Annotated in this window: 54 protein-coding genes (2 of these 54 only partly in view); 21 read left to right on the top strand and 33 right to left on the bottom strand. The window is 59.3% G+C overall.

The window, feature by feature from the left end; all coding sequences use genetic code 11:
* The 4 genes from fdhF to JJB09_RS23355 all read right to left on the bottom strand — a co-directional run.
* Positions 1-603, bottom strand: partial view of a formate dehydrogenase subunit alpha gene (gene fdhF, locus JJB09_RS23340; protein WP_201663502.1) — the 5' end (the start) only. Its footprint begins 2,277 nt before the window's first position; only the first 603 of its 2,880 coding nucleotides appear in the window; the start codon lies at positions 601-603; its stop codon lies beyond the left edge, outside the window.
* Between the two features lie 4 nt (positions 604-607).
* Complete coding sequence (locus JJB09_RS23345; protein ID WP_201663503.1) at positions 608-2,164, bottom strand: formate dehydrogenase beta subunit; 1,557 nt, start codon at positions 2,162-2,164, stop codon at positions 608-610.
* Positions 2,161-2,637, bottom strand: a complete 477-nt coding sequence (locus JJB09_RS23350) for a formate dehydrogenase subunit gamma (RefSeq protein ID WP_201663504.1) — start codon at positions 2,635-2,637, stop codon at positions 2,161-2,163. The genes JJB09_RS23345 and JJB09_RS23350 overlap by 4 nt, the downstream gene beginning before the upstream one ends.
* Before the next feature lie 305 nt (positions 2,638-2,942).
* Complete coding sequence (locus JJB09_RS23355; protein WP_201663505.1) at positions 2,943-3,821, bottom strand: LysR family transcriptional regulator; 879 nt, start codon at positions 3,819-3,821, stop codon at positions 2,943-2,945.
* A 134-nt stretch (positions 3,822-3,955) separates the two neighbouring features.
* On the opposite strand from JJB09_RS23355, the gene leuD reads away from it, so the two are divergent.
* The gene (leuD, locus tag JJB09_RS23360) at positions 3,956-4,561 is read left to right on the top strand and encodes a 3-isopropylmalate dehydratase small subunit (RefSeq protein ID WP_201663506.1); all 606 of its coding nucleotides are present in this window, start codon (positions 3,956-3,958) and stop codon (positions 4,559-4,561) included.
* A gap of 66 nt (positions 4,562-4,627) precedes the next feature.
* Here leuD and JJB09_RS23365 read toward each other — a convergent pair whose 3' ends face one another.
* Positions 4,628-5,566: an NAD(P)H-binding protein gene (locus tag JJB09_RS23365; protein ID WP_201663507.1), complete on the bottom strand. Its 939-nt coding sequence runs from the start codon at positions 5,564-5,566 to the stop codon at positions 4,628-4,630.
* 99 nt (positions 5,567-5,665) lie between these two features.
* Between JJB09_RS23365 and JJB09_RS23370 the strand changes: the two genes are divergently transcribed.
* On the top strand, positions 5,666-6,556 hold the full coding sequence (locus JJB09_RS23370; RefSeq protein ID WP_201663508.1) for a LysR family transcriptional regulator: 891 nt from the start codon (positions 5,666-5,668) through the stop codon (positions 6,554-6,556).
* Positions 6,557-6,562: 6 nt separating this feature from the next.
* Here JJB09_RS23370 and JJB09_RS23375 read toward each other — a convergent pair whose 3' ends face one another.
* Entirely contained in the window at positions 6,563-6,991 is a 429-nt protein-coding gene (locus tag JJB09_RS23375; RefSeq protein ID WP_201663509.1) for a metallopeptidase family protein, read from the bottom strand.
* Between the two features lie 225 nt (positions 6,992-7,216).
* Positions 7,217-7,474 (bottom strand): GlsB/YeaQ/YmgE family stress response membrane protein, encoded by a 258-nt coding sequence (locus JJB09_RS23380; protein ID WP_201663510.1) that lies wholly within the window; start codon positions 7,472-7,474, stop codon positions 7,217-7,219.
* A gap of 215 nt (positions 7,475-7,689) precedes the next feature.
* On the opposite strand from JJB09_RS23380, the gene JJB09_RS23385 reads away from it, so the two are divergent.
* Positions 7,690-8,556: an alpha/beta fold hydrolase gene (locus JJB09_RS23385; protein ID WP_201663511.1), complete on the top strand. Its 867-nt coding sequence runs from the start codon at positions 7,690-7,692 to the stop codon at positions 8,554-8,556.
* Here the strand turns inward: JJB09_RS23385 and rhaI are convergent.
* Both rhaI and JJB09_RS23395 read right to left on the bottom strand, forming a co-directional pair.
* The gene (gene rhaI / locus JJB09_RS23390; RefSeq protein ID WP_201663512.1) at positions 8,536-9,825 is read right to left on the bottom strand and encodes an L-rhamnose catabolism isomerase; all 1,290 of its coding nucleotides are present in this window, start codon (positions 9,823-9,825) and stop codon (positions 8,536-8,538) included. The genes JJB09_RS23385 and rhaI overlap by 21 nt on opposite strands.
* Positions 9,826-10,047: 222 nt before the next feature.
* A complete protein-coding gene (locus tag JJB09_RS23395) occupies positions 10,048-12,147 on the bottom strand; it encodes a bifunctional rhamnulose-1-phosphate aldolase/short-chain dehydrogenase (protein ID WP_201663513.1) in 2,100 nt (699 codons plus the stop codon).
* Between the two features lie 201 nt (positions 12,148-12,348).
* Here JJB09_RS23395 and JJB09_RS23400 point away from each other — a divergent pair, with 201 nt between their 5' ends.
* The 11 genes from JJB09_RS23400 (at position 12,349) to JJB09_RS23450 (ending at position 25,900) form a co-directional block, all read left to right on the top strand.
* A complete protein-coding gene (locus JJB09_RS23400) occupies positions 12,349-13,158 on the top strand; it encodes a DeoR/GlpR family DNA-binding transcription regulator (protein WP_201663514.1) in 810 nt (269 codons plus the stop codon).
* Between the two features lie 47 nt (positions 13,159-13,205).
* The gene (gene rhaS, locus JJB09_RS23405; RefSeq protein ID WP_201663515.1) at positions 13,206-14,198 is read left to right on the top strand and encodes a rhamnose ABC transporter substrate-binding protein; all 993 of its coding nucleotides are present in this window, start codon (positions 13,206-13,208) and stop codon (positions 14,196-14,198) included.
* 216 nt (positions 14,199-14,414) lie between these two features.
* A complete protein-coding gene (locus tag JJB09_RS23410; protein ID WP_246748910.1) occupies positions 14,415-15,932 on the top strand; it encodes a sugar ABC transporter ATP-binding protein in 1,518 nt (505 codons plus the stop codon).
* Entirely contained in the window at positions 15,929-16,909 is a 981-nt protein-coding gene (locus tag JJB09_RS23415) for an ABC transporter permease (RefSeq protein ID WP_201663516.1), read from the top strand. Before JJB09_RS23410 ends, JJB09_RS23415 begins: the two co-directional genes overlap by 4 nt.
* Positions 16,906-17,913, top strand: coding sequence for an ABC transporter permease (locus tag JJB09_RS23420; RefSeq protein WP_201663517.1), 1,008 nt, complete (start codon positions 16,906-16,908; stop codon positions 17,911-17,913). Before JJB09_RS23415 ends, JJB09_RS23420 begins: the two co-directional genes overlap by 4 nt.
* 60 nt (positions 17,914-17,973) lie before the next feature.
* On the top strand, positions 17,974-19,356 hold the full coding sequence (locus tag JJB09_RS23425; protein WP_201663518.1) for an FGGY-family carbohydrate kinase: 1,383 nt from the start codon (positions 17,974-17,976) through the stop codon (positions 19,354-19,356).
* Between the two features lie 293 nt (positions 19,357-19,649).
* Positions 19,650-22,388, top strand: a complete 2,739-nt coding sequence (locus JJB09_RS23430) for an FtsK/SpoIIIE family DNA translocase (RefSeq protein ID WP_201663519.1) — start codon at positions 19,650-19,652, stop codon at positions 22,386-22,388.
* A gap of 88 nt (positions 22,389-22,476) precedes the next feature.
* The gene (locus JJB09_RS23435) at positions 22,477-23,133 is read left to right on the top strand and encodes an outer membrane lipoprotein carrier protein LolA (RefSeq protein ID WP_201663520.1); all 657 of its coding nucleotides are present in this window, start codon (positions 22,477-22,479) and stop codon (positions 23,131-23,133) included.
* Between the two features lie 117 nt (positions 23,134-23,250).
* A complete protein-coding gene (locus tag JJB09_RS23440; RefSeq protein ID WP_201663521.1) occupies positions 23,251-24,054 on the top strand; it encodes an exodeoxyribonuclease III in 804 nt (267 codons plus the stop codon).
* Positions 24,055-24,089: 35 nt separating this feature from the next.
* Positions 24,090-24,668 carry a hypothetical protein gene (locus JJB09_RS23445; RefSeq protein ID WP_201663522.1) on the top strand — a complete coding sequence of 193 codons (579 nt, stop codon included), beginning with the start codon at positions 24,090-24,092 and terminating at the stop codon, positions 24,666-24,668.
* A 134-nt stretch (positions 24,669-24,802) separates the two neighbouring features.
* On the top strand, positions 24,803-25,900 hold the full coding sequence (locus tag JJB09_RS23450) for a glycosyltransferase (RefSeq protein WP_201663523.1): 1,098 nt from the start codon (positions 24,803-24,805) through the stop codon (positions 25,898-25,900).
* Positions 25,901-25,960: 60 nt separating this feature from the next.
* Here the strand turns inward: JJB09_RS23450 and JJB09_RS23455 are convergent, their stop codons facing one another.
* The 3 genes from JJB09_RS23455 to JJB09_RS23465 form a co-directional block, all read right to left on the bottom strand.
* Positions 25,961-27,349, bottom strand: coding sequence for an HlyD family type I secretion periplasmic adaptor subunit (locus tag JJB09_RS23455; RefSeq protein ID WP_201663524.1), 1,389 nt, complete (start codon positions 27,347-27,349; stop codon positions 25,961-25,963).
* Entirely contained in the window at positions 27,346-29,094 is a 1,749-nt protein-coding gene (locus JJB09_RS23460) for a type I secretion system permease/ATPase (RefSeq protein ID WP_246748912.1), read from the bottom strand. Before JJB09_RS23460 ends, JJB09_RS23455 begins: the two co-directional genes overlap by 4 nt.
* Positions 29,095-29,208: 114 nt before the next feature.
* On the bottom strand, positions 29,209-30,018 hold the full coding sequence (locus JJB09_RS23465; protein ID WP_201663525.1) for a Stf0 family sulfotransferase: 810 nt from the start codon (positions 30,016-30,018) through the stop codon (positions 29,209-29,211).
* 39 nt (positions 30,019-30,057) lie between these two features.
* On the opposite strand from JJB09_RS23465, the gene JJB09_RS27080 reads away from it, so the two are divergent.
* Positions 30,058-30,687 (top strand): acyltransferase, encoded by a 630-nt coding sequence (locus JJB09_RS27080; RefSeq protein WP_201663526.1) that lies wholly within the window; start codon positions 30,058-30,060, stop codon positions 30,685-30,687.
* 8 nt (positions 30,688-30,695) lie between these two features.
* Here JJB09_RS27080 and JJB09_RS23475 read toward each other — a convergent pair whose 3' ends face one another.
* Positions 30,696-33,740, bottom strand: coding sequence for a glycosyltransferase (locus JJB09_RS23475; protein ID WP_201663527.1), 3,045 nt, complete (start codon positions 33,738-33,740; stop codon positions 30,696-30,698).
* A 379-nt stretch (positions 33,741-34,119) separates the two neighbouring features.
* Between JJB09_RS23475 and JJB09_RS23480 the strand changes: the two genes are divergently transcribed.
* On the top strand, positions 34,120-34,530 hold the full coding sequence (locus tag JJB09_RS23480) for a calcium-binding protein (protein WP_201663528.1): 411 nt from the start codon (positions 34,120-34,122) through the stop codon (positions 34,528-34,530).
* Positions 34,531-34,598: 68 nt separating this feature from the next.
* On the opposite strand, the gene JJB09_RS23485 is transcribed toward JJB09_RS23480, so the two are convergent.
* The 9 genes from JJB09_RS23485 to JJB09_RS23525 form a co-directional block, all read right to left on the bottom strand.
* Entirely contained in the window at positions 34,599-36,098 is a 1,500-nt protein-coding gene (locus tag JJB09_RS23485; RefSeq protein WP_201663529.1) for an aldehyde dehydrogenase, read from the bottom strand.
* Positions 36,099-36,111: 13 nt separating this feature from the next.
* Positions 36,112-37,248 carry an iron-containing alcohol dehydrogenase gene (locus JJB09_RS23490; RefSeq protein ID WP_201663530.1) on the bottom strand — a complete coding sequence of 379 codons (1,137 nt, stop codon included), beginning with the start codon at positions 37,246-37,248 and terminating at the stop codon, positions 36,112-36,114.
* A gap of 183 nt (positions 37,249-37,431) precedes the next feature.
* Positions 37,432-37,833 carry a F0F1 ATP synthase subunit epsilon gene (locus JJB09_RS23495; protein ID WP_201663531.1) on the bottom strand — a complete coding sequence of 134 codons (402 nt, stop codon included), beginning with the start codon at positions 37,831-37,833 and terminating at the stop codon, positions 37,432-37,434.
* A gap of 69 nt (positions 37,834-37,902) precedes the next feature.
* A complete protein-coding gene (gene atpD / locus JJB09_RS23500) occupies positions 37,903-39,366 on the bottom strand; it encodes a F0F1 ATP synthase subunit beta (RefSeq protein WP_201663532.1) in 1,464 nt (487 codons plus the stop codon).
* 19 nt (positions 39,367-39,385) lie between these two features.
* Positions 39,386-40,267 carry a F0F1 ATP synthase subunit gamma gene (locus JJB09_RS23505; protein WP_201663533.1) on the bottom strand — a complete coding sequence of 294 codons (882 nt, stop codon included), beginning with the start codon at positions 40,265-40,267 and terminating at the stop codon, positions 39,386-39,388.
* 26 nt (positions 40,268-40,293) lie between these two features.
* Positions 40,294-41,823 carry a F0F1 ATP synthase subunit alpha gene (gene atpA, locus JJB09_RS23510; RefSeq protein ID WP_201663534.1) on the bottom strand — a complete coding sequence of 510 codons (1,530 nt, stop codon included), beginning with the start codon at positions 41,821-41,823 and terminating at the stop codon, positions 40,294-40,296.
* On the bottom strand, positions 41,823-42,383 hold the full coding sequence (locus JJB09_RS23515) for a F0F1 ATP synthase subunit delta (RefSeq protein ID WP_201663535.1): 561 nt from the start codon (positions 42,381-42,383) through the stop codon (positions 41,823-41,825). Before JJB09_RS23515 ends, atpA begins: the two co-directional genes overlap by 1 nt.
* Before the next feature lie 270 nt (positions 42,384-42,653).
* Complete coding sequence (locus tag JJB09_RS23520; RefSeq protein WP_201663536.1) at positions 42,654-43,463, bottom strand: hypothetical protein; 810 nt, start codon at positions 43,461-43,463, stop codon at positions 42,654-42,656.
* Positions 43,464-43,563: 100 nt separating this feature from the next.
* Positions 43,564-45,771: a primosomal protein N' gene (locus tag JJB09_RS23525; RefSeq protein WP_201663537.1), complete on the bottom strand. Its 2,208-nt coding sequence runs from the start codon at positions 45,769-45,771 to the stop codon at positions 43,564-43,566.
* 81 nt (positions 45,772-45,852) lie between these two features.
* Here JJB09_RS23525 and fsa point away from each other — a divergent pair, with 81 nt between their 5' ends.
* Together fsa and JJB09_RS23535 are read left to right on the top strand one after the other, a co-directional pair.
* Positions 45,853-46,506 carry a fructose-6-phosphate aldolase gene (gene fsa, locus JJB09_RS23530; RefSeq protein ID WP_201663538.1) on the top strand — a complete coding sequence of 218 codons (654 nt, stop codon included), beginning with the start codon at positions 45,853-45,855 and terminating at the stop codon, positions 46,504-46,506.
* Positions 46,507-46,733: 227 nt separating this feature from the next.
* Positions 46,734-46,970 (top strand): hypothetical protein, encoded by a 237-nt coding sequence (locus JJB09_RS23535; RefSeq protein WP_201663539.1) that lies wholly within the window; start codon positions 46,734-46,736, stop codon positions 46,968-46,970.
* A 105-nt stretch (positions 46,971-47,075) separates the two neighbouring features.
* On the opposite strand, the gene JJB09_RS23540 is transcribed toward JJB09_RS23535, so the two are convergent.
* From JJB09_RS23540 to JJB09_RS23560, 5 genes are all read right to left on the bottom strand, one after another.
* Entirely contained in the window at positions 47,076-47,900 is an 825-nt protein-coding gene (locus JJB09_RS23540; protein ID WP_201663540.1) for an amino acid ABC transporter permease, read from the bottom strand.
* A 15-nt stretch (positions 47,901-47,915) separates the two neighbouring features.
* Positions 47,916-48,713 (bottom strand): basic amino acid ABC transporter substrate-binding protein, encoded by a 798-nt coding sequence (locus tag JJB09_RS23545; protein WP_201663541.1) that lies wholly within the window; start codon positions 48,711-48,713, stop codon positions 47,916-47,918.
* A gap of 83 nt (positions 48,714-48,796) precedes the next feature.
* Positions 48,797-49,858: a 5-(carboxyamino)imidazole ribonucleotide synthase gene (locus tag JJB09_RS23550; RefSeq protein ID WP_246748915.1), complete on the bottom strand. Its 1,062-nt coding sequence runs from the start codon at positions 49,856-49,858 to the stop codon at positions 48,797-48,799.
* 1 nt (position 49,859) lies between these two features.
* Complete coding sequence (gene purE, locus JJB09_RS23555; RefSeq protein ID WP_201663543.1) at positions 49,860-50,354, bottom strand: 5-(carboxyamino)imidazole ribonucleotide mutase; 495 nt, start codon at positions 50,352-50,354, stop codon at positions 49,860-49,862.
* 15 nt (positions 50,355-50,369) lie between these two features.
* The gene (locus tag JJB09_RS23560) at positions 50,370-50,573 is read right to left on the bottom strand and encodes a YdcH family protein (RefSeq protein WP_201663544.1); all 204 of its coding nucleotides are present in this window, start codon (positions 50,571-50,573) and stop codon (positions 50,370-50,372) included.
* Positions 50,574-50,795: 222 nt separating this feature from the next.
* On the opposite strand from JJB09_RS23560, the gene JJB09_RS23565 reads away from it, so the two are divergent.
* The gene (locus JJB09_RS23565; RefSeq protein WP_201663545.1) at positions 50,796-50,972 is read left to right on the top strand and encodes a YdcH family protein; all 177 of its coding nucleotides are present in this window, start codon (positions 50,796-50,798) and stop codon (positions 50,970-50,972) included.
* A gap of 90 nt (positions 50,973-51,062) precedes the next feature.
* On the opposite strand, the gene JJB09_RS23570 is transcribed toward JJB09_RS23565, so the two are convergent.
* Positions 51,063-51,320, bottom strand: coding sequence for an ArsR/SmtB family transcription factor (locus JJB09_RS23570; RefSeq protein ID WP_201663546.1), 258 nt, complete (start codon positions 51,318-51,320; stop codon positions 51,063-51,065).
* A gap of 76 nt (positions 51,321-51,396) precedes the next feature.
* On the bottom strand, positions 51,397-52,185 hold the full coding sequence (locus JJB09_RS23575) for a sulfite exporter TauE/SafE family protein (RefSeq protein WP_201663547.1): 789 nt from the start codon (positions 52,183-52,185) through the stop codon (positions 51,397-51,399).
* A gap of 113 nt (positions 52,186-52,298) precedes the next feature.
* On the opposite strand from JJB09_RS23575, the gene JJB09_RS23580 reads away from it, so the two are divergent.
* Together JJB09_RS23580 and JJB09_RS23585 are read left to right on the top strand one after the other, a co-directional pair.
* Positions 52,299-52,952, top strand: a complete 654-nt coding sequence (locus JJB09_RS23580; protein ID WP_201663548.1) for a thiamine phosphate synthase — start codon at positions 52,299-52,301, stop codon at positions 52,950-52,952.
* Between the two features lie 8 nt (positions 52,953-52,960).
* Positions 52,961-54,106, top strand: a complete 1,146-nt coding sequence (locus JJB09_RS23585) for a tetratricopeptide repeat protein (RefSeq protein ID WP_246748917.1) — start codon at positions 52,961-52,963, stop codon at positions 54,104-54,106.
* 2 nt (positions 54,107-54,108) lie between these two features.
* Here JJB09_RS23585 and JJB09_RS23590 read toward each other — a convergent pair whose 3' ends face one another.
* The 4 genes from JJB09_RS23590 to JJB09_RS23605 form a co-directional block, all read right to left on the bottom strand.
* Positions 54,109-54,654, bottom strand: a complete 546-nt coding sequence (locus JJB09_RS23590; RefSeq protein WP_201663565.1) for a DNA-3-methyladenine glycosylase — start codon at positions 54,652-54,654, stop codon at positions 54,109-54,111.
* A 145-nt stretch (positions 54,655-54,799) separates the two neighbouring features.
* On the bottom strand, positions 54,800-55,816 hold the full coding sequence (locus JJB09_RS23595) for a zinc-binding alcohol dehydrogenase family protein (RefSeq protein ID WP_201663549.1): 1,017 nt from the start codon (positions 55,814-55,816) through the stop codon (positions 54,800-54,802).
* Between the two features lie 79 nt (positions 55,817-55,895).
* Positions 55,896-56,822: a sugar kinase gene (locus tag JJB09_RS23600; protein ID WP_343229078.1), complete on the bottom strand. Its 927-nt coding sequence runs from the start codon at positions 56,820-56,822 to the stop codon at positions 55,896-55,898.
* Between the two features lie 16 nt (positions 56,823-56,838).
* A protein-coding gene (locus JJB09_RS23605) for a mannitol dehydrogenase family protein (RefSeq protein WP_201663550.1) crosses the window boundary here: on the bottom strand, positions 56,839-57,501 show its 3' portion. It continues 459 nt past the right edge of the window; the window shows 663 of its 1,122 coding nt (coding positions 460-1,122); the start codon falls outside the window, past its right edge; the stop codon is at positions 56,839-56,841.

Genomic DNA, 57,501 nt, shown 5'->3' on the forward strand with positions numbered 1-57,501 from the left:
GCCCGAAATCGTCAGGGCGAACGTGCCCTGTACTTCTTCGCAGGCGCGGACGCAGCGCGAGCAGACGATGCACTTGGCGGGATCATAGGTGAAATAGGGGTTGGATTCGTCCTTCGGCATCCACTTGAGATTGGCTTCGCCGTTGGAACGTGCCGTGACGTGGTTTTCGCCGTCATAGCCATAGCGCACATCGCGCAGGCCGACCGCACCGGCCATGTCCTGCAATTCGCAATCGCCGTTGGCCGCACAGGTCAGGCAGTCGAGCGGATGGTCGGAGATGTAAAGCTCCATCACGCCCTTGCGGATATCCTTCAGCCGGCCGGTCTGGGTGTGGACCTTGATGCCCGGCGCGACAGGCGTGGTGCAGGAGGCGGGCGTGCCGTTGCGGCCCTCGATCTCGATGAGACAGAGCCGGCAGGAGCCGAAGGCGTCCATCATGTCGGTAGCACAAAGTTTTGGAATCTCGATGCCGGCATCCATCGAGGCGCGCATGATCGAGGTGCCCTCAGGCACGGTGATCTCGTTTCCGTCAATGGTCAGCGTCACCATCTTCTCGGATTTGGAAGCGGGAGTGCCGTAGTCGATTTCGTGAATAAGGCCCATGATGTTACTCCGCTGCCTGAAGGGTCGCTGCCGGCGCAAAATCGTCCGGGAAGTGGGTGATGGCGCTCATGACCGGATAGGGCGTAAAGCCACCCAGCGCGCAGAGCGAGCCGAACTTCATCGTGTTGCAAAGATCGGTGGCAAGCGCGAGATTCTTCTCGGGCTCGATGCCGGAGGCAATCTTGTCCATGGTTTCGGCGCCACGTATCGAGCCGATGCGGCAGGGCGTGCACTTGCCGCAGGATTCGACTGCGCAGAACTCGAAAGCGAATTTCGCCTGCGCCAGCATGTCAGCGGTGTCGTCGAACACGGTGATACCGGCGTGGCCGATCAGACCGTCCTTGGCCGCAAAAGCTTCGTAATCGAACGGCGTGTCAAACATCGAGGTCGGGAAGTAGGCCCCGAGCGGGCCGCCAACCTGCACCGCCTTTACCGGACGACCGGAAGCCGTACCGCCGCCGATATCGTTGATGATCTCGCCGAGTGAAAGACCAAAGGCGGCCTCATAAAGACCCGCATATTTCACATTTCCGGCGATCTGGATGGGGATCGTGCCGCGCGAGCGGCCCATGCCGAAATCCTTATAGAACGCCGCGCCCTTTTCCATGATCACGGGCACGGAGGCCAGCGAGATGACGTTGTTGACGACGGTCGGCTTGCCGAGGAAGCCTTCCAGCGCCGGCAACGGCGGCTTGGCGCGCACGATGCCGCGCTTGCCTTCGAGCGAATTGAGCAGCGCGGTTTCCTCGCCGCAGACATAGGCGCCAGCGCCGGCACGCACTTCCATGTCGAAGGCCTTGCCCGAACCGAGAACAGAGGCACCGAGGACGCCGGCTTTTCGGGCGATCTCGATTGCCTCGCCCATGACCAGGATGGCATTGGGATATTCCGAGCGTGTGTAGATATAGCCCTTGGTCGCACCGGTGGCGATGCCCGCGATCGCCATGCCCTCGATCAGCACGAAAGGATCGCCTTCCATGATCATCCGATCGGCGAAGGTGGCCGAATCGCCCTCGTCGGCGTTGCAGACTATATATTTCTGCGGACCGGCCGCATCATGCACGGTCTTCCACTTGATGCCGGTCGGAAAACCCGCGCCGCCACGGCCGCGCAGGCCCGAATCGGTGACTTCCTTGACCACGTCGATGCCGCTCATGCCGAGCGCACGTTCAAGGCCCGTGAGGCCGCCAAGCGATTTGTAATCGTCGAGCGATAGCGGATCGATGATACCGCAACGCGAGAATGTCAGTCTTGTCTGGTTCTTGAGGAACGGCAAATCCTCGGTCAGCCCATGACAGAGCGGATGGGACGCGCCGTCCAGCAGGCCGGCATCGAGCAGGCCGGCAACGTCGCGCGCCTTTACCGGACCATAGGCGATACGACCGGCCGGGGTTTCGACCTCGACCAGCGTTTCCAGCCAATGCATGCCGCGTGAGCCGTTGCGGATAACTTTGGCATCCAGCTTGCGGGCGACAATTTCGGTCTCAAGCGCCTTGGCGACCTTGTCGGCACCCAGCGCGAGCGCGGCGGAATCGCGGGGAACGAAAATCCTGATGGTCATGCGCGCGCCTCCTTGATGAGGGCGGAAAGTTCATCCCGATCGAGGCGTCCGTGAAGCTCCCCATCCAGCTGCGCGGAGGGAGCGACGGAACAGAGACCCAGGCAGTAGACGGGTTCTAGGGTAATCTTGCCGTCCGGCGTCGTCTCGTGCCAGTCGAGATCGAGGACCTTGCAGGCGTGCTCGGCAAGTTCGCGGCCCCCCATCGACTGGCAGGCCTCGGCACGACAGATTCGCAAAGTGTGCTTGCCGGCGGGATGGTTGCGGAATTCGTGGTAGAAGGTGACGACACCATGAACTTCGGCGCGGGACAGGTTGAGCTCGCGGGCGATCAGCGGCAACGACGCTTCGGGCACAAAGCCGAACTCTTCCTGCAACCGATGCAGGATCGGCAACAACGGCCCCTCGAGCGATTTCAGCTCGTTGACGATTGCGAGTGTCTCAGCAGACACATCGTCTTTCACATGGATGTTCACGTGGGCCTCCACCCTTGCTGTGCCTGGCACAATTCCCGCGCGGATCCCGGCAGGAGCGCTGCCAAAGCCGCATTGTACCAGAAATGTCAGGAAGTTTCATGGCGAAACCGGAACCCTGTCGATCTCGCGCATTTCGGGGAATGATGGAGAGGGGGGGATGAAAGGTCAATAATGCGATTTCGTCGATCGATAGAAATTTTCTATCGAACTAAGATCAAACGGGACGCCGCTGGTTTGCGTTGACACGAAAAACAGCTCCACGGCGTCAAGCCTGGCTCCGTTTGCAGTCAATCAAGTCGCTGTATCTATCGAACATTCCGCGCGGCATTGATCAGCGCGGAAACCAGCGGTGTATTGGGGTCGCGCTCCAGCGCGACGACGCCGACGGAATGGCTGGCCTCCGGCTCCATCAGCGGAATGACCGCGACATCATCGGCAAAACCGAAGGAGCGAGCGGCTTCGAGCGGCATGATCGAGGCCCATTTGCCCGTCAGAACATGGGTAAAGAGCACGATCATCGAATTCGATTCGAGTCTCGGCGCGATGGTCACGCCCGCCTCGCCCATGTGCCGGTTGATGATGCGGCGGTTTTGCATGTCCGATGTCAACAGGCAAAGCGGCAGCGTGCTCGCCTCCCTCCAGGCGATGGAGGGGAGTTTGGCCTCTGCGGCAGTTCTGGCGACCACAAGGTGATAGCGTTCTTCGATCAAGGGCACGGCAACCATCCGCCCCAGCGGCTCGTTTTCGAGATAGGTGATGCCGATGTCGGTTTCGAGATTTTCCAGCTGCCCCAGGATCTGCAGCGAGGTCGCCGACTGGATCGAGAAGGTCACATCGGGGTGCTTTTCCTGAAACGGCGCGGTGATCTTCGGGATCAGCGATAGCGCGGTCGGGATAGCGGCGATCCTGACATGGCCGGAAAGGCCGCTTCTGGCAGCGCGCATCTCCTCTTTCATCGTGCGCGCGTCGCCGACGATCCTGCGGGCCCATTCCAGCACTCGCTGGCCTTCCGGCGTCAGCCCCTGATAGCGCGAACCGCGATTGACCAGCATGACGCCGAGCTCGTTTTCCAGTTGACGGATGGCGGCCGAGAGCGTCGGCTGGGTGACGCCGCATTCTTCCGCGGCACGGCCGAAATGCTGCTCGCCAGCGAGCGTGATGAAGAACTGCAATTTGTCGATCATGGCATGCGCCCCGAAACCTTGTCACCTTCAATGGACCGAACTATGGAACCGATGCAAGATTTCCCTTCAAAAAGCTGCCGATCTGCGCTATTGGCGCAGCCACGTACACCTAGTCTACCGAGAAGGCCTGACACATGGACAAGTTCACCACGCTGACCGGCATTGCCGCGCCCTATCCCGTCGTCAACATCGACACGGACATGATCATTCCGAAGGATTACCTGAAGACGATCAAGCGCACAGGTCTCGGCGCCGGCCTTTTCGCCGAAGCCCGCTTCAATGAAGACGGCTCGGAAAAACCAGATTTCGTGCTCAACAAGCCCGCTTACCGCAAGGCGCAGATCCTCGTCGCCGGTGACAATTTCGGCTGCGGCTCGTCGCGCGAACACGCGCCTTGGGCACTTCTCGATTTCGGCATCCGCTGTGTGATCTCCACCAGCTTCGCCGACATCTTCTATAACAACTGTTTCAAGAACGGCATCCTGCCGATCGTCGTCAAACCGGAAGAACTCGAAAAGCTTCTGGACGATGCCGGCCGCGGCTCGAACGCGACGCTGAGCGTCGATCTCGAAGCCCAGGAAATCCACGGCCCGGATGGCGGCGTCATCAAGTTCGATATCGACTCCTTCAGGAAGCATTGCCTGCTGAACGGCCTGGACGACATCGGCCTGACGCTGGAAAAGGCCGCATCGATCGACAGCTATGAAAAGACCGCTGCCACGACCCGTCCCTGGGCATAACGCAAGCATCTTTCTCATTGGACTGATGGCCCGGTTTCCGGGCCATCTGCCTTTGTGGACCCTGTTTCAGGCAATACTCTTGCCTTGGTCCCTGAGTGCATTGCAGATCGCCAGATCGGCCGGAGTCTGTGACAGTTCCCCCATCAGCGCTTTGAACTTTCCGCCGCTGAGCGAATGCGGCGTGTTCCAGAGGTAGCGCATTTCCAGAACCTCCCTGGCCATGCCGTAGAACGGACTCACCAGCCGGAACATCCACCAGGGCACGGAACCGAGCTTCATCCCACGGCCGGTGGCTTTTTCAACAGCGCGCTTGAACGCGGATCCGCTCAGCGTATGGCCCTCGAAGGTGAAGCTGTCGAAGGCGGGCAAGCCGTCGATCCTTTCCGCAAGCGCCACGAATGCGTTGGCAAGGTCAGGCAGGTAGGCGAATGCATGCGGGATATCGTCCCTGCCCGGCCAGACGAAGGTTCCCTTGTCCACGCCCTTGATCATGAACAGATCGAACCACGAGCCGGTGCCCGGCGTGCCGTAGAAATCGCCGGCCCTGAGGATGATCGTCTTCACGCCATTATTCCTGGCCGCTTGCTCGAACGACCTCTCCATCTCGATGCGGATCCTACCCTTGCGCGTTTCGGCTGACTGGCGCGTTTCCGGACCGGCATCGACGGGAATCGCATGACCGAAATTGTAGACGTTGCCGATGAAGAGATGCGGTATGCCATGCGCTTTTGCGGCCGCGATCACATTGGACGCCATCGGCATGGCCTTGGCTGCCCATTGGTCGTAGGGCGGGTTCAGGCCGTTGAAAATCAGATCCGCCCCGGCTGTTGCGGCAATCAGTTGCTCGGCCGAAGAGGCGTCAGCTGCGCGGAACGAGACCTTGCATGTCAACCCCTTGCAGGCACCACTGCGCGTGACAGCAATGACATCGTGACCTGCCGCAAGAAAGGCGCCGGCGACGGCATTCGAAACTCTTCCATTCGCTCCAAGGATCGCAACACGCATGTCATTTCACTCCGCTGGGTGCTTGATATGCGCTCAGCGTAACAAACATTTTTTTTTACAAAATAGACATATGTTCATAGTTATTATAACATTTCTTATATGCGAAATCCCGACTGGAATCTGATCCGCACATTTCTGACCGTTGCCGAATGCGGCAGTTTGCTGGCCGCCGCTTCAAGGTTGCGGCTGACCCAACCAGCCATCGGCCGCCATATCAACCAGCTGGAGGCAGACCTCGAGTTGTCCCTGTTCGTCCGCGGCCGCAGCGGCATGAAGCTGACGGAGGCCGGCCTCTCGCTCGCGGAAGACGCCACCGCAATGCGGGGCGAATTCGACCGGTTGCTGCTCAAGGCCGCGGGTCGCGGCGACCGCGTTTCAGGCACGGTCCGCATCACCGCCAGCCGGGTCGTCTCGATCTATATTCTGCCGCCGATACTGGCGCGTCTGAAGGCGGCCGAGCCGGAAATTGAGGTCGAGCTCGTGCCTGACAATGCTGTCGCCAACCTCTTGGCGCGGGACGCCGATATTGCCGTGCGCATGGTACGCCCCACGCAGAATGACCTGATCGCCCAGAAGATTGCCGACATACCGATGGGCACGTTCGCACATCGATCCTATCTGGAAACGCGGGGGACGCCGCAGACGATCGATGACCTGTCGGAGCATCTGGTGATCGGATACGACCGCGAAGACCGCATGCTTGCGGCGATGCATCAGATGGGACTGGACGCCGATCGCAGCTTCTTCGCCTTCCGCACAGATGACGAGGTTGCCGCCTGGGAACTGGTCAAGGCCGGCGCGGGAATAGGTTTTGCGCAGTTGCATATCGGAACGCGGACCGCCGACATCGTCAGGATTCTGCCCGATCTTGCAATCCCGACCCTGCCCCTGTGGCTCGCGGCCCACCAGGAACTGAACACAAGCCGACGTATTCGTCGGGCGATGGATTTTCTTGCCGGGGAATTGCGCAAGTTGCCGCTTAGCACCTGACGTCCGTCAGGCGGCTGCAACGCTTGCTTCGATGGCCTCGATATCGTCGTCCGAAAGCCCGAAATGATGGCCGATTTCGTGAATCAGGACATGGGCGATGATGTCACCCAGCGTTTCCTCGTTTTCGGCCCAGTAATCGAGGATCGGGCGCCGGAACAGCGAAACACGATTGGGCAACTCGCCGTTTTCGACCGAGAAACGTTCGGTAACGCCGCGCCCTTCAAACAGGCCAAGCAGATCGAACGGCGTTTCAAGTGCCATGTCGTCAAACACATCATCTGTCGGAAAATCAGAGATTTCGATGATCAGATCCTGGCAAAGCGCACGGAAATGTTCCGGCAATTGCCCGTAAGCCTCCCGGGCCAATTGTTCGATCACTTCTAGCGTCGGGGAATATGCGTCCCGCCACTCGTCTGTCCGGTCTATGCTCGCCATGTTCACTCCTGTCGGCCCTATATAGAGAGTCCGATGCAGATTTGCGAGTATGAAAAACGCTGTTGCGCAGGATGTCCAACCATCACTTGGGCAATTGCGATGCCAGGACAGGGAGTGACCCCATCCCGTTTTTGCACCCCTTGCGGACGTTGGCAAAACCGTGGCGAGTACCGCAATTCGGGTCGGAGAGTCTGCCGCCGGACAGGCGGCAGACAAGTTCTGGCATCAGGTGGCGGATTTGACCAGCCTGAGCAACACCAGCAGGATAACTGCGCCGATGGTGGCATGAATGATGGCCCAGACGAAGCCGCCGCCCACGCCGAAGCCAAGCCTCGGAAACAGCCAGCCTGCAATGAACGCGCCAACGATGCCCACCACAATATTGCCGATCAACCCGAAGCCATAACCTTTGACCAGCACGCCGGCGAGCCAGCCGGCGATTGCTCCGACGATAAGAAACACCAATAGACTTTCGATACCCATGTCTGCTCCCTTTAGCGTTGCTGCGAAAACACATTCATGCCTTATCGAACGAGTTGTGTGCCTGTGAGGCGCCCGCCCACGGGCATCTCACGCTGATGGGCTGATGATGTCAATTGAATTCGCTGGCAATTTGGCAGTGTGTACGGCAACTTCCGACAGAATTTCGGCCGATGATCGCGCGTCATTACAGGCAATGAACATGGAGCAGCACAGCAATGACAGACCAGGATGAGCGCCCGCATTTGAAATCTCTTTCGGTTGGACAACAACGATTCGACTATTTCGACGTCGGATCTGGCATGCCCGTTGTTTTCCTTCATGGCGCGCTGGGCGATGTCAGGACATTTGAGCCGCATTGCCGAATGCTCGCAGCACAATGCAGGGCGATCACCTATACCCAGCGCTATTTCGGCACCGCGGATTGGCCCGAAGACGGCCCGCCATTTGGCATCGAGGCGCATGCGCGCGATCTGATCGCCTTCATTGAGGCGATTGATCCCGGCCCGGTTTTGCTGGTCGCCTGGTCATATGCTGGCCATGCGGCGCTGCGCGCGGGCCAACTGCGCCCCGAATTGTTTCGGGCAATGCTGATCTACGAGACGGGTTTCCAGACCTTCATGACCGACGAGCGCGAGATAGCAGCCTTCAAGGCCGATCTGGAACCGATGTTCGGCCCTATCTTCGGCGCTGTGAAAGAAGGCAGGTTGGAAGATGCAGCCAGATTGCTGATCGATGGTTCTGCGGGAGAAGATGGCTATTTCGATCGACAGTCCGAAGCCAGCCGCCGCATCGAACTCGAAAACGCGCCTATGATGCCGCGACTTCTTGCCCAGACGCCACCGCCGAAAATCTCGGCGGAGGATCTGCGGGCATTGCAGGTTGGGATCACCATCGCCTGCGGGGAACGCTCGCGGCCGGCCTACAAGCTGGTTTCGGAAGCGGCGATGCGTATCCTGCCGGGACCCCATCACATGATCCCGGGCGCCAACCACTTCTGGCCGGATGAAAATCCAGAGGCGTTCTGCGTATTGGTGAGGGATTGGCTGGAGGCCGTTGCCCCTTCAGACAATCCCGCCGCCTGATCCCGTCACGGCAGGCCGCTCGCCCGCGATCTTCTGGCGATAGCCTGAAGCACGGTAGGCGCTGACCGGGTTGATCGCGCCCTCCTGTTCGAGCCGCGCCATGGCCAGGATCGGCTCGACGTCGGTACGGAAGGCCTTCTTCAAAGTCTCGTAGGCCATCAGCGCATCGCCGCCTTCCTGGTACCCGCCGAGCGCCTCGCGATCGACGATCAGCGCCTGCGCATAGGCGCGCGACACTTCCATCGCCGACGTCATCAGGCTTTCGATGGGATCGGTGACGTTGTGGCTCTGGTCGAGCATGTGGGCCGGGTCGAAGCCGTCGGCGTGTGAAAGCTCCGCATCAACCAACTCGTTGAAGACAAGAAACAGTCTGTAGGGATCAATGGATCCGGTGTCGAGGTCGTCGTCGCCATACTTAGAATCGTTGAAGTGGAAGCCGCCCAGCTTCTTGAACTGGATGAGCCGCGAGACGATCATCTCGATGTTGACGTTCGGCGCATGGTGGCCGAGATCGACGAGGCAGAAGGCCTTTGGCCCGAGTTCCTGAGCGATCAGATAGTTGCTGCCCCAATCCTGCACCACGGTCGAGTAGAAGGCCGGCTCATACATCTTGTGCTCGGAGAAGATGCGCCAGTCGTCCGGCAAGTGCTTGTAGATCGATTTCATCGCCTCCAGATAGCGCTCGAAGCTTCTGGCGAAATGGCTCTGGCCGGGGAAATTCGAGCCGTCACCGATCCAGACCGTCAACGCCTTGGAGCCCAGCACCTTGCCGATCTCGATGCATTCGATGTTGTGATCGATAGCCTGCTGTCTAGTCGCGCCATTGGCGTTGGAGAGCGAGCCGTACTTGTAGGAGAGCCGCTGCTGCGGCTGGTCCTGAAAGGTGTTGGAGTTCATCGCGTCAAAGCCGAGGCCAAGCTCGTCGCCGCGCTGCTTCAACCCCTTGAGGTCATCGACCTTGTCCCAAGGAATATGCAGCGACACCGTTGGCGTTGCCCGCGTCAACTGCTGGATGACCGCACAATCCTCGAGTTTGTCGAAGATATGGCGCGGCTCGCCCTGGCCGGGAAAACGGGCAAAGCGCGTCCCGCCTGTGCCGACGCCCCACGACGGCACCGCGACGCCATAGGCAGCCACTTTGTCCTTGACCCAGCCGATATCGACGCCCCTGCGCGCCAGCACCTCGCCCAGATGATCGTAGTCGGCTTCCAGCGCCGCATGCACCTTTTCGTTCTCGGCGTCGATGACGCCGTTGGAAATCATCGTCATTCCTATCCCTCCCAAAATATATTGCGGCGAGGATCACCCCCTCATCCGGCCTTTGGCCACCTTCTCCCCGCTGGGGAGAAGAGGGAAAATGCCGTATCGCGGTGCCTCAAGACGAACCCCGGCAGCCTTTGGCGCAGGGTAAATGTAACCTCCCTCTTCTCCCCCGCGGGGAGAAGGTGGCCGAAGGCCGGATGAGGGGGCCTTGCCACTGACTTTCAAATTTCACCGCGTAAACGCCTGCGCATTGCCCGCATCGACATTCAGAATATTGCCGGTCGACTTGGCCGATTGCTCCGATGCGAAGAAATAGATGCCTTCGGCGATATCCTCCGGAAACACCGATAGCTTCAGCATCGAGCGGGAACGATAGTGTTCCTCCAGATCGTCGGTCGACATCTTGTAGGCCGCCGCGCGCTGTTCCTTCCACTCCCCCGTCCAGATCTTCGAGCCGCGCAGGACGGCGTCGGGATTGACGGTGTTGACCCGGATGCCCTTTTCCGCACCCTCGAGCGCCAGGCAGCGAGCGAGATGAATCTCGGCTGCTTTGCCGGTGCAGTAGGCCGCCGCATTCGGCGAGGCTGCCAGACCGTTCTTCGAAGCGACGAAGACTATATTACCGCCGATCTTCTGCGTTTCAAAAATGCGGAAGGCTTCGCGGGAAACGAGAAAATAGCCCTTGGCGAGGATATCGATGTTCTTGTCCCAGAGCGCCAACGTCGTCTCGGTGATCGAGGCCGACGAGGCAAGGCCAGCATTCGACACCAGGATGTCGAGCCCGCCAAATTCGGTAGCGGAATTGGCAAATCCGTCAGCCACCGCCTCCTCGCTGGTGACATTGATCAGCGCGGAACGCACCTGATCGGAGCCGTAGCGCTTGGAGAAATCGGCACTTGCCGCTTCGAGCGCACCGGCATCGATATCGGCCAGCACCACGCAGGCCCCTTCCCTCAGGAAGCGCTCGGCAGTGGCGCGGCCGATGCCGCCGGCACCGCCGGTGATCAACGCCACCTTGCCGGCGAGAGATTTCGGCTTTGGCATGCGCTGGAGCTTCGCCTCCTCAAGCAGCCAGTATTCGATGTCAAACGCTTCCTGTTCTGGCAACCCCATATAGGTCGAGACCGAGGACGAACCGCGCATGACGTTGATCGCATTGACATAGAACTCGCCCGAAATGCGCGCGGTGGCCTTGTCCTTGGCAAAGGTGATCATACCGACACCCGGCACCAGATAGACGACAGCGTTCGGGTCGCGCATCGCGGGCGAAATATCGTGCCTGCAGCGCTCGTAATAGGCTTTGTAGCCTTCGCGATAGTCTGCGACTGCCTTATCGAGGCCGGCAATCGTGCCCGCGACATCCGGATTGGTCGGGTCGAAATCCACCACCAGCGGCCTGATTTTGGTGCGCAGGAAATGATCCGGGCAGGAGGTGCCGAGTGCCGCTAGCGGCTCGAGAGTGTTGGAGGAAACGAATTCCAGCACCGCATCGCTGTCATCGAAATGGCCGACCTTGGCCTCGGCCGCAGAGATCATCCCGCGGATGACCGGCATCAAGGCGCCGGCGACTTTGCGGCGCTCGTCTGCCGGCAATGGCCGGTATTTGTCGCCGCCGAAGACCGGGCCAGTGATTTTTTTCTCGAACCAGCCAATCGCGGCGTTGATGATCTCGATGGTGGTGAGATAGCTTTCTTCTGCCGTATCGCCCCAGGTGAACAGGCCGTGACTTTCGAGCACGACGCCGCGCGCGCCCGGGTTTTCCAGGCAGAATTTTTCCAGCCATAGACCCAACTCGTAGCCCGGCCGCTTCCACGGTAACCAGCCGATCTCGCCGCCGAAGATCTCCTGCGTCAACTCCTTCGAATTCTTCGAGGCTGCAATGGCGATGATCGCATCGGGATGCATGTGGTCGACATGCTTTTTCGGCACATAGGCATGCAGCGGCGTGTCGATCGAGGCAGCGCGCGGATTGAGGTTGAAGGTGCAATGGGGAAGGTAATCCACCATCTCGTCTTCGAATTCGACGCCGCGATAGATGCTCTTCAGCGCATTCAGCTTGCCCATGTAAAGAGTGGCAAAACCATCGCGCTTGATCGTGCCGACATCGCCGCCCGATCCCTTGACCCACATGACCTCGACGGCCTGACCGCTCAGCGGGTCCTTTTCCATCACCTTGGCCGAGGTGTTGCCGCCGCCGTAATTGGTGATGCGCTTGTCCGAACCAAGCAGGTTGGAACGGTAGATCAGCCGCTCCGGCTCGCTCATGCCTGCGGCAAGGGTCTTGTCCCACAGATTGGCAAGGCGCGCGCCTTTTTGCTCAGCGGTCATGGTGCTTTTCCTCCCGGCGTGTTTTATCCCGGCACAAATCTGGCGCGGTCACTGTTGATGACAAAATCACACGGTTCAGCGACGATTGTCAATCACAAACGATCAAATTCAGTCATATTGCAACGCACAATGAAATATATTGATTGTAGATGATTGACACTGCGCGAAATTGATGGAACGTTAAACGCAATGGGAGGAACCATGCACGAGAAAGAGCGCCACAGGATCATCATGTCCGCCGTTCAGGAAAAGCCGGTCGCCACCGTGCCTGAACTGGTGGAACTGACGGATAGTTCCGAGGCGACGATCCGGCGCGACATCGCCGCCCTGCATGTGCAGAAGAAGCTGCGGCGCGTGCGCGGCGGCGCCGAAGCGCTTCACCCGCCACAGTTCGTCGGTCTGGCCGGCAGGCCATTTTCGGTCAACGAAACGATCAACAGCCGTCAAAAGCAGGCAATCGCCCGCGAGGCCGTAGCGCTTTGCGAGGATGGCGATGCCATCATCATCAATGGCGGCACCACGACGTTCCAGATGGTGCATTTTCTCGTCAACCGCCGCCTGCAGGTGTTCACCAATTCGTTTCCGATCGCCGAGCATCTGCTCAAGCATTCCAAGAACACCGTGATGCTGTCGGGTGGGGTGATCTACCGCGAACAGAACATCATCCTGTCGCCGTTCGAAAACGATGTGACGCGCAATTTCTATGCGCAGCGCATGTTCATGGGCGCACAAGGGCTTGGGCCGCTGGGCCTAATGGAGGCCGATCCGCTGCTCATTCAGGCCGAACAGAAACTGATCGACCAGGCCGACGACCTCGTCGTGCTGGTGGATTCTTCGAAATTCAACAGACGTTCGAGCCTCATCCTTTGCGGGCTCAAGCGCATTGCTACCGTCATTACCGATTCCGGCATCGAGGACAGGCATGCCGCGATGCTCGAAGCCGCAGGCGTCAGACTGATCGTCACCGGCGGCGAGACGATGAAATCAGAGAAATCGTCCGCACAGTCCTGATGGAGTGGGCATTGCGGATGGGGGAACGAAACCCAAGGGAGGAAAACATGGGTATTCTGAAGAAACTGCTCGTGACTGCCGCAGTCGCCACCGCAATGATGGCCAATGTGGCCCATGCTGAAAACAAGAAGATCGCCCTCGTCGTCAAGGCGCTCGGCATCGGCTTCTTCGATGCCGCCAACAAGGGAGCGCAGGAAGCCGCCAAGGAACTCGGCGACGTCGACATCATCTATACCGGCCCGACCGATACGACCGCCGAAGGCCAGATCGAAGTCATCAACTCGCTGATCGCCCAGAAGGTCGACGCAATCGCCATTTCGGCAAACGATCGCGATGCACTTGTCCCGGCCCTGAAGAAGGCCATGGACCGCGGCATCACCGTGATTTCCTGGGACTCCGGCGTCGCCCCTGAAGGCCGCGCCATGCACCTCAACCCGTCGTCAAACGCATTGATCGGCAACATGTGCGTGAAGATGGCCGCCGACAACCTGCCCGAAGGCGGCGATGTGGCCATCCTTTCGGCCACCGCGACCGCCACGAACCAGAACACCTGGATCGAGGAAATGAAGAAGGTGCTGCCGAACTACAAGGGCATCAACATCGTCACCACGGTCTATGGCGACGACAAGACCGACAAGTCCTATACGGAAACGCAGGGCCTGATCAAAGCCTACCCGAACCTGAAGGCGATCATCGCACCGACATCCGTCGGCGTCGTGGCAGCGGCACAGGCGGTTGAAGATGCCGGCATGGTCGGCAAGATCAATGTAACCGGCCTCGGCCTGCCCTCGGAAATGGCCGGCCACGTCAAAGCCGGTTCGTCCAAGTCCTTCGCGATCTGGAATCCGATCGACCTCGGCTATTCCGCCACGATGATCTCCTACAACCTGCTCACTGGCAAGGCAAAGGCCGAAGCGGGCGCCGAGATCGGCATGGGCCGCATGGGCAACGTCAAGCTCGACGACAACCGCGAAGGCGCAATGGCCGACCCGTTCGTCTATGACGCCAAGAACGTCGAAGAGTTCGCCAAGATCTTCTGATCTGCAGGACGAAAAGCCTTGCCCCTCACCCTAGCCCTCTCCCCGCGTGCGGGGAGAGGGAACCTGCTCGGCATATGTCGTTCTGCAAGAGCATCCTTCGAGCCTCGAATTGAGGCAATGCGGCGCTCCATCCCCTTCGCCCCGTCCTTATGGGGAGAAGGTGGCGGCAGCCGGATGAGGGGCAACTAAACACCTAGAATTACAGGCACTTTGCGCATGGACGCCATGACCCCCAAACCGGCAGCAACGATCAGGCTCGACGGGATTTCCAAATCCTTTCCCGGCGTCAAGGCACTGTCGGGCGTGTCGCTTGCCCTCTATCCCGGCCAGGTCACCGCATTGGTGGGCGAAAACGGCGCCGGCAAGTCGACACTCGTCAAAGTCCTGACCGGTATCTACCAGCCTGATGCAGGCGAGATCCATCTGGAAAGCGCGGTCACTGTCCTGCCCTCGGCGCATGCCGCCCTGAGGGCGGGTATCACCGCCATCCATCAGGAAACGGTGCTGTTCGACGAGCTCTCGGTCGCCGAAAACATTTTCATCGGTCATGCGCCGCGCAACCGCTTCGGGCTGATCGACTGGAACGGCATGTATGAAAAAGCCGCCATGCTGCTGGAACGCGCCGGCGCAAAGATCGATCCGCGGATCCGGCTGCGCGACCTGTCCATCGCCTCGCGCCATCTCGTTGCCATTGCGCGGGCGCTGTCGGTCGATGCCCGCGTGGTCATCATGGACGAACCCACCGCCGCACTCTCTCACAAGGAGATCGGCGAACTCTATGAACTGGTCGAGCGCCTGAAGGCCGACGGCAAGGCGATCCTGTTCATCAGCCACAAATTCGATGAGATCTTCCGCATCGCCGACCGTTACACGGTATTCCGCGACGGCCAGATGGTGGGCGAAGGCATCATCCGCGATATCCATCAGGACGACCTCGTTCGCATGATGGTTGGTCGCGATATCGGCCAGGTGTTTCCGAAGAAGCAGGTGACGCCCGGCGCACCCGTCCTGACGGTGTCGGGTTACTGCCACCCCACCGAATTCGAGGATATCGGCTTCGAACTGAAACGCGGCGAGATCCTCGGTTTCTATGGCCTGGTCGGTGCAGGCCGATCGGAATTCATGCAGGCTTTGTTCGGGGTGACGAAACCCTCGAAGGGCGCGATCCGCATCGATGGAGAGATCGCTGTCATTCGCACCCCGGCAGAGGCAATCTCGAAGGGCATCGTCTACGTGCCCGAGGAACGCGGCCGCCAGGGCGCGATCACCGCAATGCCGATCTTCGAAAACGTCACGCTGCCCTCGCTGTCGAAGACATCCCGCCACGGCTTCATCCGGTTGGCGGAAGAATTCAAGCTGGCGCGCGAATACACCTCGCGGCTCGATTTGCGTGCTGCTTCGCTCGATCAGGATGTCGGCACGCTTTCCGGGGGCAACCAGCAGAAGGTGGTGATCGCCAAATGGCTGGCGACGAAACCGAAAGTGATCATTCTCGACGAACCGACCAAGGGCATCGACATCGGCTCCAAGGCCGCAGTGCATGAATTCATGAGCGAACTGGCGGCCGCGGGCCTTTCCGTCATCATGGTCTCGTCCGAAATTCCCGAAATCCTGGGCATGTCAGATCGCGTCATCGTCATGCGCGAAGGCAGGATCGCCGGCGAGTTCAAACGCGAGGGCTTGACGGCGGAAGCGTTGGTCCGGGCGGCGGCAGGCATTGGAGCAGCGGCATGAAACACCTCCTCAAACACCGCGAATTCCAGCTACTTTTCGCAATCGTTGCGCTGACGCTGCTGATTGCCATTCGCTTTCCGGTGTTCATCGAGCCCTCGAGCCTTGGTAATGTCTATTCCGACACCTCGATCCTGATCATTCTGGCACTCGGTCAGATGGTGGTCATCCTGACCAAGTGCGTCGACCTGTCGACGGCAGCGACTTTGGCACTGTGCGGCATGGTCGCGGCGATGCTCAATAACCTTTATCCGGATGTGCCGGTACTTCTCCTAGTGTTGGTGGCCATCGGCCTCGGCGCCGTGCTTGGAGCGATCAACGGCCTGCTGGTCTGGAAGCTCGACATGCCGCCCATCGTTGTGACGCTGGGCACCATGACCGTCTATCGCGGCATCATCTTCGTGCTGTCGAATGGCAAGTGGATCAATGCCCATGAGATGAGCGATGCTTTCAAGGCGCTGCCGCGCGACCATTTCCTCGGCATTTCGCTGCTGAGCTGGTCCTCCATTGTCGTCATCGTGCTGATGGCCGTCGTCGTGGGCCGGACTGCGCTGGGTCGCTCGTTTTTCGCAGTGGGCGGCAACACCAATGCGGCAGTCTATGCCGGCATCAATCCCGGCCGTAGCCGGTTCCTTGCCTTCACGATATCGGGCGCGCTTTCGGGGCTTGCGGGTTATCTCTGGATCTCACGCTACGCGGTCGCCTATGTCGATATCGCGCTCGGCTTCGAGCTCGATGTCGTCGCCGCCTGCGTCATTGGCGGCGTCTCGATCGCTGGCGGCATCGGCTCGGTGCCAGGCGCGGTGCTGGGCGCGCTGTTTCTCGGCATCATCAAGAATGCGCTGCCGGTCATCAATGTCTCGCCGTTCTGGCAGCTTGCGATCTCGGGCACCGTCATCATCATCGCCGTCGCCTTCAATGCCCGCGCCGAGCGCAAGAAGGGCCGCGTCATCCTCAGGAAAGCCGAGGTTCGGGCATGAACACGATCGAACACACAACCCGCACCATTCCCGATCGCCTGAAGGGCGGTGCCGAACGGATACTGAAGAGCTGGGAAAGCCTGCTGTTTGCCGTCATGGTGGCGATCTTCATCGTCAATTCCTTCGCCTCGCCCTATTTCCTCGATCCGTGGAACCTGTCGGATGCGACGTTCAACTTCACGGAAAAGGCCATCGTCGCGCTGGCGCTGGCGCTGGTGATCATCTCGGGAGAGATCGACCTTTCGGTTGCTTCCATCATCGCGATTTCCTCGACTCTGATGGGCGCAGCGCTGAAACTCGGCGCCGGGCCCTATGAACTGGTGGCGGTCGGCCTTGCCACCGGCGCTGTCTGCGGCGCCATCAATGGCTGGCTGGTAACCGGGCTAGGCCTGCCTTCCATCGTCGTCACCATCGGCACGATGAGCCTGTTTCGAGGCCTTGCCTATATCGTGCTCGGCGACAAAGCCTATACTGGCTATCCCTCTGAATTCTCATGGTTCGGCCAGGGCTATGTCTGGTGGGTGTTCTCGTTCGAACTCGTGCTGTTCGTCGCACTGGCATTCCTGTTTTACATCCTGCTGCACCGAACGAGCTTCGGCAGGCTGGTCTACTCGATTGGCAACAACCAGACGGCAGCCTTGTTTTCCGGCGTCAGGGTCGCGCGGGTGAAATTCATCCTCTTCGTGCTGACCGGGCTGATGGCTGGGGTCGCAGCCGTTTGCCTGACCTCCCGCCTTGGGTCGACGCGCCCATCCATCGCCACCGGCCTCGAGCTCGAAGCCATCACCATGGTCGTGCTCGGTGGCATCAATATCAATGGCGGCTCGGGCAGCATTCTCGGCGTGGTGCTTGCGGCCGTCATCATGGGCCTGGTCACGTTCGGGCTCGGGCTGCTCAACGTCCCCGGCATCGTCATGTCGATCTTTATCGGCCTGCTGCTCATTCTCGTGATTGCAATCCCGGTCGTTCTCAGAAAGATCAGTTGGCAACGCAAAGCCGGCTAACAATGAAACCAGCGGATCGGAAACGATTGCAGGGTCTTGCGGGGAGCGATGGGGGAGAGAATGGGGCAATACCGAAACATTGCGGTGATCGATATCGGCAAGACCAACATCAAGGTCACGCTGTTCGACCTGGATGAAGGACGCGAGGGCGAGGTGTACACCGCGGAAAACAGCGTCATCGACGACGGGCTTTATCCGCATCATGACGTCGATGGCATCTGGACCTTCATCCTCGAGTCTTTGGGCAAACTGCAGGCCGCAACCCCGATCGACGCCATCGCGATATCGGCCCACGGTGCATCGGCGACGCTCATCAACGGCGATGGCGAACTCGCCCTGCCGATGCTGGACTATGAGTTTCACGGCCCCGATACGCTGGCGGCCGAGTACGATGCGATCCGCCCGCCCTTTTCCGAGACCGGCTCGCCGCGACTGACGGCCGGACTGAATGTCGGCGCACAGATCTTCTGGCAATCCAGAACTTTCCCGGCGGAATTCGCTGAGGTTACGTCGATCCTGCCCTATCCGCAATACTGGGCCATGCGACTGACAGGCGTGCGCGCCACCGAGATGACGTCGCTCGGCGCGCACACTGACCTCTGGAACCCCTATGCGAGGGATTATTCGTCGCTGGTTGACACGATGGGTTGGCGCGGGCTGATGCCGGAAATGTCGGGTGCATTCGACACGCTGGGCACGATCAAGTCTAACATCGCCAAAAAGACCGGACTTTCGCCGGGCACAACAGTGTTCAGCGGTCTGCACGATTCCAATGCCTCGCTGCTGACCCATCTGAAATCGCGGCCCGCTCCGTTTTCCGTCGTCTCGACGGGAACATGGGTGATCTGTTTTTCAGTCGGCGGCAGAACTGTGGTGCTCGACGAGGCGCGCGACACGCTGATGAACGTCAATGCCTACGGTGACCCGGTGCCATCGGCTCGATTCATGGGCGGCCGCGCTTTCGCTTTGCTGAAGGCCGACGCCAAGGCTGAAATCACCCCGGCGGACCGCGACCAAGTGCTTGATGGCGCCATCATGCTTTTGCCGTCCATGCCCGACGATTCCGGCCCCTACATGTACCGCAAGGGCGGCTGGGTCGGTGCTGTCGATAAACTCACGCCCGGCGGCCATCTCTTTGCCGTTTCGCTTCATCTCGGCATGATGACGGCAACTTCTCTGGAGTTGATTGGCGCCGACGGCCCGGTCATCGTCGAGGGGCCGTTCGCCCGCAACACGACCTTCCTCGAAACGCTCGCCGTCATGACCGGCCGCGACATCGTTACCGGCGGCGCGGGCCTGACCGGCACCAGCGCCGGCGCCGCCTGCGTGGCGCTCGGTCGCGATACAACGATCGTGTCGGGCGCCAGGGTGGCAGAACTTTCTCCGGACCCGCGTATCGCGGCCTATGTCGAGACGTGGCAGCGGGCGATTGCCACACCTTAGCAAAGCCCCTCCCAAACCCTCCCCACAAGGGGAGGGCTTAATCTGCGCGACCGTCATCCCAAACATTGGCCCCTCCTCCACAACACCTGTTTCTTGGAATACAACTCGTGCCGCCCGTAAAGCCCTCCCCCTTGTGGGAGGGTTTGGGAGGGGCTTCTTTGCAACGCCTACATTTCCTTTTGCGCAATATCGCATGGTTAATGGTCGCTTAACTCCTGCTCGATAATCTCAGGTCAAATGGCCGCATTGTCTCCCGTGGCCGTGATTCCATTCGAGTTTGACGGGCTAAATACATGGCAAGAAGCATTCCGGCGGAGTACGAGAGCCGTTCCCTGCGCGTCACTCTGACATCCTTTCTCTGGCGGCAGGCCAAGGTCATGGGCGGGCTGTTATTGCTCGGCGTGCTGGGGCTGGCGGTCGCGGCGCTGTCCACCTGGAACGTACTGGACCCGAGCTACTCCAACGCCACCTCGCGCGAACCGTCCAACATTCTCGGTTCCGCCGGCGCCTATTTCGCTGACCTGATGATGCAGTTCTTCGGCCTCGGCGCGGTGCTTGCATTGCTGCCTGTCTTCTCATGGTCGCTGATGATGGTCTTCAACGTTCCAGTCTATCGACTGCTAAAGCGGGCCTTGGCATGGTTTGGCGGCTCTGTCCTCTCCGCCGCGGCCCTTTCCTGTTTCCAGGCACCGGCGACATGGCCGATTCCCAACGGCCTCGGCGGCGTTTTCGGCGACTTGATCCTGAAATTCCCCGCGCTGTTCATCGGCAGCTATCCGCAGGGCCTCACCGCTGGCTTCATCGGCACGCTCTGCGCGGCACCCGCGCTTGGGCTTCTCGCCTTTGCAGCCAACCTGATCGTCACCTCCGAACCTGAATTCGTCCAGCAGCCGGGCAAGCCGGAAATGCCGGTCAAGATCGTTCGCCAGCAGCCGGTCATGGAGGATGACGAGGAGGAATCTGAATCGCCATTCTCGTATGTCGCGGGATATGCGACCCACGCCTGGTATTCGGTCCAGGCGCGCCTGCGCCGCCTGACCGGAAAACCGGCACGCAAGCCAGTGCGTCACGATTTCGACGAACCTTATGACCTCAACGACGAGGAATTCGGACTGATGCATGCCTCGGCTGCGGAAGGACGCTCCGGCGGCCGCGCCGAACCCTCGCTGTTCGGCGATGCCGAAAAGCCGATGTCGCCCCTGCGCCGTATCATCTCCGCCCCGTCCATGAACCCGGACTTCGATGACGACGATGACGAGCCGCCCTTCGATACCGAACGGTCGCGCCCCGCGGGCATCCTGCCGGACGAGGAGGACGACGACGATCTGGACAACTGGCAGGTCAAGCCGGAAGTCCGCGCGCCACAGCGCGTGGCTATGACGCAACGGCCGGCCAACCCGCCGATGTCGCGCGCTACCCCGCAGCCGCAGCAGGTGTCGCAGGCAGTCCGTCCTCGCCCCGCCCCAATCGCTGAACGTTTCGTCGCCAAGGCCGGGCACGACGGCTTCGACCTGCCGCCGCTCGACCTGCTTGCAGAACCCAAGAACATTGCGAAAGATGCCAGCCTCTCGGCCGACGCCTTGGAACAGAATGCCCGTATCCTGGAAGGCGTGCTCGACGATTTCGGCGTCAAGGGCAACATCATCCATGTGCGCCCCGGTCCGGTCGTTACCCTCTATGAGCTTGAACCGGCACCGGGCATCAAGTCTTCGCGCGTCATCGGCCTTGCTGATGATATTGCCCGTTCGATGAGTGCGATCGCTGCCCGCGTCGCCGTCGTGCCCGGCCGCAATGCCATCGGCATCGAACTACCCAACAAGTCACGCGAGATGGTGTTCCTGCGCGAAATGTTTGCCGCCCGCGATTTCGACACCTCCAAGGCCAAGCTTGCTGTCGCACTCGGCAAGACCATCGGCGGCGAGCCCGTCATCGCCGACCTCGCCAAGATGCCACATCTGCTCGTTGCAGGTACGACCGGTTCGGGTAAATCCGTCGCGATCAACACGATGATCCTGTCACTGCTCTACCGGATGACGCCGGAACAGTGCCGCCTGATCATGATCGACCCGAAAATGCTCGAACTTTCTGTTTATGACGGCATCCCGCACCTGCTTTCGCCTGTCGTCACCGACCCCAAGAAAGCCGTTGTCGCGCTCAAGTGGACCGTCCGCGAGATGGAAGAGCGCTACAAGAAGATGTCCAAGATCGGTGTCCGCAACATCGACGGCTTCAATGCCCGCGTCAGCCAGGCGCTGGACAAGGGCGAACAGATCACCCGCACGGTACAGACCGGGTTCGATCGCCAGACCGGCGAAGCGATCTATGAGAGCGAGGAATTCGACCTCCAGCCGATCCCGTACATCGTCGTCATCATCGACGAAATGGCCGACCTGATGATGGTCGCGGGCAAGGATATCGAAGGCGCCGTGCAGCGTCTGGCACAGATGGCACGCGCCGCTGGCATCCACGTGATCATGGCGACCCAGCGCCCGTCGGTCGACGTCATCACCGGCACGATCAAGGCGAACTTCCCGACCCGCATCTCGTTCCAGGTCACGTCCAAGATCGACAGCCGCACGATCCTTGGCGAGCAGGGCGCAGAACAGCTGCTCGGCATGGGCGACATGCTTTACATGGCCGGTGGCGGCCGCATCCAGCGCGTCCATGGTCCGTTCGTCTCCGATCTCGAGGTCGAGGATGTCGTGGCCTTCCTGAAGACCCAGGGCACGCCGCAATATCTCGATGCGATTACCGCCGACGATGACGACGAGGATGGCGATGGCGACGGTCGCGGGCCAGCCGGCACCTCCAATCTCTCCGATTCCGAGGATCCCTACGATCAGGCAGTCGCCGTCGTGTTGCGCGACGGAAAGGCATCGACATCCTATATCCAGCGCCGGCTCGGCATTGGCTACAACCGGGCCGCCTCGATCATCGAGCGGATGGAGAAGGAAGGCATCGTCGGACCTGCCAACCACGCCGGCAAGCGCGAAATCCTCGTGCCAACCGAAGAAGACATCCTCGCGCGCTAAATCTTCGCGCACGATTTGTCGCAAGGGGCGGAACGCCTTGAAGCCGCCCCAGTTTCTTTCCAAGGAAAGAGCCGATAAGGAGACCGGAATGCATAAATTCGACGAAAGCACGTCCCCGATTAGACGCCGCACCTTCATCGGCGGCGCGGCAGCTCTGTTGATGGTGGCAATGACGCCGCTCAACGCGGCATGGGCGCAGGGTTCGGCAACCGCCCAGAAGATCGCCGATCATTTCTCGTCGGTCAAAACCATGGCAGGCGAATTCGTCCAGTTCGGCCCGCGCGGCGAGCAGACCGGTGGCAAATTCTATCTCGAGCGTCCGGGCAAAATCCGCTTCAATTTCGAGGATCCGTCGCCCATGCGGGTCATCTCCGACGGAAAATCGGTCGTCATCGGCAACCGCAAGCTCAAGACCTGGGACATCTATCCCTTGTCCAAGACGCCGCTTGCCCTGCTGCTCAGCAACAAGATCGATCTCGGCAGCAAGACCGTGCGCGACGTGAAGGAAGAGCCAGACCTCATCACCATCAAGCTCGGCGACAAATCGCTGTTTGCCGATTCGACCATCACCATGATGTTCGATCCGAAGACCTACGACCTTCGCCAGTGGACGATTACCGACAACCAAGGCAAGGACACGTCCGTGATGATCTTCAACGTCCAGACCGGTGTTCCCCTTGACGACAAGGTTTTCAAGGTGCCCTACGACGAAGTGCACAACCAGAACAGCGTCAAGCGTCGCTGATACGGCCTGCCTTGTGGAGAATTGCCACACGTAGCCGAGGCGCAATAGATTAAGCTTATAAGCCCCGGCATTAGTTGCTAGTGTCCGGCACGATTGCGTCGCGCCCGGAGTATGTGAATGCCATTGACCCTTGCCACCTGGAATATCAATTCCGTGCGGCTCAGAATGCCTTTAGTCGAAAAGTTCCTGGATCAATGGCAACCTGATATTCTGTGTTTGCAGGAAACCAAGTGTCCGAACGACCAGTTTCCTTCCTCGCCATTGAATGCGCGCGGCTACGTCCACCAGGCAATCCACGGCCAGAAGGGCTACCATGGGGTGGCGATTCTGTCCAAGATCCCGCTCGACGACCATACCAAACGCGACTACTGCAATGTCGGGGATTCGCGCCACGTTTCGGCACTCTTCAAGGTCAATGGCAGGACCATCCGGCTGCACAATTTTTATGTGCCCGCCGGCGGCGACGAGCCTGACCGGGCCATCAATCCAAAATTCGGCCACAAGCTCGATTTCATCGAGGAAATGAAACATCTCGATGCCGAAGGTGAAGCGGAAACCTCCTCCATTCTTGTCGGCGACCTCAACATTGCGCCTTATGAGAACGATGTCTGGTCGCACAAGCAGCTCCTCAAGATCGTCAGCCACACGCCGGTCGAGACTGAAGGGCTGAAAGAGGTGATGGCGCGCGGCAAGTGGCTGGATCTGATCCGCCACAGGACGCCCGAGCCCGAGAAGATTTATACCTGGTGGAGCTACCGCTCTGCCAACTGGCAGCTTGCCGACAAGGGACGCCGCCTCGACCACATCTGGTCTTCCGCGGATCTTGGTCCGCACCTCACTTCAACCGAGATCGTGCGCGAGGCACGCGGCTGGGACCGCCCCTCCGACCACGTTCCGGTTATCATCAAGCTGGACATCTAAGAGCGTCGAACGCTCGAAGCACGAAGGAACCGACCATGCTGCTTGGCAGAGTCGACGGACTGATTAATGGCAATGTTTGTGGATGGTCCTTCAACAGCGAAGCACCCACGGAACATCTGGTCATCAGAGTGATGCAAGGCGCAAAGGCCGTCGCCAGTGGCGTGGCCAATATCCCGCGCGCCGACCTTCCGGGTGCCGGTATCGGCGACGGCGACCACTCCTTTAAGATCCCCCTTCCGTCTGATATCACCAGGCTGGATGGACTGGCGGTGATCGCACAATCCGCAATAGCGGGCGAAATCGCATTGCCGACTGGCCACGACAGCGACCGGCGCCTCGACCAGCTGTTCTCCGCGTTCTCCAGCCAATATGAAGAGGCGCTGTTTGCGTTGAAGGCGGAACTCGACGCCACCAAAAAGCTTTGCCAAACTCTGGAAAAACAGACGGCCGATCAGGGCTATGAAACACCGGCCGGTGTAGCTGAGCGGCTTGCAAGGCTCGAATCGCGCATGGAAGCCGCCGAAGTATTTTTTGTCCGCATCGACGAGACGGTGCGGCGCTTGGCAGAAGACGCGCGAAAGACCAAGCGGAAACGTATCTTCGGCATATTCTAGAGCCCATACGAATGCGTATTCTGTTTGCCCATCAATATTTTCCTGGCCAGTTTCAGCGCATTGCGCGCCATTATGTTGCAAGCGGAAAGCACGATGTCGTGGGGTTCAATCGTGGCCTAAAGGACGGGCGGTCGATGTCCCCGGTCGAAGGCGTCAGGATGCACGAGTATGGACAAGAAATCGAGGCAGACCGACCAGAGGACCACGTTCTCTACGACACCGAGAACTTCATTCGCGAGGCGGCGAGCATCGCCATCAGGGCGCAGCAATTGAAGGAGCAGGGCTGGCAGCCCGATCTTGTCTACAGTCATACCGGCTGGGGGACAGGCGCCTTTTTGCACGACATTTTTCCGGATGCGCGCTTCATCAAGTACTGCGAGTGGTTTCACAACAATTCCCCGGCGAGCAACGAATTTCTCCATCGCGATCCGCCATTCGAGAGCCGGATCATGACCAGTTTGATGAACATGCCGGTTCTTGCCGACCTGGTCCGTGCCGATCTGATGATTGCACCGACCGAATGGCAGAGGCAGCAGTTCCCGCCACATATCCGGCGGGGAATCGAAATCGCTCCGGATGGTATCGACACTGACCTTTTCAAACCGGCGCCCGACGCTTCTTTCCGGCTTGCCGGCGGGCGAATATTTTCTGTAGGCGATCGTGTGGTGACCTACGTTGCGCGCGGCGCCGACCCCTTCCGGGGTTTCAGGCAGTTCATCGAGGCATTGACAATCCTGCAGGCGCGCGATCCGCACGTCGAGGCAATCGTTGTCGGCGACAAGTCGGTTTATTACGGCCGAGGCGTCGGCACTGAGGATCACTTCGGAGAGGTGATGGCTGCAAGCGGGATCGACGCCGCACGAACCCATTTCACGGGAACCCTGCCGTATGCGGATTATCGACGGGTACTGCAGGTCTCCGCCGCGCATGTCTATCTGACAGTGCCGTTCGTGCTCTCCTGGTCGGCACTGGAAGCGCTATCGACAGGATGCGCGGTCGTAGGCTCGGATACCGCGCCCGTGAGGGAGTTCGTCACGCACGCAGAGAACGGCTTGCTTGCAGATTTCTTCAGCCCCGAGAAGATCGCCGATCAAATCGAGGCAGCGCTCGCCGGTGGAACGAAAATCGAGATGATCCGCAGAAATGCTCGTCAGACAATCCTGGATCGCTGGTCCGCAGTGGGCGCGATAGCCCGCCACGAAGCCCTGGTTTCAAACCTGATCGTCAGCTGATATGGACGGGACCTGGAACCCGGAAAATGTCAGGGCTAAATAGATTGGTTCTGCTGCGCTCTATTGCTCACGGAATGCCTTGTTGAAGCTCTTTTCGATCGGCTCCACCAGATAGGCAAGCGCGGTGCGATAGCCGTTGACGATGGAGACCTCTGCCGTCATGCCGGGATAAAGAAACAGGTTGGGCTGCTTCTTCATGTCTTCCATGTCGATGGTGGCGCGAAAAACGAAGGTGACTTCGCCCGTCCGCTCGTCGGTAACACCATCCGGCGCGATATAGCTGACCCTTCCGATAAGCGGCCTGGTTTCCGAAGCGCCGAAGGCCGACAGCCGCACTTCTACCTTCTCGCCGACATGGATGCTGTCGATATCCATCGCTCGCGCATGGCCTTCGATCAGCATCGGCTGGTTGGCCGGCACAATGTCGAGCACGGGCTGCCCGGGAATAAGCGCCGAGCCCTGGGTACGGATCTTGATATTGGCGACCACGCCGTCCTGCGGCGCGCGGATCGTTGCCTTGGCAACAGCGTCCTCGGCGGCGATGATTTCCTGGCGGAAGCGGGCAATCTCCACCTGAGTGGCCGAAATCTGCTCGGAAATCGCACGGAAATACTCCGTCCGCCGGTTTGCCAGCGACAGTTCCATCTGGGTCTTGCGCTGGTTGTTCTCGGCAAGCGCCGCATCCGACTCGGCGATCCGCGTCTGCATGTCGACGAGCTGCAGCTTCTTCTCGTTCACCACCGATTTGGTAACCAGCTGTTTTGCCTGCAGCTCGAGATAGGCCTCGTAGTCAGCACGCATCACCTCGGCCTGTTCGGCAGAGGAATTTCGGCGCGCGACCAGTGCGACGCGCTGGCTCTGCAATTGTTCGACCATCGATCGATCGCTGGCGATCTGTCCCACGAACTGGCTCTGGCGCTCGCTGAACAGCTTTTTCTCGGTGCTGACCAGTTGCATTGCCGCCTCGACGTCCATGCCAACGGGCACGGCGTCATGATAGGTGAACTCCGGCTGCTCATCCTTTTCGGCAATGAGCCGGGCAAGCCGGGCACCGAGCACGAACAGTTGCTGGCGATGCTGGGTCAATGTGGACTGGTTGCGGGTGACATCAAGCGTGGCTAGCAGCGCGCCTTCCTTCACTGCCTGGCCCTCATGCACCATGATCGCCTTCAGCGTACCGCCTTCGAGATGCGTCACCGTCTTCGTCCGGCTTTCGACGATCACCCTGCCTGTGGCGGCCGAGGCCTGGGCGATCGGCGTGACCGACGCCCAGAGGAAAAACCCGCCGACGCCAATGAGCAGCGTCGCCAACCCCAGAACGATGGGTCCCAACAGCGTAACGTTCTTGCTCGCTTCCTCGCGAACGACCTCATCCCACTCGCTGAGCGGTTTTACGGCCGTACCGGTGGTGCGATATTCCGACTTGGACAATGTTATCGGCGCGCTCATCCGACGTCTCCCGCTGCGGGCACAACACGCATGATACCCTTTCGGCGCGCATCGTTTGCCAATCGCGCCTCCGGTGAAATCATTTCGATGACTTCGGTTCGCGGACCAAACTGGGCGACTACGCCATGTTCGATGACCATGATCTTGTCGGCGACCGCCATGACCGAAGGCCGGTGCGCAATCATGATGACGATGGCGCCACGCGCACGTGCCTCCACGATCGCCGCTATCAATGCCTGTTCGCCGATGCCGTCGAGATTGGAATTCGGCTCATCGAGGATCAGGAGCTTCGGATCCCCATAGAGCGCGCGCGCAAGCGCCAGTCGCTGCATCTGCCCGCCCGACAGCATATGCATGCCTTCGCGGACGGGCGTGTCGTAGCCATGCGGCAGCTTGCCGATCATGTCGTGGATGCCGGCGGCCTGGGCTGCCCGGATCACGTCGCGCGGATCGCTGTCCTGCATCCGGGCGATCGTCTGACGGATCGTGCCGTCGATCAGCGACAACGACTGTGGCAGATAACCGACCGCGCGACCGAACGAACCACGCTCCCACAGATAGGTCGAATGTCCGTCGAGATAGACCCCACCGGCAGTCGGCTTGATGATGCCTGTGAGGCACCGGGCCAACGTCGATTTTCCAGCCCCCGAAGGACCGGCAATGCCCAGGACTTCGCCCGGCGATAACGAGAAGGTCAGCCCCCTGAGCACGGGAATGTCGCGACCGTCAGGCAGGTAAACCAGATGTTCGACGGAAAGGTCGCCGTCACCCACCGGAGCCGGCATCGTCTGCCGCGCAGAACCCTCATGCTCGATGAGCGCTTTGATGCGTGACCAGGCTTGGCCTGCATTGACCCATTGCTGCCAATTCTCGATCAGCCCGGCAAATGGCCCCACAGCCTGCGAGGTCAGAACCATGCCGGCAAAAAGCACACCCGCATTGATTGCGCCCGACAGGACCAGAAATGCGCCCGTAGCCACCGTCACCATCTGCAAGCTCTTCTGCAGCGATTTGGTGATGGCCAGCACGATGCGCGTGCGCACATTGGCGGTGTTGGAGTATTCCAGCATTTCGCCCTGCGAGCGGCGCCACATACGCACCAGCGCCGGCAGCATGCCCATCGCCTCGATCGCCTCGGCGTGGCGCATGGAGTTGGCGACTTCCTGCACATGCCGCTGCTGGGCGGCATTGGCTTCCTTGATCGCCTGACGGGTCAAGCCATCGGTGATGAAATTCATCACCACCATCGCGATGATGAATCCGCCGGCAACCATCGCATAAACCGGATGGATGAACAGCAGTGCCACAAGGAAAACCACAGACCAGAACGCATCGAGCGGCATCGACACGGCATTGCTGCCAATGAACTGTCGGAGTTCATTGATGTCGCGGATCGCCGCGCCACCTTCATTGACCCCGCCCTCGACGGACTGCAAGACGCCTGCCTGCAGCGCCGGCAGATTCAGCCGCTGTGCCAGACCGTGCGCCATGACGGTGTAGGTCCAGTTGCGGACAAAATCCAGGAGACCATAGATGATGATGCCCAGGATACCGATGACGATCAGCCCATAGAGCGTATCATAACTCTTGGCAGGCAGGACGCGGCTATAGACCTGGACCATGAAAATCGGCCCGATCAGCATGGCGAAATTCAGGAAGAAGCTGACAATACCGGCATAGATGAAACCGCGCAGGAAAATTTTCCGAGCCGATTGCAGGAGCGTCGTGGAGTTTGCGGTCTTCATTCTTCTCATCATCAATGCAGAAACCCGACCTACTTAGAGGTCATGGTGTGAAGATAGGGTTGCTTGTTGTCCCGTGCCTTGTGAAATGCGGCCGGATAGGAGCTGGATTGCCCGCTAAGGGTTGTCAAGACAAGACTTCATCGCCAACAAACGCGTCTTGCGCACAGCCTCCACGGAGGCAATCAATTCAGCATGGTCTTGCCTGAATTTCGCCTCCGTATCCTTGCTCCAATTGCCGCCTATCTTTCTGATCTTTTCATCAACGGGTAGATCGGTGTCCGGCACGGGCATACCAAGCGCGCGATAAAACACGGCAAGTGTCTTTTGCTTGTCCATGAACAACGTCTCATATGTCAAATTGATGGGCTGGAGCGAACGACGCTCGACCAGTTCGACGTTCAAATTCTCAACATGTGCGAGATAGCGAAACCACTCCGATAGCTTTGCCGCATTGTATTCGGGGTCCACGGGATTGTCGCCTTCAACGCTATGAAAGTATCCCGTTGCCGTTGCTCGAAAGAGCGATACCGCTTGCGCAACCAGATTCTCCCGCCACAAGTGAAAAACCGTCAATTTGGGAAAGGCCTTGAAAAATACGTCCTCACCAAAGATGGCAATGTGCTCGCTTGTTGCCTCGATACCGAAGACACCATCGATCTGCGCCACCCCGCGAAGCGCCTGCATGAACGTCTTTGCTTCTACCGCGCCGACTGTCGTAGCAGACTGCCTTAGGAACTCGGGGTTGATATGCTCGTCCGGATTTCCCAAGCGTCCCGCAAGCAAGCTTGTGAGCCACGAGCTCCCACTTCTGCCATTGAAGATTATGAGGTAGTCCGCAACGACGGATTTGGCAGCATCGACGGCGCTCCGCCCGAGACATTCATCTACCGCTAAGTCCTTGACTATATTTTCAAATGACCTCATATCTACCTTCAGATTTCCCCAACGCTAGAGACCAAGCCGGTGCCAATAATTATTGAAGACAACGGTGCAAACAACGTCGTCAGTTTTCCAGAAAGCTCCTCAGCAAATGGCAAAGTGATTTTCAGCGGGGACAATAATTCTCTCATAGTTCAGGGTCCGTTTTCCGGCAGCGTCTATATCACGATAGGCTCAAATAGCGATGTCCAAATTGGCCAGAACTGCTCGTTCGCCGACCTTCGCATTCATGCCGACCAATCTTCGAGCATCCACATCGGCGAGCATGTAAACGTCAATGCACGGGTGCAATTTCTGGCTCATGAGCCAGGTACCATAAGAATTGGCCCATGGTGCCTGTTCGCGAGCGATATCGATGTCAGCGTAAGCGATATGCATTCGATATTTGATGCCGTGACCGGAGAACGAATTAACCCGGCCAGCGACGTTGAAATCGGAGCACATGTTTGGGTTGGCAACAGGGTCCTCGTCATGAAGGGGGCCCGGATCGGCAGTGGTTCGATGATCGGCGCCGGTGCGATTGTAAACGCCGACGTGCCAAAGAATTGCATTGCTGCCGGACAACCGGCACGCGTTATCCGAGAGTCGATCATGTGGGATCGACGCCTTGTCAGCCACCTGCCCCAAGACGCGCCAGCCTTATCATTCTTCTGATTCCTTTATTAAGAGTTCGATCTCAGGTATGAATCCAGCATGTCCTCATCAGGCACTTCGACTTCATGGGCCGCCTGAAGCTGTTGCGTTGCTTCAATAAGAAGCTGGCAAATCTCCGCCACGTCCGCCTCCCTGGGAACGACAGAGCCATACTGTAACTCCCGCACTCGTTCAGCAGGCGCGCCTATGTCCGTCACAACGGGCCAAAGCCCGGCCTCGAATGCAAGCGAAAGCGTGTAGGAGAAGGTTTCCGGCCAAAGGTTGGGGAAAAAGCTGATATGCGGCTGATAGCGAGCCAGCAGACTACCGATGCTGCTTGGTTCATAGGCCCCCAGTATCTCGACATTTGGCAGATCCGAAAACGCGGCATCGTTCCTGGTATAGCCGAAGACGATGAACTGAAGCGGCAACCCATGGCAATAGGCATGTTGCGCGCATTCAAGAAGGCGCGGGAATCCCTTGATATCGCTGATAGCGCCGATTATGGCGACGCGTATCCTGTCGCTCTGCGCAGGCACGCTGAGACGCCGGACTTCCGCCTGGCCAACCGCATCAGTTCGTGGATGCGGCTTCACCACAAACTCGCCGTCGAAGCCAAGCCGAACGAGTCGGTTGACCGTATCGTGCGACCCCGCAAAAGTCCGTTTTGCACCGCTCATCACCGCCTGAAACGCCTTGCGATATTGCTGGATGTCGTTGCCCGCCGCTTCCAGATAGTGGCGCAATCCGGGAAACGGTCGATCCACCACCGCCGCAAGGCTTGGCTTGTCGTCAGGGGTTTCTCCGAAGTAGCGACCGGATGGGGTCGTGAACGTCACGCTGGGGCAGGCCCAAGCGAAATCGTGAACGGTAACGTCATAATCGAAATTTTCCACAAGCCAGCTAAGCAACACTTGCGGCACGCCGATCGGGCTGTGGATATGGATCTTCTCCGGCCCGAATTCGATTATGTCGTTCTTGAGTTCTTCGATTTCCCGCGCCGAATACGTCTCATTATGCGCAGCCTGGAAGAAGCGTCCATACTTGCTTTGATCCGACTGGATTTCAAGTTTCGACGATCCCAAAAGCGCAAACCTCAGGATCAGATTGGCGTAGTCTTCCTGCCGGTAAAGATACGCCAGATCCTGAACATACTTTTCCGTGCCGCCGCCAAGGTCGTGCGTAATGTGTAAAACGCGCTTTTCTTCCATGGCATCGGCCAGCAAGCCGATATTTACATCCCGACGGAGTTTTGCGACAGGATCGCGCGCAAGGAACCTCTGAATCACACGATCGTAAAAGGGATAGGCCTCGTTTATCTTCTTGGCGCTCTCAATGATCCGCTGAAGCTTTTCATCTCCAAACGACACGGCTCCCCTGTGGATCAGGAATACATCGGCCGCCAGCACATGCTTCCATCCTCTCGAGGAAGCCTTCAGGCAAAAGTCAACTTCCTCGCCGTAACCCCGTCCCCACTTTGCGGCATCGAAGGCACCGACATCCATCAGGCAAGCCCGCCGAATGAACATGCAGAAGCCGATCGCCACCGGGATATCGAGAATCTTTCCGGCATTTACACGGGCGGCCATCTCATCGACAGCCTTGGCTATTTCCGGTGTCTCGACAGGAATTGACTTGCAGAGGTAGGGCAGTGTGCAGATTTCACCGTTGCTGGAGAACGGCGTCACAGTACCGATGTTGCTATCCTTCGCCGCAGCCGCGACGATCCTGTCCACCCAACCGTCCTGGACAACCGTGTCCGCGTTGAGGAGAATGACATCATTGCTGCCGGCCGCGACCATCCCGAGGTTAACCGCCGCTGAAAATCCATGGTTTTGCTTGCGATGCAGTATCTTGAGGTTTTCCCGACCCTGCAACTCAAGCGCACGCAAATATTGGACAATCACAGTTTCCGGCGAATTGTCGTTGACGAGGATGATCTCGGTCTTCGTTTCGTTTTGCGCGGCGAAAATACTGTCCATGCATTCGGCCAGTTCCACGGCACCGCCATAGACCGGGACAACAACGGAAACGGTGCCGCCAGCCTCTGTCGGCGCATCTTTAAAGACCAGATCACGCGCAATAAAACTGGTCGCGCCGTCTGAAGACAGCATGCCGCTGGACAGTGATGTTACGCTCTTCATCGCGGTACGACGATGCTGGGCGATTGCAGCGAGTTCCTCATAAGTGCTCGAAATCGAAATCCGTGCGACTTCGATCTTCGTCTCCGCATCGATAAGGGTTACCTCGGCACAATCGCCTTCGAGCTCGGCATCGAAGTGCAGCACGAAGCCGAGATTCGCGGTCACCCCACCAAGCTCCTGGCGCACATCTGCCCGCTTTAGGTTAGTACTTGCGCTTCCGAGCCTCATGCCGTCGCAATAGGCATCCAGACGAAGCGGAATTCCTCGATCCTGCCGGAATGCCCAGCCTTCAATCCGGCCGAAATCGGCGTGTTCGACGAACACGGTGTAGTCAGGGTAGCTCAGGGCGACTGCATCGCTTCTGACCACTTCGCTTTCATGATCTATCTCAACGACGTAAACATGCGCGCGCCCATCCCAATAGGCTTCCGGCACCTGCCACGTAAGCGCTACTTCGACGCCATCAGCGGTAGAACCCTCGACGAACGGGATCTTGATGAATCCCACGCTCACACCGTCGATCTTGACAGCAGCCTTGATGGCCGCGCCGATCCACCCGCGGACGACGATTTTCAAGGCGCCGTGTTCAATACCCGCAAGCATGATCGACATGCCCCGCGCCACATTGAGAATGCGCCCGTCCCCGTCGATGATTTCGCCATCTGCCAGAACATGAACCAGATTCGTCAGCCGCTTGATCGAGCGCCGGGCAATCGGCACGCAAAAACCGGCGCGGCCGCTCGCAATCCCGTTCGCCATCAGATCGGGGCGGGATTGATTCGACAGGCCACTTGAAACAATGGTTTTGTTGAGAGCGACCGAGATGTTCAACGGGTCGTCGTTTCCAGCGTTTTTCGCCCAACCGACAACGTTCAACCCATTGTCGATCTGCTCGAAATGTCCGAGAATCTCCGGCTTTAGAGAGTTCATTTCAGTCTTGTCTTTCCAATCGAAACTATGGGCGAGCATCCCGGCCCATAGACAAACTCGGGCTCCGGTCATTGCCCCTTCACGACCTTCACGACGCAACCATACGCACGCCGTGATTGCATTTCACACGACACGAAGCCACCAAGGAATGCACGCAGTAGGCGCTGCGCGAATATCGCTCCGCGGGTAAAGTATGCAACCCCTGATGGATTTCCGATTCGCCGCTCCGGCCATTCAGCCGGGGCCGAATGGCTGACATATATCACCAAATCGTAATAGGACCAGTGCAAGATTTAGCAGTATGCAACTCGTCGCGACGTGTGTATCTGTGCGCTTCGTTTTTAAATTGCCTCATGATTCACAAGGAAACGAGAACAAAATGGCATCTATGGTTGGCTCCAATAAGGGCGAAACGATCACCGGCAAATCTTTTGCGGACAAGCTGTTCGGCAAGGGCGGAAACGACGTCCTCAACGGGAATGGCGGCAATGACCGTCTCGACGGCGGCACCGGCAACGACACGCTGACCGGCGGCGCTGGCAAGGACACTTTCGTGTTCGGCGCGAAGTCCGGCAAGGACGTCATCACCGATTTCGACGTCAAGAAGGACGTCATCGAAATCGCCAAGGGCATCAACGGCATCAAGAAGGCTGCTGATGTTCTCAAGCATGCCGACCAGAAGGGCAAGGATGTTGTTATCGACCTCGGTGGCGGCAACAAGATCACCCTGAAGGACGTCAAGCTCGCCGATCTCAAGAAGAACCCGGGCGACCATTTCGACATCGGCTGATCTCAGTCGCGTTAAATGGAAAAGGGCGCCATCGGCGCCCTTTTCTCGTTGTTGAAACCAATTGGAAATTACAAGAACCTCTGCCAGATCGTCTTGTAGTCGCAGTATTTGGCGATGGCATGCACCGAGCGATCTCGACCGAAGCCCGATTGCTTGAAGCCGCCGAACGGCGTGGCAAAGTTCGACAGATCGTAGCAGTTGATCCAGACAGTGCCGGCATGAATACCCTCCGACATGCGATGCGCACGGCTCATGTCCGAGGTAAAGACAGCCCCCGCCAACCCATACTCGGTATCATTGGCAATCGTCAGTGCCTCCTGCTCGGTCGAGAACGGAATCGCTGTCAGCACCGGGCCGAAAATTTCCTTGCGCGCCAGCGACGAATCATTGGACGGCGCGACAAACACCCCCGGCGAAAGGTAGTAGCCACCGGTATCCGCCATCACCCGCTCGGCCCCGAAGGCACGCCTTGCACCTTCGCGCTCGCCAGCCTCGATCATCGTCAGCACCATGCCGAGATGAGCATCTTCGATCAGCGCGCCAATCTGCGCCGACGGCTCAAGCGGATGAGCCAGGGTAATCTCGCGTGCCGTTACCTCCCGGATCTTCTCGATCAACGTATCCATAATGCTGGCTTCGGCGATCAGCCGTGTCGAAGCATGGCAGGTTTCGCCGGAATTGTAGAAGCAACCCCAGGCTGCGGCAGACGAGGCTGCATCGAGATCGGCGTCGGCAAACACCACCAACGGCGATTTTCCACCGAGTTCCAGCGCTACCCGCTTGAGATTGGTGGATGCCGCATAGCCCATGATCAGCTTGCCGACCTCGGTCGAACCGGTAAACGCAATCATATCGACGTCCATGTGGCAGGCGAGCGCCTTGCCCACTTCCTCGCCATAACCCGTGACGACATTGAACACCCCGTCCGGCAAACCGGCCTGGCTCGCCAGTTCCGCAAGCTTGATCGCGGTCAGGGACGATTGCTCGGCAGGCTTCAGCACCACCGAATTACCTGCGGCAAGCGCGGGGCCGAGTTTCCACGTCTCGATGATCATCGGGTAGTTCCACGGCGTAATCGCGCCGATAACGCCCAGAGGCACCTTGCGCACCAGCGCACGGTCATTCGGACCGGTCGGCGCAATCTCATCATAAAGCTTGTCGCACATCTCGGCGTAGTACTGGATGCAGTCAGCCGCCAGCCGCACATCAACATTCAGCGAAGCCATCACCGGCTTTCCGACATCGATCGTCTCAAGCAGCGCCAGTTCCTCGCGATGCTGGCGGATGAGCTCCGCCCAGGCGAGCATGATCCTCTTTCTCTCAGCTGGCTCCTTGCCACGCCAGACACCACTTGCGAAAGCTTTGCGAGCGGCCCCCACAGCTCGATCGACGTCGTTGATGTTGCCGCGTGCAATTTGCGCTGAAGGCTTGCCATCCATCGGCCGGATGCGGGTGAATGTCAGGCCCGTGGAAGCAGGCTGTCGCTTGCCATCGATAAAATGGTTGCCGTTTAGACTAATCTGCGTGAGCGCATTTTCCCAATAGGCTCTGTCGTATTCTATAGTCATGATCAGGGAATCCTTACTTCATAGCCATGATGGATGCTGCCATGTGATCGATATCAGCGTCTGTGACATCGCGGACCGTCGACTTGCGCATCGGCTGGTTTTCGGTGGCGCGCATTTCGTGCCCGAGCTCAGCCGCGCCGACACCTGCAAACGCGTCCGGCAGCTTACGGATGACGGCGCAGCGATCCATGAGAGCGCTGAAAAAGGCCGGCAGTTCGTTAGCAGACTCCAATCCGCAAGCGCGGGCCGCGGCTTTCAGGTCATCTGTATCGGCTTCAACCAGCCACGGTAACGTCACTTCGAAGCCGAGCGCGGTTGCAAGTCCGTGATGGACCGGTGCCAGCCCTGCCATGGCATGCGAAATATTATGAGCAATCGCGGTACCGCAATTGTCGATGGCAGCGCCGCCATAGGAAGACCCGAGCAGCACGGCTCCGCGTGCAGCCAGATCATCAGGCGCTTTTACCGCACGCTCAAGATTGGCCGAAAGCAGGCGAAGCGCTTCATGACCAAAGATCTTCCCTGCGGGATTTGCATTGCGGTTGGTGGATGCTTCAAATGCATGCACGAACGCATCGAGTCCACACCAGGCCGTCAAATTGGCGGGCAACGACACGGTTAGGACCGGATCGAGTATGACAAGATCTGACTTGCTCTTGGCGCCCCAGACCCAGAGCTTCTTGCCTGCCGGACCGGTGAAGATGTTGGTGGCCGAGGTCTCGGACCCTGTGCCGGCCGTCGTCGGGATCATGATCTTGCCGAGTGGTTTTTCCGGAAGCGGATTGGCTGCGAGCGCATAGTGCATTGGGTCTTCACCCGAGGCAGCAGTACAGGCCGCGATCTTGGCAATATCGAGCGCGGAGCCGCCACCGATGCCAATGACAAGGCTGCACCCTCGCGCTACAGCTGTTGCGGCCTGAACATGAGCAAGCTTGGGTTCTCCGGAAAAGTCCGAATAGATGGCAGCGGTAATGCCGGCGGCATCCAGCAGTTTCACGACCTTGTCGCCTAAACCGGAGGCGGCCAGAAAGCCGTCGATCACGATTGCGGCCTTGCCGTTATCGCAAAGGGCCTGCGCATGAGCAGCAATGTTGTCAATTTCGTTCGCCCCGAAGCGAATCTCGGGAACGGGCGAGAACGAGAAGTTCATGAAAGTCTCCGGAAACGTGCGAAGCCAGTGTCAACCGCTTCGCCTGTGTGAATATAGCCAGAAGCTATCTCGTTCCGGGCGGCATTTCCCGCATCAAATGCGACATGAAAATCGGGTTAAAGGTGAAAAATAACAAAGCCCCCGACGATGCGGGGGCTCTGCGAAATTCTATGCACTCGAAGGTCAGGCAGCGAATGCCGACAGGCCGTTCAGATCTGCAATCAGCTGCGAGATACGCAACCGCGCTACATCGTTGGCAGCATTGCCGAGATCGGTATTGGCCTGATTGACGCGCTTGGCAAGCGCATCCTTCGTAAAGTCCGAAACCGGAAGCGCCGCTTCAGCCAGAAGCGTGCAGCCGCTCGGCAGAATATCTGCAAAGCCGCCGAACACGACGAAACGTTGCGTCTCGCCAGTTGCTTCCTTGACCGTGATCACTCCGGGGCGGATCGTCGTCATGAACGGCGCGTGATTGGCCATGACAGCCATTTCGCCTTCCGTGGCCGGCAGGACAACTTCGGTCACCGATGCCGACATCAGGAGCCGTTCCGGCGAGACAAGTTCAAAATTGAAACTATCAGCCATAATCAGTCACTCTTTCTCTAAACAGTTTGCGAGCGCCAAGCCACTTCAGCCGTGCGCTCGCAAATCTTGTCAGGCAGCTTCGGCAGCCAGTTTCTTGGCCTTCTCGATAGCTTCCTCGATCGTGCCGACCATGTAGAAAGCAGCTTCCGGCAGGTGATCGTAGTCACCGTTAACCAGACCCTTGAAGCCCTTGATCGTGTCTTCGAGAGCAACCAGCTTGCCAGGCGAACCGGTGAACACTTCAGCAACGAAGAACGGCTGCGACAGGAAGCGCTCGATCTTGCGGGCGCGGGCAACAGCCAGCTTGTCGTCTTCCGACAGTTCGTCCATGCCGAGAATGGCGATGATGTCCTGAAGCGACTTGTAGCGCTGAAGGGTCGTCTGCACCTTGCGCGACACTTCGTAGTGCTCTTCGCCGACGATCATCGGGTCGAGCATGCGCGAAGTGGAGTCGAGCGGGTCAACCGCCGGGTAGATACCCTTTTCAGCGATCGAACGCGACAGAACGGTCGTTGCGTCCAAGTGGGCGAACGATGTGGCCGGCGCCGGGTCGGTCAAGTCGTCGGCGGGCACGTAGATGGCCTGAACCGAGGTGATCGAACCCTTGGTGGTGGTGGTGATGCGTTCCTGCATCTGGCCCATGTCCGTGGCCAGCGTCGGCTGATAGCCAACGGCCGAAGGAATACGGCCGAGAAGTGCCGACACTTCCGAACCAGCCTGGGTAAAGCGGAAGATGTTGTCGACGAAGAACAGAACGTCCTGGCCCTTGTCACGGAAGTCTTCGGCGATCGTCAGACCGGTCAGAGCGACACGTGCGCGAGCGCCCGGCGGTTCGTTCATCTGGCCGTACACGAGAGCAGCCTTGGAACCTTCGCCGCCGCCGAGCTTGTTGACGCCCGATTCGATCATTTCGTGGTAAAGGTCGTTACCTTCGCGGGTGCGTTCACCCACGCCGGCAAACACCGAGTAACCACCGTGCGCCTTGGCGACGTTGTTGATCAGTTCCATGATCAGAACGGTCTTGCCAACGCCGGCGCCGCCGAACAGGCCGATCTTGCCGCCCTTTGCGTAAGGAGCGAGCAGATCGACGACCTTGATGCCGGTAACGAGGATCTGAGCTTCGGTGGACTGCTCAACGTAAGCAGGAGCATCCTGGTGGATGGAGCGCTTTGCAGCTGTGACCAGCGGACCGGCTTCATCGACGGGCTCACCAATGACGTTCATGATGCGGCCGAGCGTTTCATCGCCGACCGGAACCGAGATCGGCGATCCGGTATCGGTGACCGTCTGACCGCGCACGAGACCTTCGGTGGCGTCCATGGCGATGGTGCGCACGGTGTTCTCGCCGAGGTGCTGTGCAACTTCGAGAACCAGGCGATTGCCACCATTGTCGGTTTCAAGCGCGTTAAGGATCGGCGGCAGATCGCCACCGGCAAAGGATACGTCCACGACGGCGCCGATGACCTGGGTCACCTTGCCGACGGAGCCTGCTGCTGCGTCCGCAGCGGATTTCTTCGTAGCTGCCCTAGCCATGAAATTCCTCTTTCTAACGTCAGAGCGCTTCAGCGCCCGAAATGATTTCAATCAGTTCCTTGGTGATCTGCGCCTGCCGCTGACGGTTGAACGTCAAAGTCAGCTTGTTGATCATCTCACCGGCATTGCGCGTGGCATTGTCCATCGCGCTCATCTTCGCACCCATCTCGCCTGCGACGTTTTCGAGCAACGCCCGGAAAATCTGCACCGAAATGTTGCGCGGAATAAGATCGCCGAGAATGGCGCCCGCGTCCGGCTCGTATTCGTAGACAGCGCTTGCACCGTTCTGAACCGCACCGTTGGTCGGGGCCACAGCAGGGATCAGCTGCAAAGCAGTCGGAATCTGCGAGATCACAGACTTGAATTCCGAGTAGAAGAGCGTGCAGATGTCGAACTCGCCCTTTTCGAAAAGGCCGATGACCTTGCGGCCGACTGCGTCGGCATTCTCGTAACCGATCTTCTTTACTTCACGCAGGTCGACGCGATCGATGATCAGCGAAGCGAATTCGCGACGCAGAATATCGAAGCCCTTCTTGCCAACGCAGATGATCTTGACCGTCTTGCCCTCAGCCACAAGCTTGCGCGTGTGGTCGCGGGCCAGACGGGCGATCTGCGAGTTGAAGCCGCCGCAAAGGCCGCGTTCGGCGGTGCAGACCACGAGAAGGTGAACCTTGTCGCGGCCCGTACCGGTCATCAGCTGCGGCGCATCGCTGTCGCCGCTAACTGCCTGTGAAATATTGGCGAGAACCGCACCCATCCGCTGCGAATAAGGCCGGGCGGCTTCCGCCGCCTCCTGGGCACGCCGAAGCTTCGCCGCGGCGACCATTTTCATCGCCTTGGTGATCTTCTGCGTCGCCTTGACGGAGGCGATCCGGTTTTTCAGATCCTTAAGTGAAGGCATCCGTTTTCCGTCCTAACTTATGCCGTTCAGGCGAAGGTCTTCGAGAAGCTGTCGAGAGCGGCCTTAAGCTTGGCACGCGTGTCGTCGCTCACTGCCTTTTCCGTACGGATCGCTTCGAGGATCGCCTTGCCTTCGCTGCGCAGGTTCGCCAGGAAAGCCTGTTCGAACTTGCCGACCTGGTTGACTGCGAGCCTGTCGAGGTAGCCGTTCACGCCGGCGAAGATCACCGCAACCTGTTCTTCCGTCTTGAGCGGCGAGAACTGCGGCTGCTTGAGAAGTTCGGTAAGGCGTGCGCCACGGTTCAGCAGGCGCTGGGTTGCAGCGTCGAGGTCCGAGCCGAACTGTGCGAAGGCCGCCATTTCGCGGTACTGAGCAAGTTCACCCTTGATCGAACCGGCAACCTGCTTCATCGCCTTGATCTGCGCAGCCGAACCGACGCGGGAAACCGACAGACCGACGTTAACGGCCGGACGGATGCCCTGATAGAACAGGTCGGTTTCGAGGAAGATCTGACCGTCGGTGATCGAAATCACGTTGGTCGGGATAAACGCCGAAACGTCGTTACCCTGGGTTTCAATGACCGGAAGTGCAGTCAGCGAGCCGGCGCCGTTGTCTTCGTTGAGCTTCGCGGCGCGTTCGAGCAGGCGCGAGTGCAGATAGAAGACGTCGCCTGGATAGGCTTCGCGGCCCGGCGGGCGGCGCAGAAGCAGGGACATCTGACGATACGCAACGGCCTGCTTGGAAAGGTCGTCATAGCCGATGAGGGCATGCTTGCCGTTGTCGCGGAAGTACTCACCCATGGCGCAGCCGGCGAACGGTGCGAGATACTGCATCGGAGCCGGATCGGAAGCGGTTGCGGCAACGATGATCGAATATTGCAGCGCGCCGCGCTCTTCGAGTACCTTGACGAACTGGGCAACCGTCGAGCGCTTCTGGCCGATAGCCACATAGACGCAATAGAGCTTTTCGCTATCCGGGCCATTGTCGTGAATGGCCTTCTGGTTGAGGATAGTGTCGAGAATGATGGCGGTCTTGCCGGTCTGGCGGTCACCGATCACGAGCTCGCGCTGGCCGCGACCAACCGGGATAAGGGCGTCGATGGCCTTGAGGCCGGTCGACATCGGCTCATGCACCGACTTGCGCGGAATGATGCCCGGAGCCTTGATATCGACGCGCGAACGCTTGGTCGCATTGATCGGGCCCTTGCCGTCGATCGGGTTGCCGAGCGCGTCAACAACGCGGCCGAGCAATTCCGGACCTACGGGAACGTCAACGATGGCGCCGGTCCGCTTGACGGTGTCGCCTTCTTTGATGTCGCGGTCGGAGCCGAAGATAACCACGCCGACATTGTCGGCTTCGAGGTTAAGCGCCATACCGCGGATGCCGCCGGGGAATTCAACCATTTCGCCGGCCTGGACATTGTCGAGGCCATAGACACGGGCAATGCCGTCGCCGACGGACAGAACCTGTCCGACTTCGGAGACTTCAGCCTCTTTGCCAAAATTCTTGATCTGGTCTTTGAGAATTGCGGAAATTTCCGCGGCGCGGATATCCATCAGCCAACCTCTTTCAGTGAAAGCTTAAGAGTAGAAAGTTTCGTGCGAAGCGATGTATCGATCTGCCTGGATCCGACCTGAACGATCAGACCACCGAGCAATGACGGATCGACCGTCAGATTGATCGTGACATCTTTTCCGGTGACGCTTTTGAGCGCCGCCTTCAATTCTTTTTCCTGCGCTGCGGAAAGCGCATGGGCCGAAGCGACATCGGCCGACATCTCGCCCCGATGGCGAGCATGAATCTCGCGGAACGACTTGATCATGCCGGGAACGGCAAACAGGCGGCGGTTTGAAGCCGTCACCTTGATGAAGTTGGCTGCAAGACCACTAATCCCGGCCTTTTCGAGAACGGCGGAAACGGCATTGAGCTGTTCCTGCGCCGAAAATACCGGGCTGAGGACCAATCGCTTGAAATCCGCAGATTCATCGATCAGGGACTGAAACTTGTCGAGCGCCCCTGCGACTTCAGACAAAGCGTTTTCATCGAGCGCCAGATCGAAAAGCGATGAGGCATAACGCTCGGCCACGCCAGAAACGGATTGCGATGAACCTGCCACGCGCTGGGTTTCCCTAATTCCTCTCAAGTGTGCAGCATTGCGACGCAAGCGCCACAACAACACCTTGAATTTGTTGCATTATTTTTGAGCGGCTATGAGAAGCTTGCCCCATATCCCCCAAAAACTCGCAAGCCATCTAGCATAGCTGGTTTGGAGTCGCAACACAGGATATTACCGAATGTTACGGCAGTTGCGCATTTCTTTTTCAATCTGACTCAAGATTGATTCCGAACGTGGAATATTTTTCCGCCTAGGGCCGCGGAAGCGCGACTACATCATCGTTGAAATATGGGCAACAACAGCGGCGGCGGCGACGACTTCCACCACCAGGGCAACGATCGCATAGACATAATTTCCGCGATTGAATGCAAGAGCGATCAGGCGCCCGAACACAGCAAGTATGAACGCCCCTGCGACCCCCAGATTGGCCATGAGGAAATCCATCGGTGCATTTTCACCATTGGCGCTGACGAACAGCCCGATCAACCCCACCCCGAGCGCAAATCCGCCGGCCGAACGAATGGTGGTGATCGCCGAGGCTTTTTCGGCCGTCACGCCAAGGCCGCTGACCGTCATCGACATGCGCGGTCCGAACATCACCAAGGCTCCGAGGAGAGTGAGTCCCGCATAGGTAAAGAACACCAGTCTGGCATCCAGCGCCTGCGGAACCGCCATCTGGGTGTCCGGCCTGAATACATCGAAGAAGTAATAGAGTGTTGCAGCAGTCAGCACCGCCTGCACCAGCAGCAGCAGGAAATTGAGTAGCGTCGACGCCTTGTCCGACATCAGCGACAGGACACGCCCGAAGGTGGAAAGCAGAAGCCCGATCGCCACAACGGTATAAAGGACCGGCTGATCGAACATCAGGGTCGCGATCGAAAGTCCGGCTAGGAAACCACCTGCAGCGCGCAACTCGCCAATGCCGCCTGGCCGCTTTTCATGGCTTTCCAGGCCTAGAAATCGACCGACCGCCGTGGGAAACAACAGGAATGACAATCCGACGACGGTCAGGAACCCGACGGCTGCAAATGCCGCTTGCGCACCGGGCGCGGAGGGAAACTCCGGCAGAGAAAATTCCATTGGCGCCCCTTGTTCGCGCAATACCTGCGGATGTTATGCCATAGCTGAGTTTGCGCGAAAATGTCCGACATGACACGCACAGCGTTTTTTTACGATGGTATTAAAGAAAGCTCTGCGGATCGATATCGAGTTGCACCTGCACGGTTCCGCGCTCTTTCGGCCCGCTTGCAATCATCGTCCGAACGAAACCCTGCATATCCGCACCCCGCCTTCCATGCACGAGCAGCCGAAAACGGTGACGTCCACGCACCAGCGCAAGCGGCGCCTCTGCCGGCCCGAGCACCGAAATGCCGGAAACTGAAGGGGCCGCCTGCCTGAGGCCGCGCGCATGCGTTTCGGCGTCGGCACGCGTATCGGCCGAGACAATGACCGACGCAAGCCGACCGAACGGCGGCATCAACGCCCGCTCGCGCTCGACGATCTCGCGTTCGTAGAACGCTTCCGGATCGCCCGAAACGATCGCCTGCATGACGGGATGGCCGGGCTGGTAGGTTTGGATCAGGCCGCTGCTCTTGAGGCCCGATCGTCCGGCGCGCCCGGTGACTTGCGACAGCAGCTGGAATGTCCGCTCGGCGGCGCGCGGATCGCCATTGGAAAGCCCCAGATCGGCATCGACGATGCCGACGAGCGTCATGTTGGGGAAATTGTGCCCCTTGGCGACAAGCTGCGTACCAATGACAATATCGGCCTCCCCCTTGGCGATTGCCTCAAGCTCCAGCCTCAATCTTTTGACGCCGCCCGCGAGATCGGATGACAGCACGATTGTACGGGCATCCGGGAAGGTCTTTTCGACCTCCTCGGCGATGCGCTCGACACCCGGACCGCAGGACGCCAGATGATCGAGCGTGCCGCATTCCGGGCAGGCATCCGGCGATTTTTCAGTATGGCCGCAATGGTGGCACTGCAAAACATTGCGGAAGCGATGCTCCACCAACCATGCTGAGCAATTGGGGCATTGGAACCGATGGCCGCACACACGGCAAAGCGTCAGCGGCGCGTAGCCGCGGCGATTGAGAAACAGAAGCGCCTGTTCACCCCGTTCCACGGTTTTCTGAATCCCCTTGATCATCACGGATGACAGGAACCCGCCGCGGGCTGGGGGAAAGCGGCGCATGTCCACGAGATGCAGGTCGGGAAGCGCCGCGCCGCCAAACCGGCTCCTTAGATGCACCTTGGCGTAACGCCCCTGGTCGGCATTGACCCGGCTCTCGATCGACGGGGTCGCCGAAACCAGCACGACGGGGAAATCGCCGATCCGGCCGCGCACCACAGCCATGTCGCGGGCATTATAGAAGACGCGATCCTCTTGCTTGTAGGCGGGGTCATGTTCCTCGTCGATGATGATCAGGCCGAGATTTTCGAACGGCAGGAACAGTGCAGAACGCGCGCCCGCCACCACGCGCAACTGGCCTTCCGTCACCTGCCGCCACGTGCGCTCGCGCTTGCGCGGCGCCAGATCGGAATGCCATTCGGCGGGTTTGGCACCAAACCGGTCCTGAAAACGCTCGAGAAAGGCTGGCGTCAGCGCAATTTCGGGCAGCAGGATCAGCACCTGCTTGCCCTGTCGCAATGTTTCCGCCACCGCCTCGAAATAGACTTCGGTCTTGCCAGAGCCGGTCACGCCGTCGATCAGCGTCACGCCGAAGGTGTCGGCCTTGACTGCGGCCACCAGCTCGTCGGCGGCAGCCTGCTGGTCCGGCTCCAGCGATGGCGCGATGTAGTCGGGATCCGGTTCGGCGGCGATGGGTGGAGGTGAAAGAAACACAGGCTCGAACACGCCCTGTTTGGTCAAGCCGTCGATGACCGACGAGGTTACCCCCGCGGCATGTGCCAGCCCCGAGCGCGTCCATGCCGGACCGTCCTCGGCAGTGGCGATGACGCGCGCCCGCGCTTCTGTCATTCGCTCCGGGCGTTCTTCGGTTAGCCTCAGGCCCTCCACCATCGGTTCAGGCTCGAAGGCGGTGGGCGCGCGCAGCGACATCCGGGCAACCAGCCCTGGCGGCGACAATGTATAGCTTGCGGTCCAGTCGAGGAAATCACGCATTTCGCCGGCAAGCGGCGGGCAATCGAAGACCGTCGTTATCGATTTGAGTTTCTTCGGATCGATCGCCTCGGCAACCTGTTCCTGCCACACGACCCCGAATACCTGTCGAGGTCCCAGTGGAACCTGAACGATCGAACCGGGTTGGACATGCATGCCCTCAGGTACCATATATGTATATGGCTTCGGCACGGGAAGCGGCACCATCACAGGCACGGCTTTCGGCGCTTCCGGGGCGCCAAACAAATCGAACGAATCTTTTCCCATGCGCGCGACCTTGCACTTGCTTTTGGGTAAAGAAAACAGCAAAGAGGAAGAAATTTTGGCCTTCCTACGGAGTGTACGGACATGAAATTTTTCGTCGACACCGCTGACGTCAAGGAAATCAAGGAGCTGAACGACCTTGGCCTCCTCGATGGCGTCACCACCAATCCGTCGCTGATCCTGAAATCCGGCCGCGACATTTTCGAAGTCACCAAGGAAATCTGCGCCATTGTCGATGGTCCGGTCTCGGCTGAAGTCGCCGCGACCGAATACGAGCTGATCATGAAGGAAGCCGCGGTCATCTCCAAGATCGCCGACAACATCTGCATCAAGCTGCCGCTGACGCTCGATGGCCTCAAGGCTTGCAAGGCGCTGAGCTCGGATGGCCACCAGACGAACGTGACGTTGTGCTTCTCTGCCAACCAGGCGCTGCTGGCTGCCAAGGCCGGCGCGACCTTCATCTCGCCGTTCGTCGGCCGTCTTGATGATATCGCCTTCGATGGCATGGACCTGATCCGCGAAATCCGTCACATCTACGACAACTACGGCTTCGAGACCGAAATCCTCGCCGCCTCGATCCGCACGGTCAACCACGTCAAGGAAGCCGCCCTCATCGGCGCCGATGTGGTCACCGTGCCGCCTGCGACGCTGAAGGCGCTCGTCAAGCATCCGCTGACCGACAAGGGCCTCGAGCAATTCGTGGCAGACTGGGCCAAGACCGGCCAGAAGATCGCCTGATCGATCCGATAGTCTGAGAGACCAAAGCCCGGGCCGGATATTCCGCCCGGGCTTTTTCGTGGGCGACAAGCAGCGGGTCCGGCAATGGCAGGCGCTGAGGCACGTACGCACCCCTGTTCCTCGGGAAACAGCGACAGGCCGATTTTAATGCGAAAAAGGTCCCAACGGATGAGAAGACATCCAGACTGATCCAAGCAAGGGACCTTTTTTCTCCGAGGAGAACCGTCATGAAAAAGTTCGTTATCGCTGCGCTCGCCGCCGCCGTCGCCACCGTATCGCTTTCCTCAGTCGCCGAAGCCGGCTGGCGCCGTTATCACGGATGGCACAATGGCTACTGGGGTGGTGCCCGCATCGTCATCCGCCCGCGCGTTGTCTATTACGGGGACTACTGCTTCGTGAAGAAAGTTCGCCGCTACGACGACTGGGGCAACGTCTACATCAAGCGCGTTCGCGTCTGCCGCTGATTCACGTGAAATAGCCTGCCGATACCTGCCATCCGGGCTCCCTGCCGCTGGATGGCAGCGCTTCTGATCCCCTCCCAGCTTGCCCGGTCCAACGACCGGGCATTTTTATTTCTGGCCCTGGGCGTCGCGCATGCGCTTTTCCACGCGGCGCAGCAGAAGCGACAGACCGATCGTCAGCACCAGATAGATATAGGCAACAATGGAATAGGTCTCGAAGAAGCGGAAGGAGCCGGAGGCATAGACCTTGCCCATCTGCGTGATGTCGGCAACGCCCAGCACCGAGACGAGCGAAGAATCCTTCACCATCGCGACGAAATCGTTGGACAGCGGCGGAAAAATAACCTTCAGCGCCTGCGGGAATACGACGAACCGGAACCTTTGGAAACGCGACAGGCCGAGCGCCTTGGCGGCTTCGATCTGCCCCTTGTCGACCGACTGGATCCCGGCGCGGAAAACTTCGGCGATGAAGGCGGAATAGGCGATCATCAGCGCGATGATCGCGCGCCACATCAATGACAGATCGCGCACCAGCATCGGTTCGACGACCCCCGCCTGAATGAACGGCGTCGCAAGAAAATTCCACGCATAGACGATGCCCGGCGCGCCGACGAAGGCGATGTAGAACAGCAGCACCAGAACCGGCACGCCGCGAATGACTTCGACATAGAATCGGGAGATCTGTCGCAGCGCCTTGTTGTCGGACAGGCCGAGAAGCGCCACGCCCAGCCCAAGCATTGTTGCAAGCGCAAAGGCCACCAGCGTCACCATGATGGTGACCCAGAGGCCCTTGGCGACTGTCATGAAGACCTGTGTGTAGATGCCATTGCTGACGATGATAGACGCCAGCAGGACTCCAATAACGACGAGGGTGACTAGCCACCAGGGAAAGTCACCCTCACCGGATTGTCCTGAATGTTGTGGGACGGCCATAATATCCGAGGCGGCTTACTGGCCCATCTTGTATTCGAGGAACCATTTCTTGTTGAGCGCATCGAACGTGCCATCGGCCTTCAGAGCGGCAATGGCCGCATTGACCGGAGCGACGAGGTCGGAGCCCTTCGGGAAGATGAATCCGAAATCTTCGGTTCCGAGCGGGCCGCCAACCACCTTCAGGCCACCCTCGGATGCATCGACATAGCCCTTGGCCGCAACGCTGTCGGTCAATACGACATCGACGTCACCGGCCTTGAGGGCCTGAACCGTGGCACCGAAGGTTTCGAACAGCTTGACGCGCGGGTTCTGCTCGTTGCCGTCGAGCATTTCATAGACGGCGGTATAGAACGGCGAGGTGCCGGGCTGGGCTCCGACGAGACCGTCCTTGAAGGCGCCGAAGCTCTTGGCATCCGTAAAGCGCGCTTCATCGCCGCGCACCAGCATGAACTGCTGCGAGCGCATATAGGGATCGGAGAAATCCACCTTGGCCTTGCGGTCATCCTTGATCGTGATGCCAGTCATGCCGATGTTGTACTGGTTGTCAGAAACGGCCTGGATCATCGCGTCCCAGGAAGTGTTCTGGTATTCCAGCTTGAAGTTCAGCCGCTTGGCGATTTCATTCATCGCGTCATATTCCCAGCCGATCTGCTGACCTGTCTTCGGATCGATGAACTGCAGCGGGGGATAAGCGTTTTCGGTAACGACGACGACTGTCTTGCCGCCGAGATCCGGCAGGCCGGCTGCGAAAGCTGCGAGAGGCGAAAGCGCAAGGGCGGCGAGGCCGAAAAGGAAACTGCAGCGCAAAGTCATGAAGAAAACTCCAAAATAGATGTGGCGGGGGAAACTGTCACAATTTCCCCACATTTGGCAAGCCGCAAAGCATTGCCTTTGATTTACTTGCCGGACGTCAGCCGGGTGATGTGACCCATCTTGCGGCCGGGCCGCGGCTCGGTCTTTCCATAGAGGTGGATTAGGACGTTCTTTTCGAGCGCCAGATTTTCGAGAGAAAGGATATCGTCACCGATCAGGTTCGTCATGACGCAATCGCTGTGGCGGATCGGCGAGCCCAGCGGCAAGCCCCCGACAGCGCGGATGTGCTGCTCGAACTGTGAAACTACCGACGCCGCTTCCGTCCAATGACCGGAATTGTGTACGCGCGGCGCAATTTCGTTGGCGATCAGCTTATCGTCGGCAGTCACGAAAAACTCGATCCCAAGAACCCCGACATAGTCGAGTGCACTCAGCAGCCGGACAGCGCAATCGCGTGCCTGCGTCGCGACGCCGGTGGAAATATTGGCCGGCAGGGTCGAAGTATCCAGAATGCCGTTCCGATGGATATTCTCGGCCGGATCGTAGCATTCGATGCGCCCGTCCAGATCGCGCGCGGCGATAACGGATATTTCACGCACGAACGGCACGAAACTCTCCAGGATCAACGGTACGCCGCCGAGCCGGTCATAGGCCCCAGTTGCGGCATCCCCCTTGCGGAACACCGCCTGCCCCTTGCCGTCATAGCCGAGGCGGCGCGTTTTGAGCACGCCTTCACCGCCGAACTCCGCCAGCGCCTTTTCCAGGTCCTGCTGGCTGTCGACCGAACGAAAACCGGCCGTCGGTATGCCGCAGGCATTCAGATATTGTTTCTCGACGAGGCGGTCCTGCGCGACTTCCAGCGCCTGGGCAGGGGGATAGACAGGCACGAGCTTTTCAAGGAACCGAGCGGCCTGCACGGGAACGTTCTCGAACTCGTAGGTGACGACGTCGCAGGCCTCGGCGAGCCGCTGAAGTGCGTCACGGTCGTCGTAGGCCGCAACGATCTGCTCGTTTGCAAGCTGGGCGGCGGGGCAGTCCGGCTGCGGCTCGAGAATGATGATCTGGAAGTTCAGGCGGCTGGCGGCAATCGCCAGCATGCGACCCAACTGGCCGCCGCCGATGATGCCGATCGTCTTGGTTTTCATGTCATTTGTCCACAGGGTATTCGGCAACCGACGCGCTCTGTTGTTCGCGCCAGGTATCCAGTCGATCCGCAAGTTCCTCATCAGTGAGAGCAAGAACTGCGGCAGCGAGAAGGGCTGCATTGACAGCGCCCGCACGGCCGATGGCGAGTGTACCGACCGGAATGCCCGCCGGCATCTGCACGATAGAGAGTAGGCTGTCCTGCCCCGAGAGCGCCTTGGATTGCACGGGAACGCCGAAGACCGGAAGCGGGGTCATGGCCGCTGCCATGCCCGGAAGGTGGGCAGCCCCGCCGGCACCGGCGATGATGATCTTGAACCCTTCGTCACGCGCATTCTTGGCGAAGCTGACGAGCCGGTCGGGCGTGCGGTGCGCCGAGATGATGCGCGCCTCATAGGCGATCTCGAGCGCATCTAGCGTGTCGGCGGCGTTCTTCATGGTTTCCCAGTCGGACTGACTGCCCATGATGATCGCGACGGGGGGTCTGGAAATCTGCATCTGTTCGATCTCGGCTTAGGCGATGATGTCGGGAATGATCTGGTCCTCGACCTGGGTCAGCTTGTCCTTGATGGCGAGCTTCTTCTTTTTCATCCGCTGTATGCGCAAGGCGTCACATCCGGTTGCAATCATCGCATTGATTGCCACATCGTAATCTTCGTGCTCCTGCCTCAGTCTCGCCGCATTCAACCTCAGCTCAGCCTGCTCCTGATCGGCCATTCCGTCATTTCCCCATTTTCCGGCATTCCTGGCAACGACTGCTATCCCCGCGCCTGCATCGCACTGCTCCTATCACAAAATATCCGCCGACGGGAAGTTTTCCTTTTTGAAGATTTCGCCTTCGACAAACCCGATTTTACGTGGCAGACTTCCAAAGTTGCAGCCTGAGACATCCGGTGAAAGGGATGGCCGGATGTAGGCGTAAAAGGGAAGGAAATGTCTATGACAATTGAGGCCCACATCGAGACTCTCGAAAAGAAGCACGGAGCTCTCGAAGCTGAACTGCACACTGCAATGCTCAGTCCATCCACGGGCGACACAGTCATCGCCGAGCTCAAGAGGCAAAAATTAAAGATCAAGGATGAAATCGAAAGGCTGCGTATCAACACGCAACACTAGCCCTTTCACGGGCGGCCGCCTGACGACAAATTCCAGAGCTGAGCAGAGAACTCGCCGGAATGCAGCTCAGGCGGCCACGCCCTCCAAACCTCACACCCAGAACTGATCCAGCCAGAAACCGACCTTTTGAAAGCCCTGCGGATTGATCTTGTAGATCCGCCGCGTACCCCTTGTCTCAACCGTCACCATCTCGCAGTCGAGCAACGCCTTGAGGTGTTGGGAAACAGCCGGTCGACTGACCGGAAGAAGCGCCGAAAGCTCGTTGACCGTGCGCGGCGCCCGGCGCAGTTCCTCGAGAAGGAACCGTCGGTTGGAATCCGAGATTGCTGCAAAGGGATCAGGGTTCATCGACCGTCAAGCTATGACAGACTTTCGCCGGCGACAAGCTTTTTTGTGCGACGCACCAAATTACTCAGACGTCAAATTACACCGCTTTGGAAGCCAGCGCCAACAAAGGCATGACCCCCTCGTAGGCGAGCTTCATGCCGGCCAGTGCACACATTCCATACATGAAGGGATAGAAGACATCGGGACGCATCCGCCGGACAATCAGGGCGCCGGCAATCGTGGCGAGCGGTGCCAGCGGAAAAAGCGTAGCGGAGAGATAGAGATTGGTAAAATCCAGCTGCCCAAGCATGAAGTAGGGGATGAGCTTGACCGCATTCAGGATCGCAAAGAACCGCACGGCCGCCCCGGTGTAGTCGCGCGGCGGCAGCTTGAGCGGCAGCCCATAGACCTGGAACGGTGCACCACCGGCATGGGCAACAAAGCTACCGTAACCGGACAAGGCGCCCCAAAAGCCCGCCCGGATAATACCATGCTGTCTTGGAACCGTGTCCGCCGCTTGAACAAAATACCTGTTGTAGAAGAACCGCGCGGTAAAGCTCAACGCGACTGCGCCGATGACCAGCTGCATGACATACTTTGGAACGATGACCCAGGTAGCCCAGCCGAACGCAATTCCGATGAGTGCGCCCGGAAGCAGCAATTTCACCAGGCCGGCATTGTTATGCTTGCGCCACATCCACAGCGAAGCGACGTCCATCACGATCAGAATCGGCAGCAGGATCGCTGCCGCTTGCGCCGGCGGCACGACGAAAGTCAGAATCGGCACGCCGAGCAAGCCAAGGGCGTCGCCCATGCCTCCCTTGCTCAGACCGACGAGGATGACAGCCGGAATGGCAATGTAGTAGAAGCTGGCATCGACAGGCATGTTGATCGTTTACTCTGGTCGGTCTAACGGATTGCGGGAAACGTCGAAAGAGGGCTATTAGACCTATCCCGGCAATCGGCGCCTGGGAAGCGATAAGTGAGGCGAAAGAAATCATGTCAACACCTGAAGACCGCTGCCGGCTGGTACTGGTTACGCCCGAGATCTCCGATCCGGTAGAGGCGGCCCGAATCGTCGCAGATGCATTGAAGGGCGGCGATGTGGCTTCAGTCATCGTTCCGCAATACGCGCTCGACGACATCGCATTCCAAAAGTTGGCCGAGGCGCTGGTGCCCGTCATCCAGGAAGCAGGCGCGGCAGCGCTGATCTCCGGCGACAGCCGGGTAGCCGGCCGCGCCAAGGCCGATGGACTGCACATTGCCGGCGGGCTCGAGCCATTCGGCGAAGCCATCGAAAAATTCACTCCCAAGCTGATCGTGGGCGGCGGCAACGCACAGGATCGCCACAAGGCGCTGGAGATCGGCGAGCTGCAGCCCGACTACATCTTCTTTGGCAAGCTCGATGGGGACATCAAGCCCGACGCGCACCCCAAGAACCTTGCCCTTGCCGAGTGGTGGGCGTCCATGGTGGCCATTCCCTGCATCGTCATGGGCGGAACAGATCCTCAATCGGCGCTGGCAATCGCCGAGAGTGGCGCAGAATTTGCTGCCTTGCGGCTGGCGGTTTTCAGCGAGCCAGCGCGGGCCGCGGCAATTATTCAGGAAACGAATGCCCTGCTTGACGAAAAAGCGCCACGCTTTCGGGGTTGAAGGACATCATGTCTAAGCAGAGCCTTGCGAGATTCGGGTTGATTGCTGCCGCAACCATATCGGTTGCCGCAGCAAATTCGTATCATGCGTTCTCCCAGACACCCTCGGCGAGCAACATCGCCGCACGGATGCTGGGCGCCGATGAAGAGAGCCAGTCGCTGACCAAAGGCGAGCGCTTGCTTCCTGCCGGCAACAAGGACGATCTGCCGGTACTCGCCTCGCCTGTATCCCAAGACAAGGACAAGGGGCCGTCCGCCGGCCTGAAACTACTCGAGAGAATGGGAACCGGGCTTCCCGACCTGCCGCCCGAAAAGGCCTTTAGCGGCACAATCGACAACGCTTATGGGGCTTATCAACGCGGTCTCTATCTTACCGCGATGAACCTCGCGCTCCCCAAAGCCCAGCTCGGTGAAGCGGCGGCCCAGACATTGGTCGCCGAATTGCTGAACAACGGGCTGGGGGTTCGGCGAAATCCTTCCGATGCAGCGTTCTGGTACGAACAGGCCGCCACATCGGGTGATGCCAATGCCCAGTTCAAGTATGCAATGATGCTTATGGAAGGCAAGCTGGTCACCCAGGACCGCAAGAAAGCCGACAAGATGATGCAGAAGGCGGCCGAGGGCGGTAACCGCGAAGCGCAGTTCAACATTGCCCAGATCAAGGTCGCCGCAGCCCCTGGCGAGAAAGGCCTGAATGCAGCGCTGCCCTGGTATGAGAAGGCCGCCGAACAGGGTGTGCCGGATGCGCAGTACGCACTCGCCCAACTCTATATAAGCCTGCCAGTCTCCCCGGAGAAAAAGGCGCAGGCTCGCGACTGGCTGCTGAAGGCCGCCAATGCCCGTTTCGATACCGCTCTTTATGACATGGGCCTCTGGTACATAAACGGTATCGGCGGCGAAAAGGACTACGATCAGGGTTTTGCCTGGCTGAAGCGTGCAGCCAATCGCGGCCATGTCCTCGCACAGAACAAGCTCGCCCATCTTTACATCAATGCCATTGGCACCCGGCCTGACCCCATTGAAGCTGCCAAATGGTACGTGCTGTCACGCCGCGCGGGATTTGCCGATCTGGAGCTCGAGGACTTCTTCCTCGGTATCGAGGATGCGACCCAGAAGGAAGCAATCCACCGCGCGAACATTTTCCGCGCGCATTGATTTCAGAATTTCTTGCTGAGAAACGCCGAGCCTTTCAGACCGAAGCGCAGCGGCTCGTCGACTGCCTTGGTAATGCCGATCCGTGGCCCGACATGCAGCGGGGCCGCGCCCTGCGGCAAGGCCAGCGCAAACGGCGGCGCATCCAGCGGCAAACCGTTATCATCACCGCTGATGCCCAACGCCTGGCACAAACGGCCGGGACCGCTGCAAAGCATCCTGAGCGCCGTCATTCCGCGTCTTTCTTCCATCGCCCCTAAGCCATCGCGGGGCTCAACCGCGCGGATCAACACCGCGCTGGCCGGTTCGCAAACGAAGTTCAGGCACCAGTGGATACCGTAGGACCGGTACACATAGGCATATCCCGGCGGCCCGAACATCACCGAGTTGCGCGGCGTCCGGCCATTGAAACTGTGCGAGGCAGGGTCGGCGCGATGATAGGCTTCGGTCTCGACGATGATGCCGCCGACACCGCGATAGGTCATATGGGCGCCAATCAGATCGCCGGCGACGTCGGCGGGCGATCGGGCAAAAAACTTGGAAAAGTCCATTTCGCGCGGGCTCTCGACAAGGATGCGTGCCACCGAGTTAAATCACAACGGCACACGCAAATGCAAAGCTTCTTGCCGCCTCCGCACAACCCGAAAATCCACGGATGATGCGCCCGCGGGGAATTCTTCCGGCAGGAAGCGTCGATCAGCGTTCGATGACGATTTTCAGCGCGTTGCGGTGGCCGTCCCAATAGGGCAGCGCCTGTTCGGCATCGTCGAAAGGAAAGACCTTGGAGATCAGCTGGTCGGCATCGTCGCCGATCCTTTCGAGATGGGTGACGACCGCAAGGAAATCGCTGGTCATCGCGTTGCGCGATCCCATGATGTCGAGTTCCTTGAGGTTGAAGAACTGCGTCTGGTAGGACACCGGCGCCTTGGAATAGCCGATATAGACGACCCGTCCACCAAAGCAGGCAAGATCGACGGCCTGGGTGAATGTCGCTGGCAGGCCCACGGCCTCCATCGCCACATCGACGCCGTCGCCATCGGTCCAGGCGTTGACACGGGCCACCACATCCTCATTCATGGGATCGATGGTTTCAACGGCACCGAAGCGCGCGGCAAGCGCCCGCTTCTCCGCACTCGGATCGATGGCAATGACTTCGGCGCCCCTGGCAACCGCACCAATGATCGCACCCATGCCGATCATGCCGCAGCCGATCACAGCGACCCTGTCAGCCTTCTCCACACGGCCGCGCTCGACGGCGTGAAAGCCGACCGACAACGGTTCGACCAGCGCCAGCCGACGCGGCGCAAGCGTATCATTGACGATGAGCTTGCCAGCCGGCAGCACGATTTCCTCGGCAAGACCGCCGTCCTGCTGGACACCGAGCGTCTTGTTGTAGCGGCAGGCATTGACCTTGCCCTTGCGGCAGGAGGAGCATTCGCCGCAATTGGTGTAGGGCATGACGATGACCCGCGCACCGGGAGCGTAAATCGCATCGACGCCGGCGCCGACCTCGATGATTTCGCCACCGATCTCGTGACCCGGAATGCGCGGCAGCGCCACCAGTGGGTTGAGCCCCTTGAAGGTATTGAGATCACTGCCACATAGTCCGATATGGCGAACGTTGACCCGCACCTTGCCCGGTTCGAGCGGCTGGCGCTCCACCTGGTGGAACCGTGTGACGTTCTCGCCCTCAATCATCAATGCCCTGATCATCTCATCTCCTTCGTGGCAAAGCCGGGCTTCGCCGTTTCATGCAGCCGCATGGGAGGTGCGGCTGCGATCGTTATACGCCTCAGACCGGCATAACCGCCGGATCGACCAACGCGCCGTGATGCTGGATGACGGCCGCAGCCACTCGCGCTGCCCGCCCGGCAGCCTCGACCGCATCGCCCGACAGCGCGTACCGGGCAAGAAACGCCCCATTGAAACTGTCGCCCGCCCCGGTCGTATCGACCACCGTTTCGACCTTTTCGACGGCGATGGGGGTGATGCCGGCAGCGGTGGCGATCAGCGCGCCGTGCTCGCCATTCTTGAGGATGACGTCTCGCGCGCCCCAATCGCGATAGCGCGCAATCGTGGCCTCTGGACTTGCGTCACCGAAGTAGGTCGTTTCGTCGTCATAGCTCGGCATGACCATGCTGGCTGCGCGTGCGCCCTTCTCAAGAACCCGCAGCATCTCCTGCTGGTCGCGCCAAAGACGTGGGCGAATATTAGGATCGAAGGCGACGGTCTTGCCGGCATCCCTTGCCCACCCCAGTTCCTCGACCAGCGTATCGGCGCCATCGCCTTCCAGGATCGCCAGCGTGATGCCCGAAAACAGGATGACATCGGCTCCGTCGATGGCTGCACGAAGCCTTGCGCGATCCTGCGCGAGCAACCTCGCGGCGGAATTCGAACGCCAGTAGGAAAAGCTCCGCTCGCCATTGTTGAGATGGATCATGTACAGGCCGACCTGTCGCTCGGCGATCCGGCAGATAGACGAAACGCCGATGCGGTTATCGGCCATGAAGGCCACCATGTCATCGGACATGCGGTCCGTGCCCAGGCAGGTATAGTAATCGACGGCCCAGCTGTCAGGCATTTCGAGGCGCGCATAATAGGCGGTGTTGAAAGTGTCACCGGCGAAACCGAGCTGCAACGCCCCGCCCTCCGACTGTTTCAGCTCGACCATGCATTCGCCGATTGCCAGTAGCCGGCCGGCCTTTCCATTCTCCACCACGCGCGTTCCTCCTCGCTCAGTGCCCCATTGCCGCGACGAGTCGCGGCTGGGCGAGAGAAAGGCCGAGTTCGTGGGCGCGGTCAATCATCGGCTGGATACGGCGGCGCTTTTTTTCCTGGTGGTTTCCGGCAATGTCGGATAGGCGATGGGCAAGAAAGGGATTGAGGAACCGGTCGCGAACCTCCACGATATAGGCCTCAGCCTCCCTTGCGAGCCCGTCGGCGACGAATACCGGCAGCACCTCGTCACGCCAGACGGATTCAAGGCCTTCCCGGATGGCGGGATCCGCCATGATCTCGCGCACCAATTCGTCCTTGTCGCGATCGCCGGAAAGCCAGCATTCCGCAAGGTAGGTATGGCCAAGATTGAGGATATGAAGTTTGAGATGCTCATATCGGTCGAGATCATCTGTAACGATAACCGATGGATGGATACAGGGCAGCACCAGCCCCACCTGCGCCTCGATGGCCCAGAGTGCATAGGGCTCGGCAATCGCGCCCACAGGCTGGATCGCCTCGGAGACAATCCGGTCGACAAGGCTGTTTGCAAACCGGCAGTTGCTGTCGAGATAATCGAGGAACCCCTGTTCCACGCCCCAGCCCGCAGCAATCTCGCCGATCAAGGCTTTCAGCTTGTCACCGTTGCGCTGCAGCAGTTCGCACGGATAGACCGAAACCGG

Origin of the sequence: Phytoamicus setariae (assembly GCF_016722925.1) — a bacterium.
Lineage (GTDB): Bacteria > Pseudomonadota > Alphaproteobacteria > Rhizobiales > Rhizobiaceae > Rhizobium_E > Rhizobium_E setariae.

Bases quoted from the DNA above. Each gene is read 5' to 3' on its own strand.
- JJB09_RS23345 (WP_201663503.1), bottom strand. From the start codon at position 2,164: ATGACCATCAGGATTTTCGTTCCCCGCGATTCCGCCGCGCTCGCGCTG.
- JJB09_RS23355 (WP_201663505.1), bottom strand. From the start codon at position 3,821: ATGATCGACAAATTGCAGTTCTTCATCACGCTCGCTGGCGAGCAGCAT.
- leuD (WP_201663506.1), top strand. From the start codon at position 3,956: ATGGACAAGTTCACCACGCTGACCGGCATTGCCGCGCCCTATCCCGTC.
- JJB09_RS23365 (WP_201663507.1), bottom strand. From the start codon at position 5,566: ATGCGTGTTGCGATCCTTGGAGCGAATGGAAGAGTTTCGAATGCCGTC.
- JJB09_RS23370 (WP_201663508.1), top strand. From the start codon at position 5,666: ATGCGAAATCCCGACTGGAATCTGATCCGCACATTTCTGACCGTTGCC.
- JJB09_RS23375 (WP_201663509.1), bottom strand. From the start codon at position 6,991: ATGGCGAGCATAGACCGGACAGACGAGTGGCGGGACGCATATTCCCCG.
- JJB09_RS23380 (WP_201663510.1), bottom strand. From the start codon at position 7,474: ATGGGTATCGAAAGTCTATTGGTGTTTCTTATCGTCGGAGCAATCGCC.
- JJB09_RS23385 (WP_201663511.1), top strand. From the start codon at position 7,690: ATGACAGACCAGGATGAGCGCCCGCATTTGAAATCTCTTTCGGTTGGA.
- rhaI (WP_201663512.1), bottom strand. From the start codon at position 9,825: ATGACGATGATTTCCAACGGCGTCATCGACGCCGAGAACGAAAAGGTG.
- JJB09_RS23395 (WP_201663513.1), bottom strand. From the start codon at position 12,147: ATGACCGCTGAGCAAAAAGGCGCGCGCCTTGCCAATCTGTGGGACAAG.
- JJB09_RS23400 (WP_201663514.1), top strand. From the start codon at position 12,349: ATGCACGAGAAAGAGCGCCACAGGATCATCATGTCCGCCGTTCAGGAA.
- rhaS (WP_201663515.1), top strand. From the start codon at position 13,206: ATGGGTATTCTGAAGAAACTGCTCGTGACTGCCGCAGTCGCCACCGCA.
- JJB09_RS23410 (WP_246748910.1), top strand. From the start codon at position 14,415: ATGGACGCCATGACCCCCAAACCGGCAGCAACGATCAGGCTCGACGGG.
- JJB09_RS23415 (WP_201663516.1), top strand. From the start codon at position 15,929: ATGAAACACCTCCTCAAACACCGCGAATTCCAGCTACTTTTCGCAATC.
- JJB09_RS23420 (WP_201663517.1), top strand. From the start codon at position 16,906: ATGAACACGATCGAACACACAACCCGCACCATTCCCGATCGCCTGAAG.
- JJB09_RS23425 (WP_201663518.1), top strand. From the start codon at position 17,974: ATGGGGCAATACCGAAACATTGCGGTGATCGATATCGGCAAGACCAAC.
- JJB09_RS23430 (WP_201663519.1), top strand. From the start codon at position 19,650: ATGGCAAGAAGCATTCCGGCGGAGTACGAGAGCCGTTCCCTGCGCGTC.
- JJB09_RS23435 (WP_201663520.1), top strand. From the start codon at position 22,477: ATGCATAAATTCGACGAAAGCACGTCCCCGATTAGACGCCGCACCTTC.
- JJB09_RS23440 (WP_201663521.1), top strand. From the start codon at position 23,251: ATGCCATTGACCCTTGCCACCTGGAATATCAATTCCGTGCGGCTCAGA.
- JJB09_RS23445 (WP_201663522.1), top strand. From the start codon at position 24,090: ATGCTGCTTGGCAGAGTCGACGGACTGATTAATGGCAATGTTTGTGGA.
- JJB09_RS23450 (WP_201663523.1), top strand. From the start codon at position 24,803: ATGTCCCCGGTCGAAGGCGTCAGGATGCACGAGTATGGACAAGAAATC.
- JJB09_RS23455 (WP_201663524.1), bottom strand. From the start codon at position 27,349: ATGAGCGCGCCGATAACATTGTCCAAGTCGGAATATCGCACCACCGGT.
- JJB09_RS23460 (WP_246748912.1), bottom strand. From the start codon at position 29,094: ATGAAGACCGCAAACTCCACGACGCTCCTGCAATCGGCTCGGAAAATT.
- JJB09_RS23465 (WP_201663525.1), bottom strand. From the start codon at position 30,018: ATGAGGTCATTTGAAAATATAGTCAAGGACTTAGCGGTAGATGAATGT.
- JJB09_RS23475 (WP_201663527.1), bottom strand. From the start codon at position 33,740: ATGAACTCTCTAAAGCCGGAGATTCTCGGACATTTCGAGCAGATCGAC.
- JJB09_RS23480 (WP_201663528.1), top strand. From the start codon at position 34,120: ATGGCATCTATGGTTGGCTCCAATAAGGGCGAAACGATCACCGGCAAA.
- JJB09_RS23485 (WP_201663529.1), bottom strand. From the start codon at position 36,098: ATGACTATAGAATACGACAGAGCCTATTGGGAAAATGCGCTCACGCAG.
- JJB09_RS23490 (WP_201663530.1), bottom strand. From the start codon at position 37,248: ATGAACTTCTCGTTCTCGCCCGTTCCCGAGATTCGCTTCGGGGCGAAC.
- JJB09_RS23495 (WP_201663531.1), bottom strand. From the start codon at position 37,833: ATGGCTGATAGTTTCAATTTTGAACTTGTCTCGCCGGAACGGCTCCTG.
- atpD (WP_201663532.1), bottom strand. From the start codon at position 39,366: ATGGCTAGGGCAGCTACGAAGAAATCCGCTGCGGACGCAGCAGCAGGC.
- JJB09_RS23505 (WP_201663533.1), bottom strand. From the start codon at position 40,267: ATGCCTTCACTTAAGGATCTGAAAAACCGGATCGCCTCCGTCAAGGCG.
- atpA (WP_201663534.1), bottom strand. From the start codon at position 41,823: ATGGATATCCGCGCCGCGGAAATTTCCGCAATTCTCAAAGACCAGATC.
- JJB09_RS23520 (WP_201663536.1), bottom strand. From the start codon at position 43,463: ATGGAATTTTCTCTGCCGGAGTTTCCCTCCGCGCCCGGTGCGCAAGCG.
- JJB09_RS23525 (WP_201663537.1), bottom strand. From the start codon at position 45,771: ATGGGAAAAGATTCGTTCGATTTGTTTGGCGCCCCGGAAGCGCCGAAA.
- fsa (WP_201663538.1), top strand. From the start codon at position 45,853: ATGAAATTTTTCGTCGACACCGCTGACGTCAAGGAAATCAAGGAGCTG.
- JJB09_RS23535 (WP_201663539.1), top strand. From the start codon at position 46,734: ATGAAAAAGTTCGTTATCGCTGCGCTCGCCGCCGCCGTCGCCACCGTA.
- JJB09_RS23540 (WP_201663540.1), bottom strand. From the start codon at position 47,900: ATGGCCGTCCCACAACATTCAGGACAATCCGGTGAGGGTGACTTTCCC.
- JJB09_RS23545 (WP_201663541.1), bottom strand. From the start codon at position 48,713: ATGACTTTGCGCTGCAGTTTCCTTTTCGGCCTCGCCGCCCTTGCGCTT.
- JJB09_RS23550 (WP_246748915.1), bottom strand. From the start codon at position 49,858: ATGAAAACCAAGACGATCGGCATCATCGGCGGCGGCCAGTTGGGTCGC.
- purE (WP_201663543.1), bottom strand. From the start codon at position 50,354: ATGCAGATTTCCAGACCCCCCGTCGCGATCATCATGGGCAGTCAGTCC.
- JJB09_RS23560 (WP_201663544.1), bottom strand. From the start codon at position 50,573: ATGGCCGATCAGGAGCAGGCTGAGCTGAGGTTGAATGCGGCGAGACTG.
- JJB09_RS23565 (WP_201663545.1), top strand. From the start codon at position 50,796: ATGACAATTGAGGCCCACATCGAGACTCTCGAAAAGAAGCACGGAGCT.
- JJB09_RS23570 (WP_201663546.1), bottom strand. From the start codon at position 51,320: ATGAACCCTGATCCCTTTGCAGCAATCTCGGATTCCAACCGACGGTTC.
- JJB09_RS23575 (WP_201663547.1), bottom strand. From the start codon at position 52,185: ATGCCTGTCGATGCCAGCTTCTACTACATTGCCATTCCGGCTGTCATC.
- JJB09_RS23580 (WP_201663548.1), top strand. From the start codon at position 52,299: ATGTCAACACCTGAAGACCGCTGCCGGCTGGTACTGGTTACGCCCGAG.
- JJB09_RS23585 (WP_246748917.1), top strand. From the start codon at position 52,961: ATGTCTAAGCAGAGCCTTGCGAGATTCGGGTTGATTGCTGCCGCAACC.
- JJB09_RS23590 (WP_201663565.1), bottom strand. From the start codon at position 54,654: ATGGACTTTTCCAAGTTTTTTGCCCGATCGCCCGCCGACGTCGCCGGC.
- JJB09_RS23595 (WP_201663549.1), bottom strand. From the start codon at position 55,816: ATGATCAGGGCATTGATGATTGAGGGCGAGAACGTCACACGGTTCCAC.